Origin of the sequence: Sphingopyxis sp., from assembly GCF_019459305.1 — a bacterium.
In the GTDB taxonomy this organism is placed as follows: Bacteria; Pseudomonadota; Alphaproteobacteria; order Sphingomonadales; family Sphingomonadaceae; genus Sphingopyxis.
This window is the reverse complement of the sequence record NZ_JAIBES010000147.1, coordinates 1-43,756: the sequence shown is the minus strand read 5'-3', so window position 1 is coordinate 43,756 and position 43,756 is coordinate 1. Positions and strand designations below refer to the sequence as shown.

Below are 43,756 nucleotides of genomic sequence, written 5' to 3'. Positions count from 1 at the left end.
CCCCCCCCCCCCCCCCCCCCCCCCCCACCGAGCGCCACGCGCTATTCTCTACCGCTTCGAACCGGAGGATAGAGGGGGCGGTGCGCCCGAGCGGATGGCTGGCGGTTGCGGCGACGCGCAGGCCGGTCAGCGGTCGGCCGTCGTTGCGAATTTCAACGCGAACATGGCGATCCGCATAAAGCGATATTTTCGGTGTCCAGCCCAACCGGTCCTGCGCCTCGGCGCGCGCCAGCCAGACATTGTAGTGCTGGCTCGCGACATAGCTGTTTTCGACCACCTTGCCGCCAAAGGTCGACATAGCGAGCCGGGCCATGGTGAAATTGACCGTGATGACGACGGCAAAGAAGGTGACGAGGATCGCGGTCATGTGCCAGCCGGTGAAGACCTTGCGGATCGGTTTGTCGCTCATTGTCCTGCCTCCGGTCGGTCGAACTGGATGATGTCGCTGTCGCCGCGCGGGTCGCCGTCGAGGCCGCGGGTCGTGATGGTGAAATCCTGCCGCGCCGGTCCGTCGCCCGGCGCTGCGACGAACAATCGGACGCGCGTGACGCTGTCGGGCGCGAGCGCAATTTCGACGCGCTGCTTTGCGGTGTTACGCGATCCCGCCTCGGTCCACAGCGCTGCGCCTGCCAGCCCATCCACCATCACCGCGACGCGGCGCGGGCGCGTTTCCATGTTGCGCAGTTTAAGTGTGTAATTGTTGCGGATGTGGCCGTCGGACAGCTGGACATAGAGCGGACTGCGCTCGTGCTGAACGGCGAGGTCGAGCCGGGTGCGCTGACCGAGTGAGAAGAGCATCGCGGCGCCGATCGCGCACCACACGCCAAAATAGGCAAGTGTGCGGGGACGGAACAAAGTCTTGCGAACGGGCTTGCCGATACCGCCCGCCTTTTCGACCGCGGCATCGTCGAGCGTGCAGTAATCGATCAGCCCACGCGGGCGCCCGATCTGCGCCATGACATCATCGCAAGCGTCGATGCACAGCGCGCAGGTGATGCAACCGATCTGCGGCCCTTCGCGAATGTCGATGCCGGTCGGACACACTGCAACGCACTGGTTGCAGTCTACACAATCGCCGAACGCCCCCGGATGCGCCTGCGCCTTCTTGACGCTGCCGCGCGGTTCGCCGCGCCAGTCCTTATACGTCACCAGCAGCGATTTTTCGTCCATCATCGCGGTCTGGATGCGCGGCCAGGGACACATGTAGATGCACACCTGTTCGCGCATGAAACCGCCGAGGATGAAGGTTGTCGCGGTCAGTACCGCAACGGTGCCATAAGCGATCGGCGCCGCCTGCCCGCTCCAGAAATCGACGGTCAGCGTCGGCGCATCGGCGAAATACATGATCCACGCGCCGCCGGTCCAAAAGGCGATGGCGAGATAGATGGTATATTTGAAGCCACGCTTGACGAGCTTCTCCGCCGTCCACGGGCCGTTTGCCAGCCGCACCTGCGCGTTGCGGTCGCCATCGACCAGTCGGTCGACATGCTGGAACAGGTCGGTCCACACCGTCTGAGGACAGGCATAGCCGCACCAGGCGCGGCCCACCGCGCTGGTAACGAGGAACAACCCGATGCCAGCCATGATGAGCAGACCCGCGACATAGTAAAATTCATGCGGCCAGATTTCGATCTGGAACATGTAGAAGCGCCGGTTTGCCAGATCGACGAGCACGGCCTGATCGGGCGCATAGGGGCCGCGGTCCCAACGGATCCACGGCGTGCCATAATAGATCGCCAGCGTGATCGCCATGATCGCCCATTTGAAGCGGCGAAAGGGACCGTCGACCTTTTTGGGGTAAACGCCCTTGCGCGCTTCGTAAAGCGCAGCGGGCTGACCGGTCAGGTCTTCAGGGCTGGCCATCGGCTCCCTGCCCTTCGGATATTGCCGCCAGCGCGGGCGCCGCTGCTTTCTCGCCGCCGCCGAGCGAATAGACATAGGTCGCGAGCATCTTGACCGTCACCGGATCGAGCCGGTGGCCCCAGCGCGGCATCACGCCATTGCGCGGCTGCGTGATCGTCGCGGTCAGGCTGTCGCGGTCGCCGCCATAGAGCCAGACCGCATCGGTCAGCTTCGGCGCTCCTAGGGCGCGATCCCCGACGCCAGCGGCACCGTGACAGACGGCACAATTGGCCTGGAACAGCGCGTTGCCGCGCGTCGAAGCCGCACTCGGCTTTTCCTGTTTGCTGATGACGCGGACATGGCTGACGACATCGGCGATCTGCGACGGATCGAGAATGCCGTCGCGACCGAATGCCGGCATCTGGCTGATGCGCGTGGCCTTGTGGTCGGGGTTTCGAATGCCGTGCGCAATCGTATATTCGATGCTCGCCAGATCGCCGCCCCACAGCCAGTCATCGTCAGTCAGGCTGGGGTAGAGTGTCTTGACCCCCGCGCCGCCAGCGCCGTGGCACTGGACGCAATGAACGCGAAAGGCCGCCGCCCCGCCCTGCACCGCCGCCTGCATCAACTCCGGCTTGGCAGGCAGATCGGTCAGTGCCGTCGCGGCAATAGCGTTGGTGATCGGCGCGCGGCGCTCCGCATGCGACTGCATCTCGCGCTTCAGATCGCTGCGACTGCTCCACCCCAGCACGCCCTGCGTGGCGCTGTTGAGCATCGGCCAGGCGGGATAGAGGACGACATAACCCGCGGCCCAGATGATCGAGGCGTAGAAGGTCCACAGCCACCAGCGCGGCAGCGGCGTATTCAGTTCTTCGATGCCATCCCATTCATGGCCGACGGTGCTCGTGCCGGTGGCTTCGTCGATGCGCTTGCGGTCAGCCATGGTCGTCGTCCTTGAAGATCATCATTGCGGCCTCTTCATTGTGGTGGCGCGCGCCTTTGCGGAACGGCCAGGCGACCAGGCCAAGAAACAGGATGGTCATCGCGAGCAGACCCCAGCTGTCGGCGAAATGGCGCAGGTCGTTGTAATTCACCGTGCCTTCTCCCGCGGCGCGGCGGGCGCGGCGCCCTGCTCCTGCGGCGCAGCCTTTTCGACGTCGACGAGCGTGCCAAGCATCTGGAGATAGGCGATCAGCGCATCCATTTCGGACAGGCGATCGGGATTGCCGTCGAAATCGCGCACCTGCGCTTTGGGATAGCGTTTTTGCAGATCGACGCCCGCTGCCGGATCCACCTGCGCCTTCACATCCTCATTCGCCGCCGCGATGGCTTCCTTGCTGTACGGCACTCCGACGCGCGACAGCGCCGTCAGATCATTGCGCATGTCGCCGGTGTACAGATCGCGCTCGGCCAGAAAGGCGTAGGGCGGCATGATTGACTCCGGCACGACGCTGCGCGGGTCAATCAGATGCGCCTTGTGCCACTCGTCCGAATAGCGCCCGCCGACCCGCGCCAGATCAGGTCCGGTACGCTTCGACCCCCATTGGAACGGATGGTCGTACATGCTCTCCGCCGCCAGGCTGTAATGGCCATAGCGTTCGACTTCGTCGCGGAACGGGCGGATCATCTGGCTGTGACAGGTATAGCAGCCCTCGCGCATATAGATGTTGCGGCCCGCCAGTTCGAGCGGAGTGTAGGGGCGCATGCCGTCGACCTTCTCGATCGTGTTATCGATCCAGAACAGCGGCGCGATCTCGACGATACCGCCGATCGCGACCGCGACGAGGGCGAACAATCCGAGCAGACTGACGTTGCGCTCGAGCTTCTTGTGGCTGAAGCGCTTTTCGGCGGGTTGGGTGGCCATCGTGCGACTCCTTATGCGGCGGGAACGGGCGCGAGCGGGCGATCCGCGGCCGCATTATGCGGGGTTTCGGTCATCGGCTTTTCATCGCGGACCCGCCCGGCCAGTGTCGCCCAGACATTGACGATCATGATCAGGAAGCCGGCGAGATACATCGCTCCGCCCGCGGCGCGGATCAGGTACATCGGGTGCATCGCGGCGACGCTTTCGGCGAAGCTGTAAACGAGGTAGCCGTCGGCGCCATATTCGCGCCACATCAGCCCCTGCATGATGCCCGCTACCCACATCGACGCGGCGTAGAAAACGATCCCCACGGTCGCGAGCCAGAAGTGCCAGTTGACCATGCGCAGGCTGTAGAGACGCGGACGGCCCCACAGACGCGGCACCAGATAATAGACGCAGGCGAAGGTGATCATGCCGTTCCAGCCGAGCGCGCCGCTGTGCACATGGCCGATCGTCCAGTCGGTATAATGCGACATCGAGTTGACCCATTTGATCGACATCATCGGGCCTTCGAAGGTGCTCATGCCGTAGAAGGCGAGCGCCATCACCATCATGCGGATGATCGGGTCGGTACGGATCTTGTCCCACGCGCCGTTGAGCGTCATCAGCCCGTTGATCATCCCGCCCCAGCTCGGCATCCACAGCATGATCGAGAAGACCATGCCCAGCGTCTGCGCCCAGTCGGGCAGCGCGGTGTAGTGGAGGTGGTGCGGACCGGCCCAGATATAGAGGAAGATCAGCGACCAGAAGTGGATGATCGACAGGCGGTAGCTGTAGACCGGCCGCTCGGCCTGCTTCGGCACGAAATAATACATCATCGCGAGGAAGCCCGCGGTCAGGAAGAAACCGACCGCATTATGCCCGTACCACCATTGCGTCAGCGCATCCTGGACCCCGGCGAAGGCAGCGTAGCTTTTCGACCCGAAGATGCTCGCGGGCATCGAGAGATTGTTGACGATGTGGAGCATCGCGATGGTGATGATGAAGCTGAGGTAAAACCAGTTCGCGACATAGATATGCGGTTCGCGGCGCTTGACGATTGTGCCGACAAAGACCGCGAGATAGGCGACCCAGACGATAGTCAGCCACAGATCGACATACCATTCGGGCTCGGCATATTCCTTCGCCTCGGTCACGCCCATCAGATAGCCCGTCGCGGCAAGAACGATGAACAGCTGATAGCCCCAGAACACGAAGCGAGCGAGTTTGGGAAAGGCGAGCCGGGCGCGGCAAGTGCGCTGCACGACATAATAGCTTGTTGCGATCAGCGCGTTGCCGCCAAAGGCAAAAATCACGGCTGACGTATGCAGCGGCCGGATGCGGCCAAAGGTCGTATATTCGAGGTTGAAGTTGAGCGCCGGAAACGCGAGCTGGAGCGCGATGAACAGCCCCGCCGCCATCCCGGCGATCCCCCAGAACAAGGTCGCAATGACGCCCCAACGGATGGGGTCGTCGTCATAGGTACCTTCGCTGGCGGGCATTTTCAGCATGCCGCGCGCCATCGCGCCATAATCGGCGCGCGAGACGGTCGTCCACAGCACGGTCAGCGCAGCGATGGCCACGATGCCCATATGCACCGCAAAGGGCGCATCAACCGCCAGCGCCGCCATCACCAGCGCGAGCAGCGCCAGCAACAGCCAACCGCCCGCTTTGATTACCAGACCGTCCATATGCTTGTCCCCGCTTGGTGCGGCCTTCGGGCCGCGCTTCGCATTGCTCATGGACGCGCGGGTCCGCCCAAACATTGATCGGGATCAACGAATTGCTTGCGCTTCATCAATGCGGCGCGGCGGCCGTCGGCGCAGGGACGACTCCATCAACAACAGGAGCCAGGACTCATGAAGACCCAATATCTCTCCCTCGCCGCGCTGGCCGTCGCCCTCGCCGTTCCCGGGCAAGCCGCCGCGAAAATTGGTGACGTCCAGTTCAAGCTGCTCGCGACCTATGTCGCGCCCGACGGCAAGATCAGCGACGTGAAGCTGGACCTGATCGGATTGCCCGCGGGGACGCAGACCAAGGCCGACGACAATGTCGTGCCGACGGTCGCGATCGAATATTTCGTCGCCGACAATATCTCGGTCGAGACGATCGCGGGCGTTACCCAGCATGATGTCGTGGGCCGTGGCGGCCTGGCGGGTGCAGGACTGGTGTCGAATGCGAACATCGTCCCCGCAACGCTGACGCTGAAATATCATTTCGGCAACGACGGCGGCGTGCGGCCTTATGTCGGAGCCGGTCCCAGCTATTTCATCTTCATCGACGAAAAACCCGGTGCAACGGCGGTCGCACTCGGCGCGACCCGGCAAAAGATGGGCGATTCGCTGGGCATGGCATTTCAGGCCGGGGTCGACGTCCCGGTGAATGCCAAGGGGCTGGCGGTGACGTTCGACGCCAAGCGTTACGTCATGCGCTCGACCGCGCGCTGGTTCGCCGGACCGACCGAAGTGTTGCGGACGCGGCACAAGCTCGATCCCTGGGTCGTCAGCGCCGGGCTCGCTTTCCGCTTCTGACGTTGCGGGTCAACCCGCCATCGCCTCCATCGCCGCGCGGTCGTTGATCACGATCTCGCGGCGGGACGGCAGCTCGAGCACCCCCTCGCCGCGCATTTTGGTGAGCTGGCGGCTGGTTGTTTCGATCGTCAGCCCCAGGATATCGGCAATCTGCTGACGCCCGAAGGGCAGCTCAAAACCGCCCTTGGGCATCGTCGCGTCGCATCCCTGCCCCGACAAGCGTTCGGACATTTCGAGCAGGAACGACGCGACTTTCTCCGACGCCGACTTGCGCCCAAGCAGCATCATCCAGTGGCGGGCGCGGTCGAGCTCATCGAGCGTGCGGCGCAGCAGCTTCTGCTGAAGGTCGGGATGCGAGCTGGCGAATTCGTCGAAATTGTTGCGGTTGAAAATGCACACCTCGGCATCGGTCATCGCGGTGACCGTGTACGGGCTCTCCTTACCGAAAGGCCTTCCGATAAAGTCGGAGGGGAACACGACCCCGACAATCTGTTCGCGGCCATCGGCGGTCGAGACCACCAGCTTCAATACCCCAGTCAGGACGTTCGCGACGACCGGCGCGCCATCGCCTTCCCACAGCAAGGTCTGTCCCTGCCGGACCTTCTGCTTGCGCCCCATCTTGCCGAGCGCCAGAATTTCCGTCGCGTCGAGGCTGGCGCAAATCGCGCGGTTGCGGACGACGCAGGTGGAACAATCGGTCATGCCGCCGCCGTACAGCAGCCAGCAGTCTTTGGGAAGCGACGGGGTGTGCGGTAGATCAGTGCATGAGCAGCAACGGGGCCGGCGCCGATTCCAGCAAATAGCGCGTCACGCCGCCGAAAAAGGTTTCGCGCAGACGGGTATGGCCAAAAGCGCCCATCACGATCAGGCCAGCGCCGATATCGCGCGCCGTCCGCTCGAGCGCTTCTTCGATCGTTTCGACACTGCGCTCGACATGGCGCAGCTCGGCGTGGACCGCGTGGCGCGAGAGGTAGCGCAGCGCGTCGTCGGCAGCGACCTGCCCCTCATCCTGGCCTACCGAGACCATGATAACCTGCTGCGCATCGCGCATCAGCGGCACCGCGGCGCGCAGCGCGTGCGCCGCTTGCGGACTGCCGTTCCACGCGATCATCACCGGCGCGTCGAGATCGATCGGGCCGCACGATTCGGGAATGGCGAGCACCGGCACGGGAACCGCCATCGCCAGATCGCCCGCCATCATCGGCGGGGTAAAGCTGCGGCGCCGATCGGCGGTGCCGAGCGAGACGATGGCCAGGTCAGCCAGCGTCGCGGCAAGCGTCAACGTCGCGAGCACATCGCCATCGGCCAGCGTCACATTCCAAGGCACATCTTCGCGCTCGAGATCGGCCCGCAGCCGCCGGTCGAGGGCCGCGTCAGCCGCCTGCGCTTTCGCCAACTGCTCGCTCGCCAGATACATGCCGCCGAAGGGGTCGGTGGCAATGAATTGCTGAAACGGCGAGGTAATCACGAAATCCAGATGCGAACGATGCCGTCGCCCGATCGCCAGACCGCTTTCCAATCGCGCGGGCATTCCGGGACCATCGTCGGCGTGAATCAAGATATTGCGCACGTCAAATCTCCTGCTGATACAGGCATATGACGCCGCAATGCACGCCGCGTCATTGATCGCGGTCAATGTCGTTGCCGTAGTTGTCGTTGGAAAATGACTGGAAAACTTCCAACAATATCAAGCGACGCCATGCTTATCCCGCTTTGCATACCTCCTGGCGGCTGGAACTGCGAGCCAAGCCCCTGCCACCCGCTATTGCCGATCGAACGACCGCTTTCCAGCGAATGACGAATAGGGCTGGAACATGCGAAATCTGGCGCGAAGCGGACGGGACGTCGCCCGCCGCGCACTGGCGTCGGTCACCCATCGCCTGCACCACCCAGGGCGAGCCACAGCAACAGGCGCGCACGCTGCGCTTCGCCCCGCGCGATAGCGGCGCGTTCTTCGGCGCCATCGGCCTGGCGGCGCGCTTCCAGCTGCGCCGAGAGATCGGCGAGGCCAGCGCGCACGCGTGTAGCAGTCAACGTTTCGACGCGCGTAAACCGCACAGCTTCGTCTGCTGTCGCCGCAGCGCGCGCATCGGTCGCCACAATCAGCCGGTATCCGGATTCCGCATCGCCAAGCGCGTCGAAAACGGCGGCGCGATAGAGCTGAAACGCCAGGCGCTTGTCGGCAGCTGCGCCGTCGATCTCCGCCGATATGCGTCCAAAATCCAGCAGCGGCCCGGCAATCGCTGCCGCCAGCGACCCGATCAGCGAGTCATTGTCGAACAGCTGGCCCGGACTGAACGCCAGCAGGCCGAGGCTGGCCGAAAGCGTAATCCTTGGGAAGCGACGCGCGGCTGCTGCCGCAAGGTCGCCGTCAGCCGCAGCAAGACGCGCTGCCGCTGCCGTAACGTCCGGGCGACGCGTCAGCAGATCGGACGGCAGCGTGGCGGGCACCAATGGCAAGGCCGTTGTCCCACCCGGTGCCGCGAGTTGCGTTTCGACCCAGCCGGCATCACGCGCGGTCAGCGTGACCAGACGGCCGATGAGATTGGCGCGCTCGCCGCCCAGCATCGCCAAGCGGCTGCGCGACGCGGCAGCTATCGCTTCGGCGCGCGCCGTTTCGACGCCGGGCGCTAGGCCGGCGTTTGCGCGTGATGCCGTCAGCGCTACCAGACGGTTAGCCGCATCAAGGTCGCGTGAAAGCGCCGCATCGCGCACCTCCAGGCTACGCCAGTCGACAACCAGCGACGCGAGGTCGGCGATCAGCGCGATCCGCACCGCTTCGGCGTCGGCAGTCGCTGCATCGAGCCGCGCCGACGCCGCGCGCTGTTCCGAACTCAGTCGCCCGAACAGGTCAGCATCCCAGCGCGCGCCGAGCGAGGCGCCATAGGATGTCTGGTCGGGATCGATCGTGATGCCAGTCGGCAGGCTGGCGCCGAGGCTGCCGGGATTGGTGCGGCTGGTTTCGAGCGATGCGGCGAGATCGAATTGCGGCATGCGTTCGGCACCGGCACGGCGGGCACCGGCTCGCGCGCGTTCAATCCGCGCGGCAGCTTCGCCAATCGAAGGGGCGTCATCTAGCGCAGCCGCGCGCAGCGCGACGAAGGCAGGGTCATCTTGGGGCAGAAGGGCGGCAAGCGATCCGGCCTCAGCGGCGTCGGGCACATAAGAGAAGGCGGCGGGCAAGGCAGGCGGCGGCGTATCGATAAGCGGCGGCGGGCCGGCCACACAGCCCGCACCGCACAGCGCCAATGTCGCAGCGAGTGCGGCCTTGCGGATCATCGCCTTGCTCCGGTGCGGGGTTTGGCGGGAATGAAGGCATCGACCTGCTGGCCCACGCGGAACAGATCACTGCCGGGCGGCAGAGCATAAATGATTTGCATCACCCTTACATCGACCCGCTCGGCGGCGCTGTTCGTCAGCGAGCGTTTTGGCACCACCAGCGGTTCAGCGCGGACGAAACGCGCCGTGACCTGCCGTTCGGCGGCACCGCGCGGTGAGACGATCGCGTTCGCGCCCAGTGCCACGTCGCCAGCCTGGTCTTCGTCAATATCGACCCGGATATGGAGCGGCCGCGTTTCACCCAATCGTATATAGGGTTCGGCGTTGCCGCCCTGCGGCCCGCCCGCCTGCACAAACTCGCCGGGACGGATATTCACTGCCAGGATTTCACCCGCGATCGGCGCGCGCACCGCAAGGCGCGACAATTCGACCCGCGCGCTCGCTGCAGCAGCCTCGGCTGCTTCGCGGCGCGCTCGTGCCAATGCAGCGCGGCTCGCCGCTGCCGCGGCCTCGCCCTCGGCGCGAACCACCTCGGTCCGGCTAACCGCAGCAGGGTCATCGATCTGGCGGTAAAGCGCGAGCTGGCGCTGCGCTGTAGTCCGGGCGGTATCGGCCTCCGCAATCGCGGCGTGCGCTTCGCGGATCGCGGCGTCTGCTTCATGCAGCCGCGCTCGCGCCGCACGGTCGTCGACCAGAAACAGCAGGTCGCCCTTCGCGACATAGCTTCCAGGTTCGGCGTTCAGGCTCATCACCAGCCCCGACAGGGCTGTACCGATATCCACGATCTCGCTCGAAGGCTCGACGACACCGGCCCCAGCAACCCGGTCGCCATTGGCCAGTGCGCCGGTCGCGCGCGGCGGAATCTGCTGTGGCGGTTCGAGCTGGCGGTCGGGCAGCCCGACAAGGATATAGATGACGGCAAGCACCACGCCCAGAAAGGCGATCACCGGCAAGATCTGGCGCGAAAAGTTCAGATTGGCAAAGCGTCGGGTCATGGCGTCAATGGTCCTTCGGCATGTCGCGGCCGTCGTGGGTGACGCGACCATCCTCAAGCACTAGAATGCGGTCGGCGAGGTCGAAGATGCGATTGTCGTGGGTGACGATGATGACCGAACGATCGTCGGCGAGCGCGACTTCGCGCAGCAGGTCCATCACGCGTCGCCCCGATCGCGCATCGAGCGCCGCAGTCGGCTCGTCGCAGACAATCAGCCGCGGCTGGTGCACCAGCGCGCGCGCAATCGCAACGCGCTGCTGTTGCCCTCCTGAAAGCTGGCTGGGCAGCTTGTCTGCCTGATCGGCGATGTTGAGCGCGGCGAGCAATTCGATGGCGCGAGCGCGTGCCTCGCCGCGGCCCACACCCTGCGCGATCAGCGGCACCGCAGCATTCGAGGCGGCATCGATCGCCGGGATCAGATTATATTGCTGGAAAATGAAACCGACATTGCGCAGTCGAAAATCGACGAGTTCATTGTCCGAGAGCTTGTATATGTCGGTGCCGAACAGGCGAACCTCGCCCTCGGTCGGCCACAATATGCCGCACATGATCGAAATGAGCGTGGTTTTGCCAGACCCCGATTCCCCGACCAGATAGGTGAGCTCGCCCGCCCGGATATCGAGGTCGATGCCGTGCAGCACACGGATCGTCTGCTGTCCCGCGGTGAAATCGCGAACGACGCCGCGCGTCGCGATGGCGGTCGCGGCATCGGACGGCGCAGCCAGCGCGACGTCACTCACCGGAACACCGCCGCCGGCTCGGTCTTGAGCACGTTGCGCAATGCGATCCATCCGGTCAGCGTCAGGATGAGCGTCACCGCCGCGAGGCTGATCAGCGGCACCTGCCAGGGGATGTAGAAGCCCTTAAAGGTCGGGTTACTCGAAAAGCTCCAGATGAATGCGACCGTGCCGAGGACGCCGAGACCATAGCCGATCGACCCGACCATCGCGGCTTGCGCCGCCACCATTCTGCGAATCTTGGCATTATTCACCCCGATCGCCTTCAGCGCGCCGAACTGTTTGATATTGTCGCGAATGAACAGGCTGAAGGTCAGGCCCACGATGGCGACCCCAACCAGAAATCCCAGCATCACCGTGATCCCGAAGTTGAGCGGGATCCCCGTATTTTCGATGATGAAGTCGATTCCGTCACGGGCAAATTCGTCGCGCGTGCGCGCCCTGAGCCCGGTCGCTTCGGTAATTCGAGTGGCCAGAATCTTGGCATCGATGTTCGGCGCAGCGCCGACGAGGACAAAGCTCAGCCGGTTGCGCGTGCCAGGTACGAAATTCAACGCCCGGCTGTAGCGCGTGTACAAGGTGACCTGGCTGGTAAAGCTGGGGACGGCATCGGCCACCCCCATGATAACTGCACGTTGGTCGTTGAGTTCAAGCCGCTCTCCGACCGGATCATAGCCTTCAGGGAAAAAACGCGTGGTGCCGACATCGTCGATAACCACCGCGTCGGGCCGTTCGAGCACATTGGTCGAACCCGACGTCATACGGCGTGGAAGGCCAATCAGCGTCGCGTCGTCGACGCCGATAACCGACACGCCTTCCAGATCGCCTTCCTTGGTCCGCACCGATGCCGCGGCGCGCAAATGCGGCACCGCCCATTCGACGCCGGGAACCGACCGCACCCGGTCGAGCGCGGTCGAGGGCATCGGCAGGTTGACGTCGGTCGTGCGGCTGACGGGGTCCATCACCCACACGTCAGCCGACGGGACGTTATAAACGCCGCTGGCGCCGCGTTCGATCAGATTGACGAAGATGGTCAGCTGCTGCGTGATCAGCAGGGTCGAAAAGGCGATACCGAACAGCAGACCATAAAATTTGGTCGCGTCGCCGGTCAGCATTCGAATTGCAATCCAGACCATCGGGGGAGAGCCCTTTATCCGCGACGCTTGCAACCGTTCGCTATTAGGAACATTATTGAACGGTAGTGTTTAAATGAACGGAAGCGTACAGATTGTCAATCGCGCGTAAGAAGAATCCCGGCAGGCCGACCGACCTTGCGAAACGCGAGGCGATTCTGGCCGCAGCGACCAAGGCATTTTTCGAGCATGGCTATGGTGCGGCAGCGATCGAACAGATTGCCGCGGCTGCAGGCGTGTCGAAGGTGACCATCTATAATCATTTTTCAGACAAGCAGAGCCTGTTCGCGGCAGCGATCGAGCGCGAATGCGAACGGATGCGCGGTCATTTTTCCATCGAAGGGCAAAGTGGCGCGGAACTGCGCGACCATTTGCTGCACATCGGCCTGGCCATGGTCGCCTTTTTATCGCGGCCCGAGATGGTCCATTTCGAACGCCGCATCGCCGCCGAAACCGAACGCAATCCCGAAATCGGACGCGCCTTTCTGGATGCAGGGCCGCGGCGGATGAAGGCGGCGCTGACCGCCTTTCTGACCGCGACTGCCGACCGCGGCGCGCTTGCCATCGACAATCCCGGCCTTGCCGCCGAACAACTTGCTTCGATGTGCAAAGGTTTCGGCGATGTCGAACTGCGCTTTGGTTCGCCGCCCGGCGCCAGTGCAACGCGGCAAAGGGTAGAATCCGCGGTCGAAACCTTTCTGAAGGCCTATGGAAACATGAACGTGGCCGCATCGAGCGATCAGTCCTGAACGCCAGGCGCTGTGGCCGACAGCTACTGACGAGGACAATTAAGAAGGAAAGGCGGGCGCCTTGCTGACCATGGCGGGTAGGGTCCGGTCCATCCTGTCCGCCAGCCATGCAGCGGCCTTGACCGTTTTTTGCAAGTCGAACCCGGTCGTAATCCCGCTGCGTTCAAGCATATAGACGACATCTTCGGTCGGCACATTGCCTGCGGCGCCCGGCGCGAAGGGACAGCCGCCAAGCCCGCCGAGCGAGGAATCGACGGTGGACGCCCCCTCTCCTACCGCCGCCCAGACATTGGCAAGGCCGGTGCCGCGCGTGTTGTGGAAATGAACACGGACGGGCAGTCCGGCAATAGCCTCGCGGACCCGGCCAACCATTTCCGCCACCTGCGCCGGAGAACCGCAGCCGATCGTATCGGCCAGCGCAATTTCGCGCGGCGCGCTATCGGCAGCGCGCTTTGCGATATCGACAACCCGCGCGATGGGCACCTCCCCCTCGAACGGGCAGCCGAACGCCGTCGCGATGGTGATTTGCCCAGAACGGCCCGCAGCTGTTGCGAGACGGACGATTTCCATGGCGGCAGCAAGCGATTGGTCCGCGCTTTGCCCCTGATTGCGAATACCGAAGCTGTCGCTGGTCACACATACGGCGCCGAGTTCGTCGATACGTCCAGCGGCTATGGCGCGCTCGGCTCCGCGGCGATTGAGGACGAGTCCGATATAGGTCACATCATCGCGGTGGGGCAGCATCGCCACCAGCTGTTCGGCATCGGCGAGTTGCGGTACCTTTTGGGGGTTCACGAAGCTCGTCACCTCGATACGCCGTGCGCCATAGTCGATCGCATGGCGGATCAGGTCGGCCTTGTCGGCGGTCGAAACGAGCGTGACTTCGTTCTGAAGACCGTCGCGCGGACCAACCTCAACCATTTCCACGTGGAGATTTTTCAGCATCTTGCGCCCTGTAGCATGAAAGTCATTTAGCAGGTTGAACAATACATAGCATTCTAAGTATAGAGAGCCAAGGGTTGCGAAGCCTTCTTCTATCAGGCCCGGCCCCGAAAGGAATGAGATGACGAAGGCAGAGGGTGGCGGGGGCGCGCTGGACGGCATCAGGGTCGTCGAGATGGGGCAGTTGATCGCCGGCCCCTTCTGCGGCCAGCTGCTGGGTGACATGGGCGCGGAGATCGTCAAACTGGAACCACCGGTCACCGGCGACCAGATGCGCAACTGGGGCCAGGGCGACAAGCCCAGCTGGTGGCGCGTCATTGCCCGCAACAAATATTCGGTCGCCGTCGACCTTCGCGTGGAAGAGGGACAGCAGCTAGCGCGCGATCTGATTGCGAAGGCGGACATATTGATCGAAAACTTCCGCCCCGGCACGCTGGAAAAATGGAATCTCGATCCTGCCGAGCTGCGTCAGGCCAATCCCGGGCTGATCGTCGTGCGCGTGTCCGGCTATGGCCAGACCGGTCCCTATTCGGCGCGCGCAGGCTTTGGCGGCATTGGTGAGGCGATGGGCGGCTGGCGCGGGATAGTCGGTTATGCCGACCGGCCGCCAGCGCGCATGGGCGTGTCGATCGGCGACACGCTTGCTGCGACATATGGCTGCATGGGGGCACTCGCGGCACTGCACCACCGCAGCCAGACGGGCGAAGGACAGATCGTCGATTCGGCGCTGTACGAGGCTGTGCTGCAAGTGATGGAATCGACCGTATCGGACTATTCGGCGAGCGGGACCAAGCGGCAGCGCACCGGATCGACCTTGCCCGGCATCGCACCATCAAATGTCTATCCGTGCAAGGATGGCGAATATCTGATCGGCGCCAATCAGGACGGAGTCTTCGCCCGCCTTGCCGCCGCGATGGGGCGGCCCGAACTGGCGAACGACGAACGCTATGCCACACACCGCGCGCGCGGGGCGCGCCAGGACGAACTCGACGCGCTGATCGGCGACTGGACCGCGACGCTCACGATCGCGGAGCTGGAAGCCAGGATGGTTGCGGCCGGGGTTCCAGCAGGCCGCGTATTCGACGCCGAGGATATGCTGGCTGATCCACATTTCGCCGCGCGCGAGGCGCTGGTGACCGTCCCCGACGCGGAATGGGGCGAAGTCCGCATGCAGGGCGTCTTTCCCAAGTTGTCGGCCACCCCCGGCAGCATTCGCCGCCCTGCTCCGCTGGGCGTCGGACAGGATACCGACGACGTGCTGAAACGCTGGCTGGACCGGGAGGCCTGACGCGATGATTACCCTTTATGGCGGCCCGACCCCCAATGCGCGCAAGATCGCAATTGCGCTCCTCGAAATGGCGCTCGAGTGGCGGCTTGAACATGTCGATATTCTAGCCGGCGACCAGCTGACTCCCGAGTTTCTGGCGCTCAACCCGAACAATAAGACGCCGGTGATCGTCGACGAGAACAGCCCCGCGGGCGGACGTTTCGTGCTGTGGGAAACCGGCGCAATCCTGCTCTATCTCGCCGAAAAAACCGGGCGTTTCCTGCCACAGGATCCGACGAAGCGCGCGATCTGCTGGCAATGGCTGATGTTTCAGATGACAGGCGTCGGGCCGATGTTCGGGCAGCAGGCGCATTTCACCCATTATGCGAAGGAACGGCACGAATATGCGATCCAACGCTACAACCGCGAGGTCGACCGGTTGATGATGGTGGTCGACAAAAGGCTCGCTGATGCCGAGTGGCTCGGCGGCGACGAATATACGATCGCCGATATGGCAATGTTGCCCTATCTGCGCCGCCAGTTAATCGAAAGGGCTGGGCATTTCCCGAACGTCGATCGCTGGGGCACCGCGATGCTGGAACGCCCCGCCGTCGCCGAAGGCATCAAAGTCGGCGTCGCGCGCGCCGAAACGATCGAGGGTGGGCTGAGCGGCTTCACCGACGAGCACCGTGCGATCCTGTGGGGCGACCGCCAGCATGCGCCACGCTAAGGCTTAGTCTTTCGTCACGGCGAGCCGGTTGGCATCGCCGAACATGTTCGACCATTCACGCGCATCGAGTTGCTGATGGCGCCCGACATATTTCGCGGGCGGTTTCAGATCATCGCGCGCCATCGCCCGCGCGACGGCCGGGCGCACACCTATGCGCTCGAACCAGTCGCGCATTGCCGGCCATTCGTCTAACCCCATGCCCATGACGAACGCCGATGCGCGACCGGGCCAGATTGCGATGTCGGCGATGGTATAGTCGTCCCCCGCAACATATGCGCTTTTCTCCAGCCGCTTTTCAAGAACGGCAAGCAGGCGCGCCAATTCCCTAGTGTAACGTTCGACCGGATAGTCCTGGCCCGCGGGCGCGTAGCGTAGAAAATGGCTCGCCTGCCCGCCCGTCGGCCCCAGCCCGGCGGCCTGCCATGTCAGCCAAGACAGCGTCGTCGCTCGCGCTGCCCCTGATGCGGGCAGGAAGCGGCCGGCCTTCTCGGCCAGATATTGCAATATGGCGCCCGATTCAAAGACTGTGACCGGCTCACCGCCGCCGTCTGGTGCGTGATCGACAATCGCGGGCAGTTTGTGGTTGGGGTTGATGCGGCCAAAGGCCGGTGTCAGCTGGTCGCCATTGAAGATGTCATAGGAAATGATGCGAAAAGGCGCCCCAATCTCTTCGAGCATGATCGCAATCTTCTGGCCGTTCGGCGTCGCCGAATAGTGTAGGTCGATCATATTACAGCACCTCGTGGAGGACATGCCGCACGCCGAAATCGGTCCGCTCGCCAACCCCGACCGCCAGGACGCCGTTAAGCCAGTCATATTTTGCACTCGCCGTCTCGAACACCGGCGCGATTCGCAGATAGTAGCGAGACGGGTCAGCGTCAGGCACGGCCGGGTCGGCAAAGGTTGCGCGCACGTCATCGGGAATGATGTTCCGGCCGGTGTAGCTGAGATAGATCAGGTCGCCATCGTCAGTCTGCCACACCGCGCGCGCGTCGAAGGTACCGACAGACGCGCGATTGCCCAGCCGCCCGCTTCGCGACCAGTTGCCGCCGCCCGGCAGGACGATGCCGTTGATCCGCGGCCCGAAAAACCGGCCGCCACTGATATAGCCGAGCCGCCGATCACCAAATGGCGACGCGCCGATTCCGATAATGCCTCCCCCCACTTCGAACTCGACGGTGCACAGATGGCGCGTCCCCAGCGCGACGCGAACGCCTGACTCATTTTCTGTCTGCATGATGCGAATCCTCTTCCTGCCTATGGACAAGCATAAAACGATTAGTATACTAAGGGTCAATCAGATTGACGGATCGGACACCAGTCCGGGACCGCGACAACAGGCTCTATGGGAGGGTGAAAATGAAGGTTCGCAATCAGTTTCTGCTATCAGGCGTCGCGGTCGCCGCCATGCTTGGCGGCGCCGCGCCAGCTTATGCACAGGCCGCCACCGACGACAGCTATAGCAACGAGATCATCGTCACGGCGCAAAAGCGCGAACAAAGCCTGCAAGACGTGCCGATTTCGATGGAAGTCGTGACCGGCGACAAGATCAAGGAACTGGGCGTCAACGATTTTGCGGACATGGCCGCCTATGTGCCGAACGTGGCTGTGCAAACGACGGCAGGCAATGATGTCATCTATATCCGCGGTTTCGGTTCGCCGCCGGCGAACTTCTCGTTCGATCAGGCGGTCAGCCTGTATATCGACGGCGTCTACGCCGGTCGCAGCCGCCAGACACAGGCGCCCTTCTTTGACCTGGGCCGTGTCGAAGTGCTGCGCGGGCCGCAGGGCGCGCTGTTCGGCAAGAACACCGCCGCCGGCGCGATCAGCGTCGTATCGGCGGCGCCCACCAGGGAGTTCGAGGGATCGCTGACAGGCAGCTATGATTTCGAATATGACGGTTTCCAGATTTCGGGCCACGTCTCGGGGCCAATCTCGGACACGCTGAGCCTTCGCGTCGCTGGCCGCATCGTCGACAACAACGGTTATATTCTGAACCGCGCGACGGGACAGAAAAATCCCCAGACCAAGCAGCAGCTGATCCGCTTGACCGCGCTGTGGGAACCCAGCTCTGACTTCGATTTCACCGCGCGGGTGGAATATGGCAATCAGGATATCAAGGGCGGCGTGACGGTGTCCGATTCCGCGACCGTGACCCCGCGGCTGCGACAGGATCGGTTCCTGGAAGATTCGGCGCTGGGACAGGAAGGCATCCGCGGTGAAACGCTGATCGCTTCGGGTACCGCGAATCTGAAACTGGGCGATTACACGCTAACTTCGATCACCGGCTACAGCTGGTTCGACAGCGCGATGATCAACGGTTTCGACCAGACGCTGCCCAATCCGCCGGGTGGGGTAACCAACAATTCGGTATACAACAGCTACCCCGAAAATTTCGATCAATTCTCGCAGGAAATCCGGCTCTCCTCTCCGGTCGGCCAGCCTTTCGAATTCATCGTCGGCGCTTATTATGACCAGTCGGACTATCATCTCGATCAGTTCGGCGGTTTCAACATCAACAACAGCGCACTCAACTATTTTGGCCTGCTGCGGACCTTCTTTGACCAGCAGACCGAATCCTTCTCGATCTTCGGCCAGACAACGTGGAACGCGTCCGACCGACTGCGCTTCATCGGCAGTCTGCGCTACACGCATACAAAAAAGGAGGCGACGTTCGACGGCGAGCGTATCTATGGCCCGTTCAACCTGCGTCCGATCACGCAGGCACAGGGCAAGCGCAAAGAAAACAACGTCGATCCTTCGATCACGGCGCAATATGACATCAGCGACGATGTGATGGTCTATGCAACCTATGGCCGCGGATCAAAGTCGGGTGGGTTCGTGTCGAACACCTATGGCACCACCAACGCGACCTTCCAGTATGAGCCCGAAAAGTCGCGCAACATCGAAGGCGGCGTCCGCGCTTCGTTCGGTGCGATCACCGCGAACGTGTCGGTTTACGATACCAAGTTCACCAATTTGCAGGTGTCGGTCTACAACCCGACGACATCGACCTATCAGACGGGCAATGCGGCAAGTGCGGCATCGACCGGCATCGAAAGCACGATCGTCATCCGGCCGTCGCGCAGTTTCGACCTGACCGCATCGCTCGCCTATCAGGACATCCGTTACCTCGATTACCCAGGCGCGGCTTGCCTCGCCACACAGCCGATCACCGAGTGCAACCCAGGAAGCCCGGCGAGCATCGCGGCGAATAACATTGCCGGAGCGCCACTCCCCTATGTGTCTGACTGGTCGGGCAGCGTTCAGGCGCACAGCTGGCTGCCGCTTACGTCTTCGCTCGAGCTCGACGTCACGGGCGTCGTGTCGTTCCGGTCAGGCTATTTCAACTCGGACAACCAGAGCCCGATCTACGGCTATCAGAACAGCTATGCCAAGGTCGACCTGCGCGTCCAGTTGAGCGATGCCGACGAGCGATGGCACCTTGCCTTTGTGGGCCGGAACCTGACCAACAAACTGACAGCGGGCAGCGTCTTCCAGCTGCCCTTCCCGATTACCAATACGACGCGTTCGATCCATTACGTGGAACCCGCGCGCAGCATAGCGATCGAAGCCGGCGTCAAATTCTGACGATGTCCCAGCAATCGGCCGTCATTGCCGCATTCCTCGATGAGGAAGTGGCAATGGCGGTCGTGCGCTGTCTGGAGGAATGCCGATGATCGACGTCTATTTCACCCCGACGCCCAATGGGCACAAGGTGTCGATCATGCTCGAAGAAGTCGGCCTGCCACACCAGCTGATCGCCATGAACATGCTCGAGGGCGATCATCTCACACCCGAATATCGCAGGATCAATCCGAACGGGCGCCTTCCCGCCATCGTCGATCATGACCCCGTTGACGGGCGGGCGCCGTTGCCCGTTTTTGAATCGGGCGCGATCCTGCTCTACCTCGCCGAAAAGTCAGGGCAGCTGTTGCCCGCCGATCCGCGCCGCCGCAGCCAGGCACAGCAATGGCTGATGTGGCAAATGGCAAGCTTTGGCCCGATGCAGGGTCAGGCACATCATTTCATCCGCTACGCGCCCGAAGGACAAAGCTATCCAGTCGAGCGTTACCGAAACGAGACCTTGCGTTTGCTCCACGTCCTGAACGGCCGCCTCGCCGAGACCGACTATCTCGCCGAGGAATATTCCATCGCGGACATCGCGACATGGCCGTGGACACGCGCAATCCGTGCTATCGGGCTGACGCTGGACGATTATCCCGCCGTCGCCGACTGGTTCGCGCGGATCGGCGAAAGACCCGCGGTTGTGGCCGGCACCGGCGTCAAAAATGCCGCCAACCTGTCCAGCGCCCGTCCGGTTCTGACCGACGCCCAATGGTCGAACCTGTTCGGCCAGAATATGCTGGAGGCACCGACACGCTAGAGGGTGTCCGCATGCCCCCACTGATATTCAACTTTTCCGTCCAGTCGCCGCACCGCGAGCCAGTCACCGCCCGCCAAGCCATCATCTTCAATCAGTGCCATGACCCCGCCGGCAATATCGTCCGGCGTGCAGGCCTCGTTGTTCGCCAGCACCATCTTCATCCATTCGGACTTGCCACCCGCGCCCGTGGTGTCCAGGATCGGTGTATCGACCAGGCCCGGCAGCATCCCGACGACGCGAACATTGCAGTCCTCTTTCAGCGGCGCACAGCAACGGGTAAACATCATTACCGCCGCCTTTGTCGTCGCATACATGGCATCGTAAAAGCCTGTCCCCAGCGCCACGGTGGAAACGGTGTTGACGACGACGCCGCCGCCGCGTTGCCGCATCGCCTGTATGGCGATCTGCGTCGCAGCTACGAGCGACGTGAGGTTGGTATCGATGATCCATTGCAGACGCGTGGCGTCGACGTCGGGGAATTGCGGCAGACCGGATACGACGCCGGCGTTATTGTGCAGGATATCGACGTCGCCATGGATTCGAAACCAGGCGTCGGTCGCGGAAATGTCGGAGAGGTCGAGCTTGTGGACGCTCGCTCGTCCACCCGCCGCCTCGACCCGTTGTGCGGTCTCGGCAAGCCCGGCCTCGTTGATGTCCACCAGGCTGACGTCTGCCGCGCCGCGCATCGCCAGCAGGACCGCCGTCGCGCGGCCGATCCCGCCGGCCGACCCCGTGACAATTGCCGTTTTGCCCTGAATTTTCATTCTGCCTCTCCCTCAATCCTAACGCTACCGTAAAGCACATTGACAGATAAGCTTAAATACCTAAGTATTTTCGGATCGGCAAAAATAGCGCGTTTGGGGAGAGTTATGATCGAGGCCACCGCCGTTAAAGCTGGCGCAACAGCGCCTGAACCGGGCCTCGCACTGCGCCGCAACGTTGCCCTCGTGATGCTCTTCATCGTTGGGACGATCAACTTCGTGGACCGCCAGCTGCTGTCGGTTCTGGTCGAACCAATCCGTGCCGAGATGGATTTCAGCGACACCCAGTTCGGGCTGCTGACCGGCCTTGCGTTCGCGCTGTTTTATGCCGCGATGGGCGTTCCCGTTGCGATGATCGCCGACCGGTGGAACCGCGTCAAACTGATCGGCATCTCTTGCATCGTGTGGAGCGCGTTTACCGCTGCGTGCGGTATGGCCAGCAACTTCTGGCAGCTTGCCCTGATGCGTTTTGGGGTCGGCGCGGGTGAAGCCGGCGGCACGGCGCCATCGTTGTCAGTGATCGCGGATTGTTATCCGCCGGCGCAGCGCCCGCTGATGATCGGACTATTCACATGCAACGGTCCGTTCGGTGTCTTTGTCGGCGCGGCCTTCGGTGCGTGGGCCGCAGCGAATATCGGCTGGCGCGGCGCCTTTATCGTGATCGGCATCGTCGGTATCGTGATCGCACCGATCATGATCTGGCTTGTCCGCGAACCGGCGCGCGGGGCCATGGATACGCACAAACCAGCCGACGAAGCCCTGCCGTTCAGCGAGAGCCTGGCGATGTTCATCCGCCGCCGCTCACTGCGCATGGTGATGGTCGGCAGCGGCCTCGCCGCTTTCGTCAGCTATGGCATGCTCAACTGGATCCCCGCCTTTCTGATGCGCACGCAAAAAATGCCGCTGGAGGCGATGGCGACCTGGTTCGCCCCCGCCGCTGGCATCACGTTCGGCATCGGAATCCTGGGCGGCGGTTGGCTCGTCAGTCGCCGCGCCAAACATTCGGCACGCGCTTATGGCACGATCCCCGCGCTTGCGAGCGCGGTTCTGGTTCCGACGTTCATCGCCGCTTTGCTGGTCGATAGCTGGCAGCTTTCGTTGGCGCTGATGCTTGTCCCTATGGCAGCCTGCACTGCTTATGTGGCCCCTGCGCTCGCGCTGGTCCAGAATCTGACTCCTCCGCGCAGCCGTGCAACCGCCGCGGCAGTCATCATGCTGATGTTCAATATCGTCGGGCTGGGTCTCGGCCCGCTTTTCGCAGGGATTGTCAGCGACGCGCTGAAACCTGAGCACGGGGTCGACAGCCTGCGTTGGGCGCTGATGGCCCTGATGCCATTCGCCGCGGCGGCAGGGATCGCGCAATACCGCATGACACGCTATCTCGAAAAGGATTTCGCGGAATGACATCGGTCGCGGGCAAGACGGCGTTCATCACCGGCGGCGCGAGCGGCCTCGGGTTTGCCACCGCCAAAGCGCTCGTCGCGAAAGGCGGCGCCGTCATTCTGGCGGACATCGACGGCGCCCGCGCAGCGGCAGCAGCAGCAGAACTGCGTCAGCAAGGTGCCAACGCGCTGGGCCTGCAACTCGACGTTACCAGCGAAGACAGCTGGGAAGCGGCAGGAGCCAAAGCGCGCGACTTCGGCGCGGTGCGTATCCTGTTCAGCAATGCCGGGGTCGGCGGCGGATCGGGAGCCTTCGAGCAATATGACACCGACGTCTGGCGCTGGAATTATGCGGTCAACGCCCACGCGCATCTTTACGCCTGCCGCACCTTTCTGGGTGAGATGAAGGCGAGCGGCGAACCCAGTCATCTGGTCATTACGTCGTCGATGGTGGCGATCGTGCCGCCGCCGATCTCGGTTGCCTACATCAGTTCGAAATATGCGACGCTGGGCATCGCGATGGCGCTACGCAACGAGCTGGGTCCAAGCTGCGTCGGCGTTTCGGTGCTGATGCCCGGCATGTCGGCAACGCGGATAGTTGAGACAACGCGCGACCTGCGGCCCGTCGAGCAAGAGACGGACGACGCCGCGGCGACCAGCCATGCGATGCAAGGCGTCCTCGCTGGTGGCATGTCGCCCGACAAGGTCGGCGCGCGCGTCGTCGAAGCGATCGAAAGGGACGAATACTGGATCTTCACCCATCCGGAATGGAAAAGCATGGCCGAACTGGTGACACGGGACATGCTGTCATCTTTTGGCCCCTCGGCCGACCCCGGCTATCGAGGCGACGATATCGACGGACTGATTGCCGCCAACGGTGGCTGCATGTTCGGCGCCAAGGCATAAGGAGCAGATGATGGCAGAGCAGGACGACATCCGCGCAATGGCGACGCGATTTTTCAACGCGATCGAGGCCGGCGACATCGAAACGATGCGCGAGACTTTCACCGCCGATGCCAAGATCTGGCACAATACCGACGAACTGATCGTGACGCGCGACCAGACAGCCCAGACACTGACCGGCATGGCCTCGCGCATCAAGAATCGCGAATATGCCGACCGTCAGCTCACCGTGTTCCCCGGCGGATTCGTGCAGCAGCATGTTCTGAAGGGTGTACGTGTCCACGACGACGTTCCGGTGCGCCTTCCCTGCGCAATCATCTGCAAGGTCGAAAATGGCAAAATCACGCGGCTCGACGAATATTTCGACAGCGCACATGTCGCCGAATTCCGCAAATTTGCGAACGCCTGAGGAGTTAATCATGCCCGTCCTGCGCCAGGTTCCCCGTTCGGAGGTCACCGACGAGACCGTTCTTGCCTATTACAACCGCCTGTTCGGCGACCGCGACCCGGTTGCGGAACCTGGTACCGCGACCGGCACACCGGGCGACTGGTGGACAGTGTTCGCGCTGTCACCCGACATTTTCGAGCATGCCGTCAAGGGCTTCGCCGTTTATCGCAACCCAGCCCGCACGATCGATCCGGTGCTGCGCGAGCTGGGCCAGACACGCGCCGGCTGGGTCAAGGGCAGCCAGTTCGTCTTTTCGCAGCACTGCAAGTCACTGCGCGGCCTGGGCGTCAGCGACGAAAAGATCGCGGCCATCGCCCACTGGCAGGTCGCCGACTGCTATAATGAGCAGGAACGCACCGTACTGGCCTATGCTGATTGTCTGAGTCAGGCCGGCGGCCGCGTCCCGCTCGAGGTTTTCGACAAGCTCAAGACCTTCTGGAACGACGAGCAAATTTTTGAATTCACCTACATCACATGCCTTTACGACATGCACGCAGTGATCACGCGCGCGCTGCGGATGGAATATGACGCACGCGAAGATCCGATCGTCGAAATCGCGGCGCCGGAAGGATTCAGCGCGGCCGACTTCCTGAGTGCGCCGCGGCCCGCCGGGGAATAGCCGGGACGGCAACGCGCCAGAGCTGCTGCGAAACAGCGAGCCGTAATCGTCAATTTAATTGACAATTACGGCGGACGATGGCACTCTCAATTTGGAGAGTATATAATGAAATTTTATAACAGTGTCGGACCCAACCCGCGTGTTGTGAAACTGTTCATGGCCGAAAAAGGCATCGAGATGCCGGAGGTCATGGTCGACCTACGCGACGGCGAGAATCGACGGGCGCCGTATAATGTCGATGTGAACCCCGCGGGGCAGACGCCCGCGCTCGAACTCGACGATGGCACTATCCTCTGCGAAGTCACCGCGATCTGTGAATATCTGGAAGAGCGTTTCCCCGATCCGGCCCTGATCGGCTCGACACCCGAAGCGCGCGCCAATACGCGTATGTGGACGCGCCGCGTCGACCTGAAGATTTGCGAGCCGCTGACGAACGGCTTTCGTTTTGCGGAAGGTTTACCGCTGTTCGAATCGCGGCTCCGCTGCCTGCCCGAAGCTGCCGCGGGGCTGAAAGAAACCGCCCAGGATGGGATTCGGTGGCTCGATCCGCTGATCGCCGATCGCGGGTTCATCGCGGGCGACGCGCTGTCCCTCGCCGACGTGATGCTGTTCGCCTTTCTCGATTTCGGCACAACGGTCGGACAACCGATCGACGCCGCCGCAAAGAATGTCCAGCGCTGGTACGAGCGGATGAAAAGCCGACCCAGCGCCCAGCCCACTTAACGCATAAGGAGACGGATGATGGCGACCAACAAAGAGTTCGAATTTTGCGGGGTCAATCACCTCGCGCTGGTGTGCAAGGATATGGCGAAGACGGTTGAATTCTATCGCGACATCTTGGGCATGCCGCTGACCAAGACAATCGACCTGCCTGGCGGCCGTGGCCAGCATTTCTTCTTTGATATGGGCAATGGCGACAGCCTGGCCTTTTTCTGGTTCCCCGATGCGCCCGAGGCCGTTCCCGGCATTTCAGCCCCCGCCGCTCTGCCGACGCAGGGCAGCTTCGTGTCGGCGCATGGTTCGATGAACCATATCGCGATCAACGTCCCCGCCGAGCGCTTCGATGAATATTACCAGCGCCTGATCGAAAAGGGGGTGCCGGTGACCAAGGTGCTGAACCACGACGATTCGCCGACGCAATCGTCGGATGAAATGAACGACGACGTCTTTGTGCGATCGGTCTATTTCTTCGATCCCGACGGGGTTTGTCTGGAATTCGCCGCGTGGACCAAGACGTTTGACGCCCGCGACGTCGCGCATGACCCGATGAAGGCCGATGGCACCAGGGCCGCGGGCATGATCACCGGCCGCACCCCGGTGCCCGCGGAATAAACAACATTCCTGACACTCGGCCGGGGATTGCCTGAACGCGGTCCTTGGCCGGGTTCTTTATCGTGATGACGGGCTTCATCCCAAACCAGTCGTTCATGACTATCCCACCGCTCTGTCGCGGCCTTCCCAATAAGGTGCGCGCAGTTCGCGGCGGAGCACTTTGCCCGACGGGTTGCGCGGCAGCGCGTCGATAAATTCGATGCTCTTGGGCACCTTGTATGCCGCGATACGCGCGCGCGCCCAGGCGATGACATCGGCGGGATCAACGGTGGCACCCGCGGCAGCGACGATCAGCGCCTTTACCCCCTCGCCCCATTTGTCGTCAGGCACCCCGATCACCGCGACGTCGGCAATGCCCGGACAGCCCATGATCGCGCTTTCAACCTCGGCCGGATAGATATTCTCGCCGCCCGACACGATCATGTCCTTGATGCGGTCGTGGACGTAATAGAAACCGTCGGCGTCGCGGTAGCCGACGTCGCCGGTGTGGAGCCAGCCGCCCGCGAGGGTTTCCCCGGTCGCCGTCGCCCGGTTCCAGTAGCCCTTCATCACGATACCGCCGCGGATCGCGATCTCGCCAATCTCGCCGTCGCCCAATTCGCGGCCTCCGCCGTCGAGGATCGCCATCGCGGCGCCTGGCCAGGGCTTGCCGCACGAAGTCAGCTTGCCCGGCAGGTCGTGATCACGCGGCGACAGATAGGAACCGCCGCCCGCAGACTCGGTCATGCCGTAAAATTGGACGAAATCACAACCGAAGGTCGCGCGCGCCCGGCGCAGCACATCCTCGGCGATCGGCGAGGCGCCATAGGCAATCGACTTAAGCTGCGGATAGCCTCCCGCGCCCGCCGACGGATCAAGCAGCATCATCTGGATCATTGCAGGGGCGAGAAAGGCGTGGGCGACACCCTCTTCGCGCACCATGCGTACCGCGTCGGCAGCGGTGAAATCCTTGACGAGCACGAGGCGCCCGCCCTGGGCCAGGCCCGAAAAGCTGACATTGGTGCCCGCGACGTGAAAGAGGGGCATGACAATCATCACTGTCTCGTCCTCCCCATAGGCAAAGCCGTCGACCTTGGTCGCGGCCTCAAGGAAGGTGCGGTAGTTGGCGTTGGTGAGCACAACGCCTTTAGGCAGCCCGGTGGTGCCGCTCGTATAGAGCTGAAGCACATCATCGGTCAGTTGCGGCGTATCGGCGATCCGGGCGTAGAATGCCTCACCCAGCCAGGCGTCGAACGGCTCGAACAGCGGATGCGCGCCGTAAAGTGCGATCAGCCGCGGCGGCGCGGCCAGTTCCGCGATCGCGGCGAGGGCGCAGTCGAAGAAATCCTCGCCTACGAACAGGAGGCTCGGTGCAGCGTCACCCAATATGAAGCCGATCTCGGCCGGCGCAAGGCGGCAATTGATCGGCGCAAAGCAGGCGCGCGCCCGCGCGGCGCCAAAGAAAAGCGGATACCAGCTATCGTGGTTCTTGGTCAGCGCCGAAACACGATCACCGGGCGCAACACCCGCCGCAGCAAGCGCGTTGGCGATGCGGTTCGACGCTGCATCCAGTTCAGCAAAACTCGTTTCGCGATCCCCGAATTTCACCGCCGTCGCCTGCCCGCGCACGCGCGCCTGCGCCGCCGGAATATCCGCCAGCGTCCGGATGGCCTCCAGATCGATCATTTCGCTCTCCCAACTGTCGTTTCGACTTGAATTAGATAGAATACTAAGCAAATGCTTGGCCAGCCTAAAATTCAAGAGGACCGGCCTTGTTCAACCACCCCATCCTGCCCACAACCATCGTCGGAAGCTACCCCCAGCCAGACTGGCTGATCGACCGCGAACGACTGAAGGCCAGCCTGCCGCCGCGCGTCCGCGCCGAAACCTTGTGGCGCATCCCGCAGCCCTGGCTCGCGGACGCGCAGGAAGCCGCGACCTTGATGGCGATCCGCGACCAGGAGGAGCTCGGCATCGACATCATCGGTGACGGCGAGATGCGCCGCGAAAGCTATTCGAACCGGCTCGCGACCGCGCTTTCCGGGATCGATACCGAAAAGCACGGCACGGCGATCGACCGCACTGGCAATGCCAATCCGGTGCCCCTCGTCTCGGGCCCTGTCCGCCGCGTGGCGCCGATCGAGGCGCAGGACGCAGCCTTCCTCCGCCGCCATTCGCAAAGGCCGGTCAAGCTCACCCTGCCCGGCCCCTTCACGATGACGCAGCAGGCACAGAACGACTGGTATCCGGACGCAAGGTCGCTGGCGATGGATTACGCCGATGCGGTCAATGCCGAGGTCAGGGATCTGTTCGCCGCGGGCGTTGACGTGGTCCAGCTCGACGAACCCTATCTGCAGGCGCGCGCCGCCGAAGCGAACGCGTACGCGATCGAAGCGATCAACCGCGCGCTTGATGGCGTCGGTGGGATGACTGCACTTCACATCTGCTTCGGCTATGCGATGGTCCACCATGGCGCAGGCGCGACGGGGCCAAAGCCCAAGGCCTATGACTTTCTCGCCGAGCTTGAAGCGTCAAATGTCGATGTGATCTCGATCGAAGCAGCGCAGCCGGGGCTCGACCCCTCGATCCTGGCCGAACTGCCGACGAAGACAATCATGTATGGCGTGCTCGACCTGTCGATACCCGATGTCGAAACCCCCGAGGTCGTGGCAGGCCGCATCCGCGAGGCGCTGCGCTATGTCGACGCCGAGCGACTATGGATCGCGCCCGATTGCGGGATGAAATATCACAGCCGCGAGCATAGCCAAGCGAAGCTGAGGTCGATGGTCGACGGAACGGCGATTGTGCGGGCGGAGTTGAAATAAGCTGACTTCGTCATTGCGAGGAGCGCAGCGAAGCAATGACGACTGCTATGCGTCGATGAAATCGGTGAGCAACGGCACCACCACCCCGGGTGCTTCGAGCGTTGGCAAATGGCCGGTGCCCGCGATCACCTCCAACCGTGCATCCGCAATCGCTCCCAAAATCTCCTCATGATGCGCGCGGCTGGTAATGCCGTCCTGTTCTCCCCAGATCAACAAGGTCGGCACTGAAACCTCTCTGAGCCGCGGGCGGCTGTCGATGCGCGCCATGATCGCGCGCTGCTGGGCAAGGAAGGTCTCGGCGCCGGTATCGGCCGCCATCTGCCGCGCGATGCCGAGCAGGTGCTCGTCGTTGCGCTTTGTTTCGGGGAACAGGATCGGGATACGCGCCTCGACCACCTGGTCGAAACGTCCGCTCTCCACAAGGTCGATATAGCCTTGCCGCCGCGCGGTCTGCGCCGGACCGTCGGCCGAAGCGAGCGTCGAGATGAGCGCGAGCTTCGCAACGCGCTCGGGCGCGCGGCGCATCACCTCGAACGCCACAAAGCCGCCCATCGCGTGAGCAATCAGCACAAACTTCGCCGGAGCGTTATCGAGCAGGCGCTGCGCCAAACCCTCGATCGTGTCGTCGCTGCGGTTGTCGGCAACGATCACCTCGCGGTCAGGCCAGGCTTCGAGCAAGGGTTGCCACACGGCATCGGTGAGGAGCTGACCGGTGATGAGGACGACGGGGAGGGACATCAGACCACCTGATGCAGGAGAAGTTCGTCGGCCGCAACCCGACGGCAATTCTCATGCGCCACCGTCAGGCTGCGCACGAGCGTTTCGGGGGTGAGCCAGGCGATATGCGGCGCGAGCACCGCGTTCGGCAGGCCGAGCAGCGGATTGCCGCGCGGCAGCGGCTCTTCGGCGAAAACGTCGAGCCCCGCGCCGCGCAGATGTCCCGAAGTCAGCGCCTCAACCAGCCGCGCCTCGTCGACCAGTTCGCCGCGCGCGGTGTTTACCAGCACCGTGCCTCTTTTCATCGCGAAGGGATCGACACTGGCACGCGTATCTTCGGTCAGCGGGATGTGCAGCGAGACGATGTCGCTCTCCGCGAGCAGCCGGTCGAGCGGCCAATAGTCATAAGGCGCGTCGCGAGGGCTGCGCGCGGTATAAACGACCTTCGCCCCCAGCGCCGCGAGTACCGGCGCGAGGCGCTGCGCTGAATGGCCGAAACCGACGAGGCCGACGGTGCGCCCGGCTATTTCGCCGACGCTGTCGAGCTCGGACGGGTCGGCGCTCCACCCCTCCCCCGCGCGCGTCCGCGCATCGAAGAAACAGGTACGGCGGAGCACCGCCATCATCAGCGACAGCGCCATTTCCGCGACCGCCTGGCTGTTGGTGCCCGGCATATTGCACACCGCGACGCCATGATTGCGCGCCGCGTCGAGCGCGATGGTGTTTACCCCGACGCCAAGCTTCTGGATCAGTTTGAGCTTGGGTGCCGAGGCGATGAATTCCGGCGTGACCGGAGTGAGGACGTGGAGCAACGCGGTAACCTCGTCCGCGACGTCGGCGAGCGGCGCCGCCTCGTCGACATGGACTACGGTGCCGGGGCCGAAGATCGCATCGACCGCCTCGCGAAAGCCGGGGCTCGGGCGCGCGTGGAGGACGATCATGCGTTTACCCGGCCGATCGATCCGGCGAAGGCTGAAAAGCCCGCAAACTCGGCGTCGGTGCCGATCGCTTCCTCGATCCGCAACATCTCGTTCCACTTGGCCATCCGTTCGGAGCGGGTAAAGCTACCAACCTTCAGTTGCCCCGCGTCCCAGCCGGTCGCGAGGTGCGCAATGGTGACATCCTCACTCTCGCCCGAGCGCGCCGAAACGATTGCCCCCCAGCCGCGGGCAACGGCGGCGTTGAGCGCCGCCTTCGCCTCGGTCACCGTGCCGACCTGGTTGACCTTGATCAGTGCGGCGTTGCACACCCCCGCCTCGGCAGCGCGTTCGACGCGCGCCGCATTGGTAACGAGCACGTCGTCGCCAATGATCTGCACGCACTCGCCCACCGCCGCTGTCACCGCCGCCATCGTCGTCCAGTCGTCCTGTCCCGCGGGGTCTTCGATCGACAGGATCGGATAGCGCTTTGACCACGCAATAATGCGCGCGGCCATTTCCTCGCCCGACAGCCGCCCGTCGTCGAGCGCGAGCGTATAACCGTCGGCATCCCCAAGTTCGTTCGCCGCGATGTCGAGCGATATGAAGACATCGTCGCCCGCGCGATGCCCGCTCGCATCGATCGCGCGGGTCAGCGTATCGAGTGCATCCTCGTTCGACGCGAAGTTCGGCCACCAGCCACCTTCGTCGGCAACCCCCGACAGCGGCCCTTTTGCCTCCATTAACCGGCCCGCGGCGCGGTAGACATCATCGGTGATTTCAAGCGCGCGGCGAAAGCTGCCCGCCTTTGGGCACATCACCATGAAATCCTGCACATCGGTGCGCCGCCCCGCGTGCGCGCCACCGCCGAAAATCTGGATTTCGGGGAGCGGGACGCGCACCTTTTTCCTATCCGCCAGATAGCGCCATAGCGGTTCGCGGGCATCCGCTGCGGCCGCATGGAGCACCGCCATCGACACCGCCACGATCGCGTTCGCGCCAAGGCGCGCCTTGTTCGGCGTGCCGTCGAGATCGCAGAGCATATTGTCCACACCCGCCTGATCGCGGGCATCCATGCCGGTGATGGCGCCCGCGATCTCGGCCCCGATGCCTGCAACCGCGCGGTTTACGCCAAAGCCCCCGAATACGTCGCCACCATCGCGCAGGTCGATCGCCTCATGCGCGCCGCGCGAGGCGCCGGCCGGGGCGATCGAGCGACCGATCGCACCCGATTCGAGGTGAACCTCAGCCTCGACCGTCGGGCGCCCGCGCGAATCCCAGAGCTGGCGACCAGTGACCGAGGCGATACGCGACGTCATGCGAATGTCCTTTTCCATCGGGCGACGAGTGTGTCCACCGGCTGCGGCGCGAGCAGCCGCGCGCGTGCCTGGTCGCGCACGATACGCCGCTGTTCGAGGTCGGTGAGATAAGGCGCGGGCGACTTGCCCTCGACGCGCGCGAGGAGCAGCGCAGCGGTGAGCTTGCCTGCCCGGTGGAACATCTCGTCGGCATCCTCCCAGTCGACACCCGCGCGATAGGCCGCGACGAGCGCGGTCGCAGCTTCTGTCAGGCGCGCGTCGCCCAACCATAGCGCTTTCAGAAGCAGATGCGTCGAGCAGAAGGCGAGGTCGAACGCCGGATCGCCATAAACCGCGCATTCGGCGTCCAGAAAAACGGGACCATCCGCGCCGACAAGGGTATTTTTGGGGCTGACATCGCCGTGAACGAGCGCAAGCTTGCGCGACGCCAGATCGTCGGCGAGCGCGTAAAGCGCCGATGCCACCTCGGCATCCTTTTGCGCCACATAAAGCAGGAACGGGTCGATCCGCAGCGCGCGAAACATCGCGTCGGTCGCGAACGCGTCGCGGTCGACGGCGTTATTCGCTGTCGCCGAATGAACCGCGGCAAGACTGCTGCCCACGGCGCCCGCAAAGGCCGCATCGACACGCCCCGCGATCAGTTCGTCCTTCCACACCGGCGCGCCGGGCAGGAAGCGCATCGCAAAGCCATAGCCGGGCAGTTCGGCGAGCACTTCGGGAACGATCGACGTATTGACCGCGCGCGCGCGCCTCAGCCAGCGCACTTCGCTCTGGCCGCGCTCGACCGGCGCGTGCCATTCGGCGTCGACGCGCAATTGTGCGAGCGGGCGTTTCACGACGATTGGTCCATCGGGCGTTTCGACTTTCCATACGTCGCACGACACGCCGCCGGCGAGCGGAACCAGGACGACATCCCCCTCGCCCACCAATCCGGCGGCACGCAAGTCGTCGGCGATGTTGGCGCCAGCCGTCACGTCAAAGCTTCTCCCGGATCCAGGCGCCGACAAGGTCGGCGGCATTGTGGCGCTCTTCGATCGAATCTTCAAAATAATGCGCGCCAGGAACAAGTTCGAGCGTCTTGTCGCTGGAGCCCAGGAAATCAAAGATCTTGCGCGCGTCGCTCGGAAAAACGCCCGTGTCGGCCGTCCCTTGTACGACGAGCGCGGGCGTATCATGCTTGGCGAGGTGCGGCTGCCCTTGGCAGGGCGAGGTTTCGAGGCTCCACATGTTGAGCCAGGTCTTCAGCGTATTGGCGCGGCCGATGCTCGGTGTGCGGTTCGCGACCGCCGGATCACCGCGATAGCACCAGTTGGGCTTGCGATCCGACGGGTCGATCGCCGGATCGACGCAGCGGATATCGCCCCAGCATCGGAACATCGGGAAAATACGGTCGGGGATGCCAGCCGCGTTGAGGCGCGCCAACTCGGCTTTCGCCCAATCGGTGATCCGCTGGTTGCGCGCGCGCTGCGCAGCCCGATATTTGGCAATGAAGGCATCGGAGTAGGGCGGACCATTGCCCGGATTAAACGGGTCGAGTTCGGGGTCTGTGGCGACCGGATCATTCTCATCGATCACCGATGCGTCCATCCAGTCGGTGAGCACTTCGGGGCGCCCCTGGTGCGCGTTGAAGCTGATGTAAAGATCACCCTTGATGAGCTGCGCCAGTGCGTCCTGCCCGGCAGCAGGCAGACGATCGGTCAGCGTCGGCGCGATCGCTTCGGCCTGATACGCGCCCATCAGAGATCCACCGCCTGAATTGCCAAGGATGACGATCTGCTCGACCCCGGCTTCTTCCTTCAGCCATTTCATCCCGACCCCGATATCGAGCACGGCATGTTCGAGCAGAAACTGGTCCTCTGCCCCCCGATAGCGCGTGTTCCAGCCAAGGAAGCCAAAACCCTGCCGCGCAAACCAGGGAGCAATATAATGTTCGGAAAAATCGACGTTATAATGGGTGGCAATGATCGCCACCTTTGGCCGCTGACCGCTTTGGGTCCAATAGATGCCCTGGCACGGGTGCCCGCCCGCCTGAATGCGCGGCGCCGTCGGCGACACCAATCCGATAAACTGCGCGTCCAGTCCCTCGATCCCGTTGGGGTCCATCATCGTCTCTCCTGTTTATGGTTTTGATCAGCGGCTGGCGTCAAAGGGCAATGTATAGCCCTCTAGCCCCGCGCGGATCGCCTTCTTGTCGATCTTGCCGGTCGGCCCCAGCGGGATCTCGTTTACGAACAGCACATCATCGGGCATCCACCAGCGTGCAATCTTGCCGTCGAGATAGGCGCGAAGGTCATCGGCCGAAGCGCTTGCACCATCCTTGAGCTGGCAAAGCAGGATCGGGCGCTCATCCCACTTGGGATGCGCAACGCCGACGACGGCAGCATTGGCCACCGCATCGTAGCCCATCGCGATATTTTCGATCTCGATCGAGCTGATCCATTCGCCACCCGACTTCACGACATCCTTCGCACGGTCGGTGATCTGCATATAGCCCTCGCTATCGACGGTGCTGACATCGCCGGTATCGAAGAAACCCTCGGCGTCGAGCACATCGCCGCCCTCGCCGCCATAATAGGCGGCCGCGATCGTCGGCCCCTTGACCATCAGTCGTCCGGGCGTCTTGCCGTCGTGCGGCAGGCGATTGCCAGCATCATCGACCAGTTTCATCTCGAGTCCGCACAGCAGCCGCCCCTGCTTCAGCTTGTACCGCATCTGCTCGTCGTCCGATTTGGCGGCGACGGAGGCATTGGGTACCGAAACAGTGCCGAGTGGCGACGTTTCGGTCATGCCCCAACCCTGGATGACGTCCACGCCATAGTCGTCGCGGAAGGTGCGGATGATCGATTCGGGGCACGCCGATCCGCCGATCGTGACACGCTCCAATGTGGTGAATCGTTTTTCATTTTCCTGCATATATTGCAGCAACATCTGCCACACAGTTGGTACCGCGGCCGAATAGGTGACCCCCTCATTCTCAATCAGATTATAGATCGATTCGCCGTCCATCCGAGGTCCGGGCAACACCAGCTTCGCCCCCACGGCAGGCGCCGAATAGACCACCCCCCAGGCGTTGGCATGATACATCGGCACGACCAGCAGCACCGTGTCGCGCGCCGAAAGCGCGAGCGCGTCGCGCTGCAAGGTCATCAGCGCGTGGATATAGTTGGATCGGTGCGAATACAACACCCCCTTGGGATTGCCCGTCGTTCCGCTGGTGTAGCAAAGCCCGCACGCGGCATTTTCATCGAAGCCGCCCCAGTCATAGTCGGCTGGCGCGCCGGCGATCCAGTCGTCGAACGCCACGGCGGCGAAGCTCGTATCGGGCATTGACGCCGCATCGCAGAAAAAGATCACCTTCTCGATCGACGGCACCTGCGGCAGCAATTGTTCGACGAGATCTGCGGTCGCCGGATCGGCGATCAGCAACCGGTCGCCCGCATGGTTCGCGATGTAGGCGATTTGTTCGAGGAACAGTCGCGGATTGAGCGTGTGGAGTACCGCCCCCATTCCCGCCGCGCCATACCATGCAGCAAGATGCCGCGCTCCGTTCCACGCCATCGTCGCGACGCGGTCGCCGGGTTTGATACCATCGCCTGCCAGCGCGTTCGATACGCGTTTCGCGTCGGCATGAACGACGGCATAGGTCGACCGGGTCACGCGCCCTTCGGCATCGCGCGACACAATTTCGCGCGCGCCGTGCCAGGCCGCCGAATGGTCGATGATCCGGTCGACCGTCAGAGGCACGTTCTGCATCAACCCGTCCATGCGGTGTTCCTCTCCCATCACGTCACAAAAGATAGTATACTAAGTATTTTCTTCATTGCAACGCCGCTCTGCCTTGCTTCGCCTGCCACGCTCTTCTACCGTAGCTGCGCTGGCGAACAGTCGGCGACAGGGATTATCGTCGGCGTAACATGCGCACCAATCAACTCATCATTGCTTTGTTTCAGCGGTTCTGCTGGCTCGACGAAGGCTTGCAAGCGCGGCTGCACGAGCGCGGCTGGCCCGACGTCAGCCGTCCGCAATCCATGATCATGACCAATATCGTCAGCGGCATCGTTCGACCGTCGGACATCGCGCGCAATGTTGGTATTTCACGTCAGGCGATCCACAGCACGATCAACCAGATGGCGAAACTGGGCATCGTCGAGCTCGCACCCGATCCGGACGACCGGCGCCACATGATCGTGTCGCTGACCGATACCGGCGCGCGCATGCGGCGCGACGCCCAGCGTGCGATGGACGCGCTTGCCGATCAGCTGGCCGACCGGTTGGGTCGCGACCGCTTCAACGCGCTGCTTGAAACACTCGAAGCCGACTGGGGCGACAATATCGAACGCCAGGCCTAGCGTCGGTCTCCTATGCAGCAAGCGCCTGGGCGACCGTAACCAGGCGCGCGGTGGTCATCTCGACCAGCGATGCGGGCAGAGCCTCCTTCAACCGCCCGTCGTCGCCGAACGCAGTATGCGCATTGGGGATCAGGACCTGTTCTGGAATGACCAGCGTTTGAATCGTCGACAGAATCTGGCGCAGGTGCATCAATCCACGCAGTCCGCCAAACGGGCTGATTGATGCCGACATAACGGCGCTGGCCTTGCCGCGATAAGCGGTAAGTGCGACAAGCCCTTCGTCACCGGTTGGCCGCGAAGCCCAGTCGATCGCGTTCTTGAGCAGCGGCGTTATCGAGCCATTATATTCGGGCGAGATGAACAACAGGCCGTCCTGCGCCGCGAACAACGCCTTCAGTCGCACGGCGTCGGCCGGAAAATCACTGGCCTCGAGCGCGGCAGAATAAAGCGGCAGATCGAAGGTGGCAAGATCGACATCGGCGACGGTCGCGCCCTGAGATTCAAGTGCCGCGATCGCCACCTTTCCTAGCGCCCGGTTAAACGATCCGTTGCGCGTGCTGCCGACGACGACTGCAATCCTGGTCAATCTTCCCTCCCGTCAAATTGATTAGTATGCTAATCTATTTTGGCGTAGGAGCGCAATAGCCAGCCTATGCCTTGATGTCGGACAGCGTCGAAAGTTTGGCCGTCTCATCGGCTAGATTGTCGATGACGCGGCGCAACAGTTTTTGCAGTGCTTCGACCTCTTCATCGCTCATTCCCCGGGTCGCAACCTCGTGGACTTCGGCATTCATCGGCGCGAGGATCAGTTCCAGCTTCTTGGCGTGCGGGGTCAGGTAGATGAAGGTCTTGCGCCGGTCATCGTCGGTCTTTTTGCGTGTAATGAAACCGGCTTTCTCCAACCCTTTCAGCGCCACCACGGTCGTCGGTTCGCGCATGCCGACACGTTCGCTGAGCTCGCGCTGGGTAATCCCGTCCTCGCGCCACAATTGGCGGAGGAAGCGCCACTGGCCGGCGGACACATCATGCGTCAGTGTCCCGCGCTCAAGCAGCCGCGAAAAGGACCGGAACACGATCCGGGCAAGATAGCCGATGCTGTTTTCCGGATTGGTATAATATTCCGCCGGATGCCGGAAACCGCCATGCTGCTTTGCCAAAGATCGTCCCCTTTGCATGAACCTTAGAGCCCTATGATTCCTCCGGCAATATGGTTCGGTGCCCCGACGGCGGTGGACAAAGGACGGTTTCGGATATACTTAGATTACTAAGTTATTAAGCGAGGTCTTATGGAGAAATTCACCCAGCTGACTGCGGTCGCGGCGCCGCTCGCGCTGGCAAATGTCGATACCGACATGATTATTCCCGCGCGCTATATGAAAGCGCTGACGCGGACGGGCCTTGGCCAACATCTTTTTCGGGAGCTGCGCTTCAACGTCGATGGCACCGAGCGCGGCGATTTCATCCTGAACCGCGCCCCCTGGAGCCGCGCACAGATATTGATCGCCGACCGCAATTTCGGTTGTGGTTCCTCGCGCGAACATGCTGTGTGGGCATTGACCGATTTTGGTATCCGATGCGTCATCGCGCCGAGCTTCGGCGACATATTTTCGAGCAATGCGCGCAAGAACGGGCTGTTGCTCGTCCGCTTGTCCGACAATTTGTGCGAGCAACTTCGGGACGAGATCGCGCGCGCTCACCATGCGCTCATCACCATCGACCTGATCGGGCAACGGATCCTGCTGGCTTCGGGCGCGATTATGGCGTTCGATATTGACCCCGACGATCGGAGGACATTGATCGAAGGTCTCGACGATATAGCCCGCACGATACGGCTCGAGGCGGCGATCATCCGCTTTGAGGAGAGCAACTAGCCGAGACTAGCCGGATCGGCGATGCACCCCGCGATGGCGCTGGCGGCAGCAAGCGCCGGGCTCATCAAATGGGTCCGGCCGCCGCGACCCTGCCGATTTTCAAAATTTCGGTTCGACGTCGCCGCGCAGCGCTCGCCCGGCTGCAGCCGATCCGCGTTCATCCCCACGCACATCGAACATCCGGGCTCGCGCCAGTCGAAACCCGCGGTGCGCAAAATTGCATCAATGCCTTCAGCCTCGGCCTGCCGCTTCACGAGCCCCGACCCTGGCACCACCATCGCACGCAAATGGGGCGCAACGCGGCGGCCGCGAACGACGTCTGCGACGACGCGCAGATCTTCGATCCGGCTGTTTGTGCAGCTGCCGATAAATACGCGATCGATCGGCGTTCCGGCGATCGGCGCGCCCGGCACCAGCGCCATATAGGCTAGCGCCCGTTTGGCGGCATGCCGGGCGTCCAGCGTTCCCAAAGTGGTGGGGTCGGGAATCCGCCCCTCGATCGGGACGACCTGCGACGGGTTCGTGCCCCAGCTGACCATCGGCGCGACGTCGCCCGCATCAATCCTTAGGTCCCGATCAAAGACTGCGTCCGGGTCGGTGACAAGCGACTGCCACCGCAGCAACGCCTCATCCCATGCCTTCCCGCGCGGTGCAGCCGGACGGCCCGCGAGATAGGCAATCGTGACCGCATCCGGCGCAATTAATCCGGCGCGCGCGCCCATCTCGATGCTGAGATTGCACAGCGTCATCCGTCCTTCCATTGACAGCGCTCGGACGGCTGGCCCCGCATATTCGATCACATGCCCCGTCGCCCCGTCGACGCCAATCCGGCCGAGCAGGTGCAGCGCCAGATCCTTGGCATGGACATGCTCGCCCAAGCGCCCGTCGATCCAGACCCGCATGTTCCGCGACCGGCGCTGGCGGATCGTCTGCGTCGCGAGCACATGTTCGACCTCCGACGTCCCGATGCCGAATGCGAGTGCGCCGAACGCACCGTGGGTCGAGCTATGGCTGTCACCGCATACGATCGTCATTCCCGGCTGCGAGCGCCCCTGTTCCGGACCGACGACATGGACGATCCCGCCGCGCGGATCGCCCATCGGGAAGTTTTCGATCCCGAACTGCCGGGCATTGGCCTCCAGCGCCTCGAGCTGGCAACGCGCCTCGATGTCCGCGACACCAGCCGGACCCAACGCCTGCCCTTCGGTCGGCACATTATGATCGAAGAGCGCCAGAGCGCGCTCGGGACGGCGCACCGGTCGCCCAGCCGCCGCCAATCCCGCGAAAGCCTGCGGCGATGTCACTTCGTGCAGCAGGTGCAGGTCGACATACAGGATCGTCTCGCCATCGTCGTCGGCGACGGCATGGGAATCCCAGACTTTGTCGTAAAGCGTGCGCGGTAAAGGCCGGGTCATCGATTGGTCTTGCCTCGCACATAAAAATACTTAGATAGCTAACTTATATAGGTGGTCAGGCGTTGTCGGCAAGCCTATTCCGTGCCTGCGCTTCCGCTTCGACACGGCAACCTGGTGAACGCGATGAATTGCGAGACGGATGTGATCGACAAGCATGTCTCTGCAGCTCCGGCGCACGGCATCAACGCGCGGCACGTCCAGGATATGGCGATATTCGGCGATTTGCCCGATCGTGATCGTCCCGCGGCATGAGCCCGATCTGGCTTCCCGCATCGCTGCTCGGCGGCCTTTTCCAGGCGTGGCGCACCGCGCTCCAGCAGCGGTTGCGTTCGCAGCTCAGCATCAGTGGCGCCAGCCTGGTGCGCTACCTTTACGGCCTGCCCTTTGCCGTCATTTTCGCCGCGGCATGGCTCGCACTTCAGGACGTTGGCGTTCCGGAACTGACAACAGATTTCTGGCGTGCCGCGACGCTTGGCGCAGTAACCCAGATGGCCGGAACGATCCTGCTGATCATGTCGTTTGGCCATCGCGGCTTCGTCGTCGGCACCGCTTTTTCCAAGACCGAGGCGATCCAGGTTGCACTGGTGACGGCTGTACTGCTCGACGAGCATCTGCCTTTGCTCGCCTGGATCGGTATAATGGTGGGCGTCGCGGGGGTACTGGTGCTCGCACTGGTCGGGCAAGGCATTACCGTGCGACAAATGGGTCGGGCCCTGCGTCAACCTGCGGCGCTCTGCGGCCTCGCCGCCGGTTCGATGTTCGCCTGTGCCGCTATCGCCATCAAGCTGGCGACTTCAGAGCTGGCCGGGGTCGACCTCATCGGATCCGCATTGGTGACGCTGGTCGTCGTGATGGCGGTCCAGAGCGCGCTGCATCTTGGATGGGTCGCCGCGCGCGACCGCGACACATTGCAGGCTATCTGGCGATCATGGCAAACGTCCGTCCAGGTCGGCCTGCTCTCTGCACTCGGTTCGGCGTGCTGGTACATCGGCTTCGCCGCGGCCCCCGCCGCGCTCGTGCGGATCGTCGGGCAGGTGGAGGTCATCTTTACGATCGGCTTTGCTCATTTTTACCTGCGCGATCCGGTACGCTGGCATGAAGTGGTCGGACTGTTGCTGGTCGCGACCGGCGTCGTGCTCGCGCTGGTCGCGGCGACATAGGCGCTGTCGACCAGCCTGCAGACCCGGTCGCGCCGCTCTGACCTGCCCCCTTGCGAAAGCCTCGATATACGCATTGAGTCGTTCGATATGCGTAGCCAACAGACCGTGCAGGACGCCTTCATACACGATCAGGCTCGATCGTTTCGGCAGCTGCGTCAGCGCCAGCTGCGAACGGCCGCCGCGCTTGCGATGCGCCACCAGATTCCGACCGAAGGCGCCGCGATGATCGGATACAAACGACTAGACTTCGGACATGAGGGACGCCTGAAGCAGCCAAGGTGTCATCGCCCGAATATACAGCGCGTATAAAGAGGACCGTCGCTATCGATTCATCTTGGCGTGCCGCGTGCCGTCGTCCTAAGGCTTCTCGGACGATCAGGGAGAGCGAATGCCGATGTCCGATGCCCAGCCGCAAAGCTATCCCGAAATCCGCGAGGCGGTCCGCCGCCTGTGCGCCGGTTTTCCGGGTGAATATTGGCAAAGACTCGACCGCGACCGCATCTATCCCACCGAATTTGTCCGCACCCTGACCCAAGCGGGTTTCCTGTCGGTGCTGATCCCCGAAGAATTGGGCGGGTCAGGGCTGGGGCTGGGTGCGGCAACCGCGGTGCTCGAGGAAATCCATCGTTCGGGCTGCAACGGCGGCGCCTGTCATGCGCAGATGTACACGATGGGGACGCTGCTCAAGCACGGCTCGGCGGCGCAGAAGGCAGCGTATCTGCCCGCGATCGCAAGCGGAAATTTGCGGTTGCAGGCGTTCGGGGTGACCGAACCCACCGCCGGGACCGACACCACCCGCATCCGCACCTTCGCCAAGCGCGTTGGCGACGACTATGTCGTTAACGGGCAGAAAATCTGGATCAGCCGCGCCGAACATTCGGATCTGATGATACTGCTGTGCCGCACCACTTCGCGCGAAGACTGCGTCAAGGCATCCGACGGAATGAGCGTGTTGCTGGTCGACATGCGCGAAGCGGTGGGCAACGGCCTAACGATCCGCCCCGTCCGCACGATGCTCAACCATGCGACGACCGAGCTGTTCTTCGACGACCTCAAAGTCCCCGCCGCCAATCTGATCGGAGAGGAGGGCAAGGGCTTTCGCTACATCCTGTCCGGCATGAACGCCGAGCGCATCCTGATCGCGTCCGAATGCATCGGCGACGGGCGTTTCTTCATCGACCGCGCCACCGCCTATGCCAAGGAGCGCGAAGTATTCGGGCGGGCGATCGGCGAAAACCAAGGCGTCCAGTTCCCGATCGCGCGCGCCTATGTCCAGATCGCCGCGGCGGCCGAGATGGTTGACAAGGCAGCGCGGCTGTTCGACGCCGGGCAGGACGGCGGAACCGAGGCGAACATGGCCAAGATGCTGGCATCGGAGGCGAGCTGGTACGCCGCCGACATGTGCGTGCAGACGCACGGCGGCTTCGGCTTTGCCGAGGAATATGACATCGAACGCAAGTTCCGCGAGACGCGCCTGTATCAAGTCGCGCCGATCAGCACCAATTTGATTCTGAGCCATGTCGCGACCCACGCGCTTGGCCTTCCCAAAAGTTTCTGAGGCTCGCGATGGAGGATTATTCGGACTGGGTCGGACGGAGCGAGACGCGGCACGATATTGCGACCGCAGCGCCGCTCGTCGGTCTCGCCGCGCTGCTCGATCATGACGCGACGACCCCCGCGACCGTCCCGCCGCTCGGCCATTGGCTCTATTTCCTGCCCGACGCGCGCCAGTCGGCGATCGGCGCGGACGGCCACCCGCGCCGCGACGAGGGCGGCTTGCTTCCCCCCGTCCCCCTGCCCCGCCGGATGTGGGCGGGCGGGCGCGTCGAGTTCCTCGCCCCCGTCGCGGTCGGTGCCGCGCTCACCCGCGTCACGACGATCGCGGCGATCCGCGCCAAGCGCGGCGCCAGTGGCGATCTGCTGTTCGTGACTTTGCAGCACGACATTGCCTCCGACGGCGTCCCGGCGATCCGCGAGGAACAGGATATCGTCTATCGCAGTGCCGCGACCCTTGCGCCGGCTTCGACCGCGCCGACGATCGTGACCGCGGAAGGCGACCAGGAACCTGCCGAAGCGATCCGCGACATCGTCCCCGACCCGGTACTGTTGTTCCGTTATTCAGCGCTGACCTTCAATGCGCATCGCATCCACTACGATCGCGATTATGCGCGTCACGTCGAAGGATATGACGGACTGGTGGTGCACGGCCCGCTGATTGCCACACTGCTCGTCGATCATGCGCGGCGGGAAATATCGGGCCTCACCCCACAGCATTTCAGCTTCCGCGCCGAGGCGCCGCTGTTCGACACTGCCGCGTTCGAGCTCTGCCTGGCGCACAGCGACCGCAAGCTTCGCCTTTGGGCGAAAGGCCCCTCTGGGCGAACTGCGATGCGAGCTGAGCTCAGATACCGAACGGATCGAGGGAGCGGCAAAGAACTGCGTCTTGGTAGCGGAGGAGGGATTCACAACCAATAGTAAGATATTGTTTTTATGACTTTACGAAACTTCTAGGTTGCAAAATGCCCCAGTTTAGGGGGACGGATGGGACGCCTTGGAACGCAACAACGCTGTATCCCGCTGATTTCCTTGGTTTCAATGGGACGCCTTGGGCCTCTCTGGGACGCCAGCCTGGCAGGGGCAGTAGGACGCAGAATACTGAGTTAACAAATTGAAATCAACAGAACACTTGCGGAAATGCCGATATGCCCACACAAGTACGGCCGATTTCGTGGGCTTTAGAGGGTCATTACAGGGCTTCATCGACCCTTTTCGGTCAACGGGGCTTTATTTGGGACGAAGTGAAACATCGTCGCCCTGCCCAGTCAATTTATAACCGAGCTGCCGAACGATGTGGATGGGCTAAAGTGCGATCTACGCGAGCCAAAGGGAAGAATCGCAGGCTGGCGAATGACAGTTCTGTTCGCGGATATCATCAATGACGACCGCATCAGCCATCGTGTCCCTCTGACGTGACCTCCGTTTATTGCTTACTACGGGGCGGGCTACGTTGGCTGACTGAATATGCGGTCTTTTAGCGCCATTCCAGAGGAAGGCATTAACGTCATCCCTTAGCGGAAGTACGCAAGTTCCAGATCGATCAACAACGGCCGGTAACCGGCAGCACCGCCGTAGCGATCCGAAATCAGCACCTTCTCCGCGCACAATCGCAATAGGCAATTGGTGCTAGAGCGTCGTGCTTTTAATCTGCAACATATCCAGCTTCCTTGAGGTAATTCCGGCATTCTTCTGGTGAGTAGAGTTCGCAGATCGAGCCGACGGCTTGCCAGAGGGCCTCGATGGTTCGTGCCTGGGCTTTTCGCAGATG

The 43,756-nt window shown here is 62.9% G+C and carries 45 protein-coding genes and 1 pseudogene; 19 read left to right on the top strand and 27 right to left on the bottom strand.

Going from position 1 to position 43,756, the window contains the following annotated elements; all coding sequences use genetic code 11:
• The 6 genes from K0M74_RS18395 to ccoN form a co-directional block, all read right to left on the bottom strand.
• Positions 1 to 409: FixH family protein (locus K0M74_RS18395; protein WP_293975768.1), on the bottom strand; the 409-nt coding region annotated here is incomplete at its 3' end.
• Entirely contained in the window at positions 406 to 1,863 is a 1,458-nt protein-coding gene (gene ccoG / locus K0M74_RS18390; RefSeq protein WP_293975766.1) for a cytochrome c oxidase accessory protein CcoG, read from the bottom strand. The genes ccoG and K0M74_RS18395, both read right to left, overlap by 4 nt.
• Entirely contained in the window at positions 1,850 to 2,785 is a 936-nt protein-coding gene (ccoP, locus tag K0M74_RS18385) for a cytochrome-c oxidase, cbb3-type subunit III (protein WP_293975764.1), read from the bottom strand. The genes ccoG and ccoP overlap by 14 nt, the downstream gene beginning before the upstream one ends.
• Entirely contained in the window at positions 2,778 to 2,936 is a 159-nt protein-coding gene (locus tag K0M74_RS18380) for a cbb3-type cytochrome c oxidase subunit 3 (RefSeq protein WP_293975763.1), read from the bottom strand. Before K0M74_RS18380 ends, ccoP begins: the two co-directional genes overlap by 8 nt.
• A complete protein-coding gene (gene ccoO, locus K0M74_RS18375; protein ID WP_293975761.1) occupies positions 2,933 to 3,706 on the bottom strand; it encodes a cytochrome-c oxidase, cbb3-type subunit II in 774 nt (257 codons plus the stop codon). Before ccoO ends, K0M74_RS18380 begins: the two co-directional genes overlap by 4 nt.
• Before the next feature lie 11 nt (positions 3,707 to 3,717).
• Complete coding sequence (gene ccoN / locus K0M74_RS18370) at positions 3,718 to 5,376, bottom strand: cytochrome-c oxidase, cbb3-type subunit I (protein ID WP_293975759.1); 1,659 nt, start codon at positions 5,374 to 5,376, stop codon at positions 3,718 to 3,720.
• A 168-nt stretch (positions 5,377 to 5,544) separates the two neighbouring features.
• Between ccoN and K0M74_RS18365 the strand changes: the two genes are divergently transcribed.
• Positions 5,545 to 6,216: an OmpW family outer membrane protein gene (locus K0M74_RS18365; protein WP_293975757.1), complete on the top strand. Its 672-nt coding sequence runs from the start codon at positions 5,545 to 5,547 to the stop codon at positions 6,214 to 6,216.
• Between the two features lie 9 nt (positions 6,217 to 6,225).
• Here K0M74_RS18365 and K0M74_RS18360 read toward each other — a convergent pair whose 3' ends face one another.
• The 6 genes from K0M74_RS18360 to K0M74_RS18335 all read right to left on the bottom strand — a co-directional run bounded on the left by K0M74_RS18360 (position 6,226) and on the right by K0M74_RS18335 (position 12,362).
• Positions 6,226 to 6,918, bottom strand: a complete 693-nt coding sequence (locus K0M74_RS18360) for a Crp/Fnr family transcriptional regulator (RefSeq protein WP_293975755.1) — start codon at positions 6,916 to 6,918, stop codon at positions 6,226 to 6,228.
• A 55-nt stretch (positions 6,919 to 6,973) separates the two neighbouring features.
• On the bottom strand, positions 6,974 to 7,786 hold the full coding sequence (locus K0M74_RS18355) for a universal stress protein (RefSeq protein WP_293975753.1): 813 nt from the start codon (positions 7,784 to 7,786) through the stop codon (positions 6,974 to 6,976).
• Positions 7,787 to 8,085: 299 nt separating this feature from the next.
• Entirely contained in the window at positions 8,086 to 9,495 is a 1,410-nt protein-coding gene (locus tag K0M74_RS18350) for an efflux transporter outer membrane subunit (RefSeq protein WP_293975751.1), read from the bottom strand.
• Positions 9,492 to 10,490 (bottom strand): HlyD family efflux transporter periplasmic adaptor subunit, encoded by a 999-nt coding sequence (locus K0M74_RS18345; protein WP_293975749.1) that lies wholly within the window; start codon positions 10,488 to 10,490, stop codon positions 9,492 to 9,494. Before K0M74_RS18345 ends, K0M74_RS18350 begins: the two co-directional genes overlap by 4 nt.
• 4 nt (positions 10,491 to 10,494) lie before the next feature.
• The gene (locus K0M74_RS18340) at positions 10,495 to 11,229 is read right to left on the bottom strand and encodes an ABC transporter ATP-binding protein (RefSeq protein WP_293975747.1); all 735 of its coding nucleotides are present in this window, start codon (positions 11,227 to 11,229) and stop codon (positions 10,495 to 10,497) included.
• Positions 11,226 to 12,362 (bottom strand): ABC transporter permease, encoded by a 1,137-nt coding sequence (locus K0M74_RS18335; protein WP_293975745.1) that lies wholly within the window; start codon positions 12,360 to 12,362, stop codon positions 11,226 to 11,228. The genes K0M74_RS18340 and K0M74_RS18335 overlap by 4 nt, the downstream gene beginning before the upstream one ends.
• A gap of 92 nt (positions 12,363 to 12,454) precedes the next feature.
• Between K0M74_RS18335 and K0M74_RS18330 the strand changes: the two genes are divergently transcribed.
• Positions 12,455 to 13,108, top strand: a complete 654-nt coding sequence (locus K0M74_RS18330; RefSeq protein ID WP_293975743.1) for a TetR/AcrR family transcriptional regulator — start codon at positions 12,455 to 12,457, stop codon at positions 13,106 to 13,108.
• Positions 13,109 to 13,147: 39 nt separating this feature from the next.
• On the opposite strand, the gene K0M74_RS18325 is transcribed toward K0M74_RS18330, so the two are convergent.
• Complete coding sequence (locus K0M74_RS18325) at positions 13,148 to 14,053, bottom strand: hydroxymethylglutaryl-CoA lyase (protein WP_293975741.1); 906 nt, start codon at positions 14,051 to 14,053, stop codon at positions 13,148 to 13,150.
• A gap of 118 nt (positions 14,054 to 14,171) precedes the next feature.
• Between K0M74_RS18325 and K0M74_RS18320 the strand changes: the two genes are divergently transcribed.
• Together K0M74_RS18320 and K0M74_RS18315 are read left to right on the top strand one after the other, a co-directional pair.
• A complete protein-coding gene (locus K0M74_RS18320; protein ID WP_293975739.1) occupies positions 14,172 to 15,338 on the top strand; it encodes a CoA transferase in 1,167 nt (388 codons plus the stop codon).
• Between the two features lie 4 nt (positions 15,339 to 15,342).
• The gene (locus K0M74_RS18315) at positions 15,343 to 16,047 is read left to right on the top strand and encodes a glutathione S-transferase N-terminal domain-containing protein (RefSeq protein WP_293975737.1); all 705 of its coding nucleotides are present in this window, start codon (positions 15,343 to 15,345) and stop codon (positions 16,045 to 16,047) included.
• 3 nt (positions 16,048 to 16,050) lie between these two features.
• On the opposite strand, the gene K0M74_RS18310 is transcribed toward K0M74_RS18315, so the two are convergent.
• Both K0M74_RS18310 and K0M74_RS18305 read right to left on the bottom strand, forming a co-directional pair.
• Positions 16,051 to 16,776: a glutathione binding-like protein gene (locus K0M74_RS18310; protein WP_293975736.1), complete on the bottom strand. Its 726-nt coding sequence runs from the start codon at positions 16,774 to 16,776 to the stop codon at positions 16,051 to 16,053.
• Between the two features lies 1 nt (position 16,777).
• The gene (locus K0M74_RS18305; RefSeq protein WP_293975735.1) at positions 16,778 to 17,284 is read right to left on the bottom strand and encodes a DUF3237 domain-containing protein; all 507 of its coding nucleotides are present in this window, start codon (positions 17,282 to 17,284) and stop codon (positions 16,778 to 16,780) included.
• Between the two features lie 122 nt (positions 17,285 to 17,406).
• On the opposite strand from K0M74_RS18305, the gene K0M74_RS18300 reads away from it, so the two are divergent.
• Entirely contained in the window at positions 17,407 to 19,638 is a 2,232-nt protein-coding gene (locus K0M74_RS18300; protein ID WP_293975734.1) for a TonB-dependent receptor, read from the top strand.
• A gap of 85 nt (positions 19,639 to 19,723) precedes the next feature.
• Complete coding sequence (locus tag K0M74_RS18295) at positions 19,724 to 20,434, top strand: glutathione S-transferase N-terminal domain-containing protein (RefSeq protein ID WP_293975733.1); 711 nt, start codon at positions 19,724 to 19,726, stop codon at positions 20,432 to 20,434.
• On the opposite strand, the gene K0M74_RS18290 is transcribed toward K0M74_RS18295, so the two are convergent.
• Entirely contained in the window at positions 20,431 to 21,198 is a 768-nt protein-coding gene (locus K0M74_RS18290; protein ID WP_293975732.1) for an SDR family oxidoreductase, read from the bottom strand. The two genes, K0M74_RS18295 and K0M74_RS18290, sit on opposite strands and share 4 nt — an antisense overlap.
• 186 nt (positions 21,199 to 21,384) lie before the next feature.
• Between K0M74_RS18290 and K0M74_RS18285 the strand changes: the two genes are divergently transcribed.
• The 6 genes from K0M74_RS18285 to K0M74_RS18260 all read left to right on the top strand — a co-directional run bounded on the left by K0M74_RS18285 (position 21,385) and on the right by K0M74_RS18260 (position 25,879).
• A complete protein-coding gene (locus tag K0M74_RS18285) occupies positions 21,385 to 22,599 on the top strand; it encodes an MFS transporter (protein ID WP_293975731.1) in 1,215 nt (404 codons plus the stop codon).
• Positions 22,596 to 23,483, top strand: coding sequence for an SDR family NAD(P)-dependent oxidoreductase (locus K0M74_RS18280; RefSeq protein ID WP_293975730.1), 888 nt, complete (start codon positions 22,596 to 22,598; stop codon positions 23,481 to 23,483). The genes K0M74_RS18285 and K0M74_RS18280 overlap by 4 nt, the downstream gene beginning before the upstream one ends.
• Before the next feature lie 10 nt (positions 23,484 to 23,493).
• Entirely contained in the window at positions 23,494 to 23,889 is a 396-nt protein-coding gene (locus K0M74_RS18275) for a nuclear transport factor 2 family protein (RefSeq protein ID WP_293975729.1), read from the top strand.
• A gap of 10 nt (positions 23,890 to 23,899) precedes the next feature.
• Positions 23,900 to 24,547, top strand: coding sequence for a carboxymuconolactone decarboxylase family protein (locus K0M74_RS18270; RefSeq protein ID WP_293975728.1), 648 nt, complete (start codon positions 23,900 to 23,902; stop codon positions 24,545 to 24,547).
• 105 nt (positions 24,548 to 24,652) lie between these two features.
• Positions 24,653 to 25,270 (top strand): glutathione S-transferase, encoded by a 618-nt coding sequence (locus K0M74_RS18265; protein WP_293975727.1) that lies wholly within the window; start codon positions 24,653 to 24,655, stop codon positions 25,268 to 25,270.
• A gap of 18 nt (positions 25,271 to 25,288) precedes the next feature.
• Complete coding sequence (locus tag K0M74_RS18260; RefSeq protein WP_293975726.1) at positions 25,289 to 25,879, top strand: VOC family protein; 591 nt, start codon at positions 25,289 to 25,291, stop codon at positions 25,877 to 25,879.
• A 99-nt stretch (positions 25,880 to 25,978) separates the two neighbouring features.
• Here the strand turns inward: K0M74_RS18260 and K0M74_RS18255 are convergent, their stop codons facing one another.
• The gene (locus K0M74_RS18255; protein WP_293975725.1) at positions 25,979 to 27,544 is read right to left on the bottom strand and encodes a long-chain-fatty-acid--CoA ligase; all 1,566 of its coding nucleotides are present in this window, start codon (positions 27,542 to 27,544) and stop codon (positions 25,979 to 25,981) included.
• A gap of 86 nt (positions 27,545 to 27,630) precedes the next feature.
• Between K0M74_RS18255 and K0M74_RS18250 the strand changes: the two genes are divergently transcribed.
• Entirely contained in the window at positions 27,631 to 28,683 is a 1,053-nt protein-coding gene (locus K0M74_RS18250) for a cobalamin-independent methionine synthase II family protein (RefSeq protein WP_293975724.1), read from the top strand.
• 45 nt (positions 28,684 to 28,728) lie between these two features.
• Here K0M74_RS18250 and K0M74_RS18245 read toward each other — a convergent pair whose 3' ends face one another.
• Genes K0M74_RS18245 through K0M74_RS18220 form a run of 6 tightly spaced genes read right to left on the bottom strand, consistent with a single transcriptional unit; the run spans position 28,729 to position 35,401 of the window.
• The gene (locus K0M74_RS18245; protein WP_293975722.1) at positions 28,729 to 29,421 is read right to left on the bottom strand and encodes an alpha/beta fold hydrolase; all 693 of its coding nucleotides are present in this window, start codon (positions 29,419 to 29,421) and stop codon (positions 28,729 to 28,731) included.
• Positions 29,421 to 30,341 (bottom strand): NAD(P)-dependent oxidoreductase, encoded by a 921-nt coding sequence (locus tag K0M74_RS18240; protein ID WP_293975720.1) that lies wholly within the window; start codon positions 30,339 to 30,341, stop codon positions 29,421 to 29,423. Before K0M74_RS18240 ends, K0M74_RS18245 begins: the two co-directional genes overlap by 1 nt.
• The gene (gene eno / locus K0M74_RS18235; RefSeq protein ID WP_293975718.1) at positions 30,338 to 31,636 is read right to left on the bottom strand and encodes a phosphopyruvate hydratase; all 1,299 of its coding nucleotides are present in this window, start codon (positions 31,634 to 31,636) and stop codon (positions 30,338 to 30,340) included. The genes K0M74_RS18240 and eno overlap by 4 nt, the downstream gene beginning before the upstream one ends.
• Positions 31,633 to 32,610: an aminoglycoside phosphotransferase family protein gene (locus K0M74_RS18230; RefSeq protein WP_293975717.1), complete on the bottom strand. Its 978-nt coding sequence runs from the start codon at positions 32,608 to 32,610 to the stop codon at positions 31,633 to 31,635. The genes eno and K0M74_RS18230 overlap by 4 nt, the downstream gene beginning before the upstream one ends.
• Before the next feature lies 1 nt (position 32,611).
• The gene (locus tag K0M74_RS18225) at positions 32,612 to 33,742 is read right to left on the bottom strand and encodes an alpha/beta hydrolase (RefSeq protein WP_293975715.1); all 1,131 of its coding nucleotides are present in this window, start codon (positions 33,740 to 33,742) and stop codon (positions 32,612 to 32,614) included.
• A gap of 24 nt (positions 33,743 to 33,766) precedes the next feature.
• On the bottom strand, positions 33,767 to 35,401 hold the full coding sequence (locus K0M74_RS18220) for a long-chain-fatty-acid--CoA ligase (protein WP_293975713.1): 1,635 nt from the start codon (positions 35,399 to 35,401) through the stop codon (positions 33,767 to 33,769).
• A gap of 149 nt (positions 35,402 to 35,550) precedes the next feature.
• Here K0M74_RS18220 and K0M74_RS18215 point away from each other — a divergent pair, with 149 nt between their 5' ends.
• Positions 35,551 to 35,985 carry a MarR family winged helix-turn-helix transcriptional regulator gene (locus K0M74_RS18215; protein WP_293975711.1) on the top strand — a complete coding sequence of 145 codons (435 nt, stop codon included), beginning with the start codon at positions 35,551 to 35,553 and terminating at the stop codon, positions 35,983 to 35,985.
• Between the two features lie 10 nt (positions 35,986 to 35,995).
• On the opposite strand, the gene K0M74_RS18210 is transcribed toward K0M74_RS18215, so the two are convergent.
• Together K0M74_RS18210 and K0M74_RS18205 are read right to left on the bottom strand one after the other, a co-directional pair.
• Positions 35,996 to 36,571, bottom strand: coding sequence for an NAD(P)H-dependent oxidoreductase (locus K0M74_RS18210; protein ID WP_293975709.1), 576 nt, complete (start codon positions 36,569 to 36,571; stop codon positions 35,996 to 35,998).
• A gap of 64 nt (positions 36,572 to 36,635) precedes the next feature.
• The gene (locus K0M74_RS18205) at positions 36,636 to 37,142 is read right to left on the bottom strand and encodes a MarR family transcriptional regulator (RefSeq protein WP_293975707.1); all 507 of its coding nucleotides are present in this window, start codon (positions 37,140 to 37,142) and stop codon (positions 36,636 to 36,638) included.
• A 129-nt stretch (positions 37,143 to 37,271) separates the two neighbouring features.
• Here K0M74_RS18205 and leuD point away from each other — a divergent pair, with 129 nt between their 5' ends.
• On the top strand, positions 37,272 to 37,856 hold the full coding sequence (gene leuD / locus K0M74_RS18200; protein ID WP_293975705.1) for a 3-isopropylmalate dehydratase small subunit: 585 nt from the start codon (positions 37,272 to 37,274) through the stop codon (positions 37,854 to 37,856).
• Here leuD and leuC read toward each other — a convergent pair.
• Positions 37,853 to 39,271 (bottom strand): 3-isopropylmalate dehydratase large subunit, encoded by a 1,419-nt coding sequence (leuC, locus tag K0M74_RS18195; protein ID WP_293975703.1) that lies wholly within the window; start codon positions 39,269 to 39,271, stop codon positions 37,853 to 37,855. The genes leuD and leuC overlap by 4 nt on opposite strands.
• A 123-nt stretch (positions 39,272 to 39,394) precedes the next feature.
• Here leuC and K0M74_RS18190 point away from each other — a divergent pair, with 123 nt between their 5' ends.
• From K0M74_RS18190 to K0M74_RS18175, 4 genes are all read left to right on the top strand, one after another.
• Positions 39,395 to 39,523 carry a hypothetical protein gene (locus K0M74_RS18190; RefSeq protein ID WP_293975701.1) on the top strand — a complete coding sequence of 43 codons (129 nt, stop codon included), beginning with the start codon at positions 39,395 to 39,397 and terminating at the stop codon, positions 39,521 to 39,523.
• Positions 39,520 to 40,431 (top strand): DMT family transporter, encoded by a 912-nt coding sequence (locus K0M74_RS18185; RefSeq protein ID WP_293975699.1) that lies wholly within the window; start codon positions 39,520 to 39,522, stop codon positions 40,429 to 40,431. Before K0M74_RS18190 ends, K0M74_RS18185 begins: the two co-directional genes overlap by 4 nt.
• Before the next feature lie 388 nt (positions 40,432 to 40,819).
• The gene (locus K0M74_RS18180) at positions 40,820 to 41,989 is read left to right on the top strand and encodes an acyl-CoA dehydrogenase family protein (protein WP_293975697.1); all 1,170 of its coding nucleotides are present in this window, start codon (positions 40,820 to 40,822) and stop codon (positions 41,987 to 41,989) included.
• A gap of 8 nt (positions 41,990 to 41,997) precedes the next feature.
• On the top strand, positions 41,998 to 42,906 hold the full coding sequence (locus K0M74_RS18175) for a MaoC family dehydratase N-terminal domain-containing protein (protein WP_293975695.1): 909 nt from the start codon (positions 41,998 to 42,000) through the stop codon (positions 42,904 to 42,906).
• Positions 42,907 to 43,630: 724 nt separating this feature from the next.
• Here K0M74_RS18175 and K0M74_RS18170 read toward each other — a convergent pair.
• A pseudogene (locus K0M74_RS18170) lies at positions 43,631 to 43,756 on the bottom strand (IS630 family transposase); the annotation flags it as partial.

Coding starts and splice junctions, on each gene's coding strand:
- K0M74_RS18280 (WP_293975730.1), top strand. CDS start 22,596: ATGACATCGGTCGCGGGCAAGACGGCGTTCATCACCGGCGGCGCGAGC.
- K0M74_RS18365 (WP_293975757.1), top strand. CDS start 5,545: ATGAAGACCCAATATCTCTCCCTCGCCGCGCTGGCCGTCGCCCTCGCC.
- K0M74_RS18345 (WP_293975749.1), bottom strand. CDS start 10,490: ATGACCCGACGCTTTGCCAATCTGAACTTTTCGCGCCAGATCTTGCCG.
- K0M74_RS18335 (WP_293975745.1), bottom strand. CDS start 12,362: ATGGTCTGGATTGCAATTCGAATGCTGACCGGCGACGCGACCAAATTT.
- K0M74_RS18185 (WP_293975699.1), top strand. CDS start 39,520: ATGAGCCCGATCTGGCTTCCCGCATCGCTGCTCGGCGGCCTTTTCCAG.
- leuD (WP_293975705.1), top strand. CDS start 37,272: ATGGAGAAATTCACCCAGCTGACTGCGGTCGCGGCGCCGCTCGCGCTG.
- K0M74_RS18225 (WP_293975715.1), bottom strand. CDS start 33,742: ATGATGGACCCCAACGGGATCGAGGGACTGGACGCGCAGTTTATCGGA.
- leuC (WP_293975703.1), bottom strand. CDS start 39,271: ATGACCCGGCCTTTACCGCGCACGCTTTACGACAAAGTCTGGGATTCC.
- K0M74_RS18290 (WP_293975732.1), bottom strand. CDS start 21,198: ATGAAAATTCAGGGCAAAACGGCAATTGTCACGGGGTCGGCCGGCGGG.
- ccoO (WP_293975761.1), bottom strand. CDS start 3,706: ATGGCCACCCAACCCGCCGAAAAGCGCTTCAGCCACAAGAAGCTCGAG.
- K0M74_RS18265 (WP_293975727.1), top strand. CDS start 24,653: ATGAAATTTTATAACAGTGTCGGACCCAACCCGCGTGTTGTGAAACTG.
- K0M74_RS18285 (WP_293975731.1), top strand. CDS start 21,385: ATGCTCTTCATCGTTGGGACGATCAACTTCGTGGACCGCCAGCTGCTG.
- K0M74_RS18360 (WP_293975755.1), bottom strand. CDS start 6,918: ATGACCGATTGTTCCACCTGCGTCGTCCGCAACCGCGCGATTTGCGCC.
- K0M74_RS18310 (WP_293975736.1), bottom strand. CDS start 16,776: ATGATCGACCTACACTATTCGGCGACGCCGAACGGCCAGAAGATTGCG.
- K0M74_RS18245 (WP_293975722.1), bottom strand. CDS start 29,421: ATGTCCCTCCCCGTCGTCCTCATCACCGGTCAGCTCCTCACCGATGCC.
- K0M74_RS18240 (WP_293975720.1), bottom strand. CDS start 30,341: ATGATCGTCCTCCACGCGCGCCCGAGCCCCGGCTTTCGCGAGGCGGTC.
- K0M74_RS18180 (WP_293975697.1), top strand. CDS start 40,820: ATGCCGATGTCCGATGCCCAGCCGCAAAGCTATCCCGAAATCCGCGAG.
- K0M74_RS18270 (WP_293975728.1), top strand. CDS start 23,900: ATGCCCGTCCTGCGCCAGGTTCCCCGTTCGGAGGTCACCGACGAGACC.
- K0M74_RS18325 (WP_293975741.1), bottom strand. CDS start 14,053: ATGCTGAAAAATCTCCACGTGGAAATGGTTGAGGTTGGTCCGCGCGAC.
- K0M74_RS18175 (WP_293975695.1), top strand. CDS start 41,998: ATGGAGGATTATTCGGACTGGGTCGGACGGAGCGAGACGCGGCACGAT.
- K0M74_RS18220 (WP_293975713.1), bottom strand. CDS start 35,401: ATGGACGGGTTGATGCAGAACGTGCCTCTGACGGTCGACCGGATCATC.
- K0M74_RS18305 (WP_293975735.1), bottom strand. CDS start 17,284: ATGCAGACAGAAAATGAGTCAGGCGTTCGCGTCGCGCTGGGGACGCGC.
- eno (WP_293975718.1), bottom strand. CDS start 31,636: ATGACGTCGCGTATCGCCTCGGTCACTGGTCGCCAGCTCTGGGATTCG.
- K0M74_RS18295 (WP_293975733.1), top strand. CDS start 19,724: ATGATCGACGTCTATTTCACCCCGACGCCCAATGGGCACAAGGTGTCG.
- K0M74_RS18320 (WP_293975739.1), top strand. CDS start 14,172: ATGACGAAGGCAGAGGGTGGCGGGGGCGCGCTGGACGGCATCAGGGTC.
- ccoN (WP_293975759.1), bottom strand. CDS start 5,376: ATGGACGGTCTGGTAATCAAAGCGGGCGGTTGGCTGTTGCTGGCGCTG.
- K0M74_RS18350 (WP_293975751.1), bottom strand. CDS start 9,495: ATGATCCGCAAGGCCGCACTCGCTGCGACATTGGCGCTGTGCGGTGCG.
- K0M74_RS18260 (WP_293975726.1), top strand. CDS start 25,289: ATGGCGACCAACAAAGAGTTCGAATTTTGCGGGGTCAATCACCTCGCG.
- K0M74_RS18215 (WP_293975711.1), top strand. CDS start 35,551: ATGCGCACCAATCAACTCATCATTGCTTTGTTTCAGCGGTTCTGCTGG.
- ccoG (WP_293975766.1), bottom strand. CDS start 1,863: ATGGCCAGCCCTGAAGACCTGACCGGTCAGCCCGCTGCGCTTTACGAA.
- K0M74_RS18275 (WP_293975729.1), top strand. CDS start 23,494: ATGGCAGAGCAGGACGACATCCGCGCAATGGCGACGCGATTTTTCAAC.
- K0M74_RS18190 (WP_293975701.1), top strand. CDS start 39,395: ATGAATTGCGAGACGGATGTGATCGACAAGCATGTCTCTGCAGCTCCG.
- ccoP (WP_293975764.1), bottom strand. CDS start 2,785: ATGGCTGACCGCAAGCGCATCGACGAAGCCACCGGCACGAGCACCGTC.
- K0M74_RS18255 (WP_293975725.1), bottom strand. CDS start 27,544: ATGATCGATCTGGAGGCCATCCGGACGCTGGCGGATATTCCGGCGGCG.
- K0M74_RS18315 (WP_293975737.1), top strand. CDS start 15,343: ATGATTACCCTTTATGGCGGCCCGACCCCCAATGCGCGCAAGATCGCA.
- K0M74_RS18300 (WP_293975734.1), top strand. CDS start 17,407: ATGAAGGTTCGCAATCAGTTTCTGCTATCAGGCGTCGCGGTCGCCGCC.